This is a genomic window from Oceanobacillus sp. FSL K6-3682 (genome assembly GCF_037976165.1).
Classification (GTDB): domain Bacteria; phylum Bacillota; class Bacilli; order Bacillales; family Amphibacillaceae; genus Oceanobacillus; species Oceanobacillus sojae.
Map to the genome: position 1 here is coordinate 2,708,097 of NZ_CP150263.1, position 57,671 is coordinate 2,765,767.

Sequence of the window (57,671 nt, forward strand, 5' to 3'; positions counted from 1 at the left end):
ACCCAATCTGTAAATATTCCGATTCTTATCACCCCTATCGTAGTAAAACGGTTAAATTACTTGCTGCCACAATAATGACAATACCCAGCAGGAACATAAGTGATACAGCCAATAAACAGGCTAAGATAAACAAAATATACGTGCTTACAGTATTCAGGCATTGGACAATAGGTCCGCCGCCGAGGGGCTGCAAAATAGCAGCTGCCAGTTTATAAATAATTGCGATTACTCCCACCTTCAAAGCTGGAAAAGCCACAATAAATAAAATAATAAAAAGACCGATCATGCCGACAGCATTTTTTAAAATAAGTGAAGCGCTGAGGATAGTATCAGCTGCATCTGTAAAGGTTCGTCCTAACACAGGTATAAAATTTCCTGTTACAAATTTTGCTGTCTTTATTGCTACCCCGTCCTGAATTGCTGTTGCAGTACCTTGGACAGAAATAACGCCCAGGAAGATCGTTAAAAAAATCCCCAGACTGCCAACCGCAACATTTCTAAAAAGATTTGCCAAATGAGTAACTTTATAGTGGCTATTTAAACTGCTTATAATAACCAGCATCGCTGAAAGAAACAATAAAGGTAAAATAAAGGTTGAGATAAATACACCGCTAAAGTGAATAAAAAAAATAATAACCGGATGAAAAAAAGAGACAGAAATCACGCTTCCAAAGCTCGCCATCATCCCCAGCACCAGAGGGAGGAGCGCAATCATAAAGCTTTGCATGGTATCAATAGCTTCTTTGGTATAGGAGGTTGCCAAATAAAAACTGTTCAATACAATAAATAACAGGACTAAAAATACAACAAAATAGGCAACCTTGCTGACAGTTGTCTGTTCAAATGCTGACTGAATAGATTGCAGTACAACCGCAAATAATGTCAGCATTAAAAGAGTGCCAAGGAGTTTTCCGTTAATAATCAGTTCATGCAGGAGATAACGTAAAAAATATAACAGGATGTCCTGTATTGATATGCTATCTCCATTTTTTATCCATTCATAGATGCTGATTTTTTGTAAATCAGGCAAGTTATCACCGTATTCCGTTATCAGCTCATCCCAATAGGATTGAATTTCATCTAATGAAATCTCATCTAATAATGTATTTTGAAGCGTTTCCTCTTCTTCTGCGGTAATGGGATCTTCAACCGGGTTATCCTCTGCTGCAGCAACAATTGGAATGCCTTGAACAGCTATAAAAACAATGAATAACATACATAGCTTCTGGAGTAATTTGGCAGGTCTTATACACAAAATGGATACTCCCTTTCCTGGCCTCGTTTTCTTTCGCCGGTCAAACATTAGGGATGAAACCGATAATCGCTTCAATGACAGCAGTAATAATCGGGACAGCAAGTAATAAAATAAATATTTTCCCTGCTAATTCAATATACTTTGATACAGAATTCAGACCGGCGTCCTTCGTCAAATGTGCTCCGATTTCTGCAATATAGGATATACCGATGATTTTTAAAATAGTTGTTAAATAAAGTCCCTGAACGTTTGCCTGATCTCCCAGCTTCCGAATTGTTTCAAATATTAACTGAATTTGCTGGATTATGGAGAAAAAAATAACAATACCCGTAATAAGAATAATTAAAAAAGCAATGGAACCATGTACTTCTTTTAGAAGGATATATAGTAAACTTGCTAAAACGCCTAGAATTGTAATTTGGAGAATATCCATGTCCAATCTCCTTAAAATAGAAATACAGACCTGATCTGCTGAAATAAATCTGACAGCCCGTTAACTACAATGAGCAGAACGAGTATAAAACCAATTAGCGTGGCAAACTGTGCAATTTCTTCTTTCCCCATTTGTTTTAAAATCGTATGGATAAGCGCAACAATAATGCCTATACCAGCAATCTGAAATAGAATTAATGCATCTACAAACATGTCCTTGCCCCTTCCTTCATGCCACAAATTTTCTTTAAAGTACGTGTTCAAAAAGCCCGGTAAATAGAACTTTTTGAAAAAATAAGAAAGTATATAAAAATGCTGAAGAATAGCCGTTCCAACGGTTTTCATGGGACGAGTAATCTTAGCCCCCCCAGAAATACACTACGCTTTCCGTGGGCCCCGAGCTCATCTCCTTGATAAAGAAGACTTAGTGGTTGGCAAGCCGACAGGCGCAGACATAGCTAAAGCTGCACTTATGCCCTTGGGTGAAAAAAGAAGTGCACTTTTTTCACCCAAGGGGGCATACACGATGTATGTCAGTTCGGTGCCTGAGACAGGACGTCGCGAACTTAACTGAACTTACTCTGCGTATTCCCCCACGAGTCTCCGTGTATTTCTTCTTCGGTGGGACTACGATTACTCGTCCCAACGAAGAGCTTTTGCGATTACTCGCCCCATCAAAAACCGTCGTAGCGGGCACCTCCTCGGCAAGAACACCAGTATTTTATAGTCCAAGTGATTTTCTTGTTTTTCTTAACATCTTCTTAAATAAACAAAAGTGCCAGAAAGATACCACATAAAAGGCCTAATACATTTGACAGCCTTCCATAGGTATTAAAACGTTCTGTGGCATTTTTCCATTGCTCTTCCAAATAGAGATTCGTTAATTTTAAATGCTTTTGCTGCTGCTCAATATCATGCTGGCCAAGTGTTCTGCCAAATTGAATCAATATCTCCATCTCACTTTTTTGCAGCGAGGATTGTCCGATTAATTTTTGGATACATTCTTCCCATATCTCATCGAAATCCTTTTCTTTATTTTTCAATGCGTCAGCCAGCTCTTGATAAAACATAGCTATTGGATTTGGTAATTTCTTCGCAATAATTTGAAATGCTTCCTGTAATGGAACCTGGCTGTATACCATTTCTGCCTCTAATATCTGAAGCGACTGTAAAAATAATTGAATATGCTTTGGACGCTGTTTTAACGCTCTTCCCCATTCCCATCCAAGAGCCGTAGACATACTAATTAAAAGTAGTACGCCAATCCATTTCAATTTCACCACCTCTTTGCCTGGTGCTGATCTGCTTACCATCTCTGTCAAAAGCATGAATAAGCCTACCAATCCTTTTTCCTTGTCCCAGAAGTAAAAATCGTTCAAAAATAGATTCCTGTAATATTTTTTTCATGGTTGGACGGCGGAATAAGTCAGCTATATCATTCGCATGTATCGTACAAATAACCTTCACTCCTGCCTGTGATGCCTCTATAATCGCTTCAACATCCTTTTCCGCACCTATTTCATCAACTACAAGAATATCGGGGGATAAGGTGCGAATAGCCATCATCATTCCTTCTGCTTTCGGACAAGCATCTAAAACATCTGTACGCATTCCTATATCATGTTGTGGAACCCCGCGGATAGATGCTGCTATTTCCGAACGTTCATCAATAATCGTTACTTTTTTTGAGCGGTTCGAATGAGAACCGCTGGCTATCTGCCTGCAGATATCTCGTATTATCGTTGTTTTTCCAGACTGCGGTGCACCGAGAATCATTGTATGATGATAAGCGCCGTCATAAATATAAGGCATCAGAGCATCTGCACATCCTTTTTTTTGCTTGGCAATACGGATATTAAAAAAAGATACCGGTTGAATCGCTTTTACTTTTTGATCCGAAGTTATAATTCCTCCTGCAATACCAACACGATGCCCGCCCTCTATCGTAATGAAGCCATTACGCAGCTCTTCCTCCATCCGATATAATGAATATTCACTCAGCTGATTTAAAATATATACAGCCTCTTTCTTTGTAGGTAATGGCTTGTCCAGCCAGCGAACAGACGAATCAAAAATAAACTCTATTTTTTGATGAACACGCACCCGGATTTCTTGGAGCTGTAGCCATTGATCACCTGCTAAGTCTTCTATCGCTGTTTGCAAATTTGGTGGAAAAAGCCGCAAAATCTCATGCATCATAAAACCCCGCTTTTTTGAAAAATACATAATCAGCTTGTTTTACTTAGAGATATATGATTTTAAAATGAAATTATGCCCCCCGGGGCTGGAACCAAATGATGCTCTTTGTAAAGAAAGCTTTATGTTACGGAGAAATGTTGAAGGAGAATACAACTGCTATTTTTTTTCGCAAAAAAATAGCAGCTTGCTTTATATAAGCAAACTGCTTGTACTATTTAAAATTTATGCTCTGGAAACATATTTTCCATCTGCTGTATTAATAACGAGAACGTCACCTTCATTAATAAAGAACGGGACTTGTACAGTATGTCCAGTTTCTAATGTAGCCGGTTTTGAACCGCCGCTTGCTGTATCACCTTTAATCCCCGGCTCTGTTTCTGTTACTTGAAGCTCAACGTTGTTTGGAAGATCAACACCGATAATTTCGCCTTGGTAGGTCACAACAGAAACTTCCATATTCTCTTTAATAAATTTCAATTGATCTTTAATTTGACTCTCAGGAATTTCAATTTGTTCATAAGTAGCTGTATCCATAAATGCATGAGAATCACCGGAAGCATATAAATACTGCATTTTGTTATTCTCAATATGTGCTTTGCCTACTTTTTCACCGCCACGGAATGTTTTTTCCTGAATATTTCCATTACGCAGATTACGAAGCTTAGAACGGACAAAAGCCGCACCTTTACCAGGCTTTACATGCTGGAATTCAAGAACCTGCCAAATATCATTGTCCACTTCAATTGTTAAGCCTGTTTTAAAATCATTTACTGAAATCATGTTTCTTCCTCCTATACCTTATAGCTGTATAAATTCTTTGGGAGCAAACGTCAGCCGCTCATTACCACTATCTGTAATAACAATATCATCCTCGATACGACAGCCGCCTAATCCCGGAACGTAAATTCCCGGTTCTACCGTAACTACCATACCCGTTTTTAAAACTGCTTCAGACCGGGATGATAATCCAGGGCCCTCATGTACTTCCATTCCTAAAGCGTGACCTGTTGAATGACCGAAACGTTCGCCAAATCCTTTTTCCGTAATATAATCCCGGGTTAAAGCATCTGCCTCTTTCCCGGTCATACCTGGTTTAGTTCCTTTTACTCCACGAAGGTTCGCCTCTAATACTATATCATAAATTTCGCGTAACTCTACAGAAATTTCTCCTACAGCTACCGTTCTTGTAATATCAGAGCAATACCCATCATATAATGCACCATAATCCAGTGTCACAAGCTCACCTTCCTGGATTTTTTTTGTTGATGCAACACCATGCGGCAGAGCAGAACGCAAGCCTGAAGCAACAATTGTATCGAAGCTTGAGGAGGTCGCTCCCTGTCTGCGCATAAAAAATTCCAGTTCATTCGAAATTTCAATTTCCGGCACACCAGGCTGGATAAATGATTGAATATGCGCAAATGCATCATCTGCAATTTTTGCAGCTTTTTTCATAACCGCTAATTCATCATCTGTTTTAATCATACGCAATGCTTCAATAATTCCTTCTACGGGAACTAATTCTTGAGAAAATTGATGTTGATATGTTTCAAATTGACTATAAGTCGTATAATTTTTCTCAAAAGCCAATTTCTTTACGCCCAGCTTGTCTATTTGATTCGCGATTTCTTGATTCATACCATGTTTATGTTCCACAATTTCAAATGCTTCTGCCTGTTCAGCAGCTTGCTCTGTATAACGAAAATCCGTAATAAATATTGCTTTATCTGCTGTAACCAATGCCGTTCCGGCTGTTCCAGTAAAATTAGTAATGTAACGTCTGTTATAAGGACTGTCAACAATTATTGCATCAACTTTATTCTCTTCTAATTTTTCACGTAAGCGATCAATTTTCGTCAAAAAACTTCATCCTCTCCAAAATCTCAAGTTTCATAAGTAATTTTATCATATATATATTACTTTGAATAACCTCTGATAGGAAAATTCTAGCTTTTTTCAATTATATCTTCAGTCTGCTTAGAATCCATATAATCATAAGAAATAGAATAACCGATAAATGTTCCGTATAGAATAAATAAACATATTGTGGTAACCCAGGTATTCATCGACCACTCCATCACAGCAGGAATATCATTAAATATCGGATGAAATAAAATAAACAGAATCACCCATAAAATAAAACCGTAAATTATCCCAACCCACATATATTTTATTTTTTTGAGAATCAAATAATAAAGACAAGCAATCAGCAAAGAGACCGCTCCCGCCAGAATGGTTGTAAATAAAATACCGAGCCATGTATCTGTCCACTCTGCAGATACCCAAGAAGTTAACAGATAATATTTCGGAGTAACCTCCAGAAAATTGAAATAATACATAGCACTTGCAAGTAAACTGAATAAAACTCCTCCAATAAACCCTGTGTACATTGATTTTTTTAATACTGATTCCTCATTGTCCTTTAGTTGTTGTTTCTTTGACATACGTCTCATCATCAAACACCTCCATTCTCTATTATGGCCAAATAATAAAACTAGTATGATTGAATAATCTTTTGAACATCTGTGGGAATATTTTTCATGAAACAGGGAATAAATAATTAATAGGCAAATAAATTTCGCGTGTTGCAGCAATTTCTATATTGCTCTAAGAACCTGAGTGAACTTTGAAAAAGGTCCTTAACAGGCATACTCTATCAAGATATGGTAAAATATAAGTAGAATACAATGTGTGAGAAAGGAGGATTTCAATTGAGAAATAAAGCAGTATCTATTTTTGTTTACTTGATAATTGCTTTTGCAGCATTTGGTTTAATTTCCCAGTTATTTGGAAATACAGCTGCGTTTTTATCAAGGCTATTAATTTCGATTGGAATAGGAGCAGCTATTTTTGGATTGGTTTATTTCTTTCTCATACGCAGGCAGCAGCCTTCCGGACGGCAGCAGGATAATATGAAAAAATACAAGCAGGCTGTTAAACAATCCAAATCAAAGTATGGTCGTCAAAAAGCCGTGACAACTGCCAGCAATCAGAAACCAGGACAAAAGAAAAAGAGTACCAGGAGAACGAGCCATTTACGGGTTATTGAGGGTAATAAATCAAAGAAAAAGAATCGTGTTTCTTCTTAAACAGACTTGTTAAATTACAAACTTTTGCAGGAGCTTAGATACTAAGCTCCTTTTTACATATACATGGTTTCCTCTCTAAGTGAAGAAGACTGTCAATATCATATCTTTCCAAAAACGTATTTAATGCGTTTTTTGCAATTTATCCATTAGACTCGTTTGAATATTAAAGGTAACCTAACCACTCCAGGTGCGTAAAAAGCTTTCACTGGATTCTTTCCCGATTTGCCGCAGCTTCTCTCTGCTTTCTTCTGTAATATTAAAATTCATAGAGCTCACTTCAGGAGTAGGTACAAAAATAATATGGTCCGCCTGTGATTTTGATATATAGCGATTATCATGTGCCTGCTTCATTGTTGCGAAAAGGCGGGGAAACATATTGAGAGCATTTCGAATTTCGCGGGGTTCCATGGATGTAGATGTGTCTGTCAGTTTCACGCCAATTACAGGACGAGCTTTCTTTTTCTCATCTTCAGCAAAAATCCATAATGGAAAATTACTAAGTAAACCACCATCGACTATAACGCTTTTTTCTTTATTTTTACCTTGGATTCTTTTTGGCATAAAAAAATAAGGAAATCCTGCACTCATACGAATAGCAGCAGCTACAGAAAAAGTTTCAGGCTGTAGTCCGTAAACTCTTTCTAAATCATCTGGAATAACTATCAGCTTCCCCAGAGATAAATCACTGACAACCACTTTTAACACACCTGGCTTTAAATCACCGAATTGATATATATTCTGTCTGGCTAACGCTTCTCCCAGCCACGCTTCCAGCTTCTCCCCTTTGTATAGCCCTAATTGATAATAAAGAAACAACCACTTTGTCACTGGCAATACCTTTGATAACCATGGCGGATCAGCTAATTTCTCAACATCCAATGTTTTCATTAACTCTTTAATATCTTTATAGTGATACCCTGCAGCCAGGAACCCTGCTATAATAGCACCTGCAGAAGTCCCTGCTGCACGTTCTACCTGCAGATTTTTCTCTTCCCAGGATTCTAACACGCCAACATATGCAAACCCCTTCACTCCCCCGCCAGAAAATACAGCATCAATTTTCATGACATCGCTCCATCCCTTATAGGTGCTTATTGATTTATACGTTTATTGGCTTGTTTATTATGCTTCTTCCACTTCAGGGATGGATTTAATTAGAAATTTAAATGCATCAAAAAAACCAGTCATTTCTTAGAACAACTGGCTATGCTTTATTTGTTTCACTTATTTTCTGCAAATCGTTACGCCGCTGCTCATCTTCTTTAAAATAAGCAACAACATCTGCTATCCTGTCAATAGAATTCCAGCTTAGATGATGCTCAATTCCTTCCACATCATCATATATGCGCTCTTTTTCTACTCCTATTAACTCGAGGAACTCCTCTAACAGTTCGTGTCTGAAAACAAGCCGTTCTCCGATTTTCTTCCCCTTCGCCGTTAACACGAATCCCCGGTACTTTTCATAGTCTAAATATTTGTCCTTGTCCAATTTTTGTACCATTTTTGTAACAGAGGAAGGATGCACCTCTAAAGCTTCCGCAATAGATGAAACTCTGGCGTATCCTTTTGCTTCAATTAAATTATAAATAATTTCAATATAGTCTTCCATACTTGGTGTAGGCATAAAAAGCTCCTCTCTTTGCATTATCCCCAGAAAATCTGGTATTCGTTAAAGGAAGTATTGAAAACATATTTCTCTTTCTTCAAATCCGATAAAGTTCTTAAATAAATATCTTCTTTAAGCCCAGGGACTGGGCTTACCTATTCTGTAGAATAGCTTTTACGGTTAACCGGTCTATTAAAACCGTTGTGTTTATGCAGATAACTATGGTGCCTTTAATAAGAAAGTTAATTTTTTTTATCAAAGGAAACTTTTTTTCTAACTTAATCATAGCTGATTTTCCCATAAAACTCAAGTTATAATCTTTTTCCTGTAATTGTCCCCTCTCTTTTTCATTTTTACAGTATGGAATAGGAGAATGTCAAATCATTATCTACATCTTAAGACGGAGCATATTTCCTTCGTCAGATTGTTGTTGTTATTTTTGACAATTGCTAAGATTATGTCATAAGGAGGAGGAATAAAGTGGAGAAAATTATTGAGATTAGTAATTTAGCCAAGTCCTACCGTAAAAGGAAATCAAGAGAAATTATTCAAGCTGTAAAGGATGTTGATTTTAATGTTTATAAAGGAGAGATACTTGGATTGTTAGGACCAAACGGAGCAGGCAAAACAACCACTATTAAATTAATATGTGGTCTGCTGTACCCGGACAGTGGAGAGATAAAGATAAAAGGGATACCTAATACTGACAACCGTTTAGAATCGTTACAGCATATCAGTGCAGTTCTGGAAGGAAATCGTAATTTATATTGGCGGCTAACAGTCAGAGAAAATCTGGAATATTTTGCAGGAAACAGAGGCAGATCAAGAAAGGAAGTTAAAGAGGAAATTGATGAATTACTCCATATGTTCCAATTAAAAGACAAAGAAAATGAATTAGTAAACAGACTCTCACGCGGTATGCAGCAAAAATTAGCCATTGCCGTAGCTATGCTTGCTAATACGGAAGTATTGCTTTTAGACGAACCGACACTTGGCCTGGATGTGCAAACAGGGCTGGAGGTCAGGGAGATACTGAAATCGATTGTTAAAAATTATCAGCGTACGATCATAATCAGCTCTCATGACATGGATGTTATCCAGGATATTTGTGATCGTACCGTGATTATTAATCAGGGGACAGTCGTTATCGATCAGCGGGTTGATGAGCTGATAAAATTATTTGAAGTCCGTTCCTACCGTTTAACCTTAAATGAACCGCTTTCCCTTGACCAGCAAAAAGCAATTTCGACACGTTTTCCGACAAATGAATATGTGGAGGATCAAGTATACAGCTATCTCACTGTACAGCTAGAGAAAAGCGAGGATATTTATCAGATTTTTCAGGTATTACAATTAAATCGCACACCAATTGATTCGATTGACCGGAAAGCAATTCGATTTGATGAAGTATTTCTAAAAATTATACAAGGAGACCACCAATATGCAATGGATTAACTTATTTCGTGCCAATCTGCGAAAGGAATACCTGGAAATGAAGCGTTATCTGCCAAATACAATTGCTCTTGTCTTAACGTTTTACTTTATCTTTTTAGGATTATTCGGGGTCATTCATTTTTTTGGAGATCCATCGACACAGGATGCTAATATCCAATTTGTTATTGTTAATTATATTTTTTGGTTTTTGGCGCTTAGTGTCATTCAAATGTTTGGTTTTGAAATTGTCAATGAAGCCATACGTGGAACGCTTGAACAATTATCTATGTCCCCGATGGGAATCTGGCGAATTTTAAGCACCAGACTGATTGCCAGTACCATTATTTACGGAATTATTATATTTGTTTTATTAATTATTACGATGCTGACTGCAGGACAATGGCTTAATATTGATATTTTATCTATTTTTCCTATCTTTGTTTTAACTGTTTTCGGGATGTATGGTGTCGGTTTAATGGTTGGTGGATTGGCAATTGTTTACAAACAGATCCAGGCATTCCTGCAGATTCTGCAATTCCTGCTGGCAGGACTTACTTTTATTCCGCTTGCAGCATCTCCACTTATGTATTTCTTGCCATTTGTCATTGGTGTTGATTTAGTCAGAGACATTATGATTGACGGACAGACATTAATAAATATCGGATGGGTCCCTCTAACAATTTTATTTATAAATGCTTTTGTCTATTTTGTCGCCGGTCTGTTGTTCTTTAATTACTGTGAACGCATGGCTATGAAAAAAGGATTGCTTGGTCAATATTAGCACAAAAAAAGGAGAGCAGTTCAATCAGAACCGCTCTCCTTCTCACTTTACAATCCACATTTCAATTGTGCACCGCAGCTGGTACAAGTATTACAGCCGCCAATGTCTTCCACGCTTCCCTCCCGGCAGACCGGGCATGTATCGCCTACTTCTGAACCGATAGTTACATTTGTTTTATCTAATTCCTGAATCGTGTCCATAAGAACAATTTTCTTATCTTTTTCTTCATCCGGGAATAATTCTGTTTGTTCTCCAACCTGATTATCTTCCGCTTTCAGGGTCAGCACCTGTGAATCTCTGCTTCCGTCAACATAGACTGTACCGCCTTTAGCGCCGCCATTATAAAGACGTCGATAAACACTCTCTACCTGATCAACGGTATACCCCTTCGGCGCATTTACCGTTTTGGATATAGAGCTGTCCACCCAGCGCTGTATCACACATTGTGCATCAGCATGTGCTTCAGGGCTTAAATCCATTGCAGTTACAAACCAATCCGGCAAAGGCTTGTCCGCTGCTTCCGGATGCGCTTGTAAATATTCCTCTACAATATCTGCTTTTACTTCAATAAACTTCCCTAATCTGCCGCTTCTAAAGTAAGAGAACGAGAAGTATGGCTCCAGCCCTGTACTTACTCCGACCATTGTACCTGTACTTCCGGTTGGAGCTACAGTCAGCAAGTGCGAGTTTCGGATACCATGTTCCAGAATGCCCTCCTGAATATCCTCTGGCATTTTTTGCATATAACCCGTTTGGATAAAACGTTCACGTAAAGCTTTTGTTTCTTCCTCCGTTTCTCCGACTAAGAAGGGGAAGCTTCCTTTTTCTTTTGCCAGCTCAATAGAAGTCCGGTATGCTGTTGTTGCAATGATTTCAAATACCTGGCCGGCAAGCTTATTTCCTTCTTCCGAACCGTAAGCTGTCTCACAGTAAATTAATAAATCATGCAGTCCCATAACCCCTAAACCGACACGTCTTTCCCCTAATGCTTGTTTTTTATTTTCGGCCAGAAAATATGGTGTTGCATCAATAACATTGTCCTGCATTCGAACCCCAGTCTCAACTGTATCCTTTAATTTTTCTACATTTACCGTTTTTGTTCTCTTATCTGCCATTTCTGCTAAATTGACAGCAGCTAAATTACAGACAGAAAACGGTGCCAGCGGCTGCTCACCACAAGGGTTGGTTGCGACGACCTGTTGACCGTACGCTTTTGCATTTGTCATATCATTGGCATTATCAATAAAGAAAATGCCCGGCTCTGCTGAGTACGTTGCACAAATATTGATTAGGTTCCACAGCTCTTTTGCTTTCACTTTTCGATACACACGAACGCCATAGCCCATTTCTTCCCATTTACGGACATCTCCAACCTCGTGCCACTGTTCGTTATAAGCTTTCATTTCTTCTGTTGTATAATTCTCTACATCCGGAAATCGCAGTTCATAATAATCGTCCTCTTCAACAGCTTCCATAAATTCTTTGGTAATGCAAACAGAAATATTAGCACCTGTCAGGAAATCTGGATTGTGAACCGAATAAGTTCCTCCATCACGCAGCTGGTCATTGGCCTTTTTCATTGCTGCATCCGTAAATCCTCCTTGACCAGGTATTGCTTTATAATTGACAATCCCTTGATATAAATCAAATTCGGTTTCAGTCAGCGGCGTAAATTTTAATTTTTCTTTTGCCAGCTGCTTAATTTGTTCGTCGTCCGTATTTTCTATTAAATAACGTAATATACGCGGATTTTGCATCTTAGAAATAATAAATTCAATAATATCCGGGTGAGAATCAACAAGCATAATCATTTGCGCACCTCGTCTGGAGCCGCCTTGTTCCACCAGATTTGTCAATTTAGCAATATCATCCAGCCAGGAAACACTGCCGGATGATTTTCCGTTAACGCCTCTAGCCAATGTGTTACGCGGTCTTAACGTGGAGCCATTTGTACCGACACCGCCGCCGCGTGACATTATCTCCATCACCTGCTTACGATGATCCGAAATTCCTTCGCGGGAATCTTTTACAAAAGGCATAACGTAGCAATTAAAATATGTTACATCTGTTTCAGCTCCTGCGCCATAAAGCACGCGCCCTGCAGGAATAAAGTTCATGGAAGCTAATTGCTTGTAAAATGCTTCAAAGGATGCAGCCTTTCTTTCTTCCGTTTCTTCAACCTCTGAAAGCCCAGTTGCATTTCTTTTGGCAATTTGTTCATAATAAATTTCCAAAGGCTTCTCGATAACATCAAGAGAACGCGTAATAATACCGCTTTCCCGCTCTTCTTCCTTATCTAATACACCAATATAATCTGATTCGACAGCCACTTTCGCCTTGTTTTCTTTCCAATTAATATCTATAATAAACCCTAGGCCCCGTGCCGGGAATTTAGGATCTGCTTTTACAGTCAGAACGACAAAATCGCCGTTTTTTAACGTTTTTTTCTCCGTATCTTTAAAAGCATATCGATCCAGCATTACCAGCCTGGACACACCTTGATGTGTAATATGCATTTCCTCTGTAATTGAGTGTACTGCTTCGAATTTTTTTATATCTTCATTAAGCGCATCTATATTAATCTGTCTTAATGATCCCAATTGGATAGTCAATGTTATCGCTCCTTGTCATCTTACGGTTAATTAATTATTAGTTTATCATATCCACTGCCCAAAATACAATATATAGTATCCGTTTCATGATTTTGACACAATATATAGTTAATTATCAGAATAGCAAGTACTTTCCATTAAAAGATCGGCTATTTTTTTATTCCCTTAAAATGGATGGGGAAACCTCTCCTTTATTAAAAATAACATCTGAAATTTGAAAGAAGACTATTTTTTTATAATAAATAGGGGTTTCACAAATAAAAACTTTGAAAAATAAAATCCCTGCCCATATAATGAATATGTAGAATATAAAGATAGACGGGGGAAACAAAATGACATTTTTACTTATTGCTTTAGTTGTTCTGCTTGCGGTTTCTATTTTTCGCTTTTATAGACAACGCACTTATCTAAATGGATTGACAGAAGAACAATTTCGAGAAGGATATCGTAAAGCACAGTTAATTGATGTTCGGGAACCGCAGGAATTTGAAAGAGGTCATATCCTTGGGGCGCGTAATATTCCGGTAACACAGATGAAGCAAAGACTTGTTGAAATGCGAAAGGACAAGCCTGTGTACCTGTATTGTCAAAATAGCAGTCGTTCCGCAAGAGCTGCGCAGCTGTTGCACAAAAAAGGATTTAAGGATATTTATCAGCTGAAAGGCGGATTTAAAAAATGGACTGGTAAGATTAAAACAAAAAAATAATCTTTTCTGGTTATCGCCATTGAAATGCATATTTAACGTTAAAAGCTGATTCAGAGCAAAAATTACTCTGAATCAGCTTTTATTATCTGTTATTTATGATATTTCCCCTTCTTCATATCGAAGTATCGGCTTACGAGCAGCTGTAGCTTCATCCATCCGTTTTACAATTGTATTGTGCGGAGCTTCCTGAACAATTTCCGGATTTTCTTCTACTTCCTTTGCAATATGAATCATGGTATTAATAAAGGAATCCAATGTTTCTTTAGACTCTGTTTCAGTCGGTTCGATCATCATTCCCTCTTCCACATTTAGCGGGAAATAAATTGTCGGCGGATGAAAATCAAAATCTAACAGTCTTTTTGCCATATCTAATGTCCGGACACCCAGTTTTTTCTGAATACTCCCTGATAGTACAAATTCATGCTTACAATGCTGCGGATACGGCATTTGAAATGCTTTTTCCAGTTTGCGCATCATATAATTCGCATTTAACACAGCATATTCACTGACTTTTTTCAGGCCTTCTGCACCCATCGTCCGAATATACGTATACGCACGTAAATTAATACCGAAATTCCCATAGAACGGTTTGACACGGCCAATGGATTTTGGTATGTCATAATCCAAGCTGAAAGTACCGTTGTCTTTAATAATCAATGGTTTTGGCAGATAAGCGGCAAGCTCCTCACTGACCCCAACAGGTCCTGAACCCGGTCCTCCGCCGCCATGTGGTCCTGTAAATGTTTTATGAAGGTTTAAATGAACCGCATCAAATCCCATATCTCCAGGTCTTACATAGCCCATAATCGCATTTAAATTAGCTCCATCGTAATAGAGCTTCCCGCCAGCTTTGTGAACAATTGACGCCATTTCTAAGATTTCTTTTTCAAATAAACCTAATGTATTAGGATTGGTAAGCATCAAGGCTGCCGTATCTTCCCCAACGACACGCCGTAAATCCTCGAGATCTACGAGACCCTCTTCATTCGATTTAACCGTCACAGCTTCAAATCCAGCTACTGCTGCAGATGCCGGATTTGTTCCATGTGCTGAGTCCGGCACAATTACTTTTGTCCGGTGATGGTCTCCATTTGCTTCATGAAATGCCCGGATCATCATTAATGCTGTCCATTCTCCCTGTGCGCCGGCAGCTGACTGCAGAGAGACCTCATGCATGCCTGTAATTTCTTTTAAAGATTCCTGTAAATCGTAAAGCATTTCTAAAGCACCCTGTACTGTCCCCGGGTCCTGATATGGATGAATATGACTGAACCCTTCTAGACGAGCAATATCTTCATTGATTTTCGGGTTATACTTCATCGTACACGATCCAAGCGGATAAAATCCGGAATCCACACCATAATTGCGGGATGCAAGTCCAGTATAATGACGGATAATATCTAATTCACTTACTTCTGGAAGCTTTGGCGGCTCTTTACGAATATAAACATCTCCTAACTCCGCTTCCAGGTCAAAGGATTCAATTTCTAACTCCGGCAAGCTGTAGCTTGTTCTACCTTCTTTACTGCGTTCAAATAATAATGGAAAATTTTTATCAGACATGCATATCCCCCAATTCTTTCACAAGTTGATCAATTTCTTGTTTTGTACGAATTTCTGTCACAGCCACGAGCATCTGACCTTGATATGCCGGGTCAATCTTCCCTAAGTCGAAGCCGCCAAGAATACCTTTTTCAAGCAAAGCAGCATTCACTTTTGTAATATCCTGGTCCAGCTGAATAACAAATTCATTGAAGAAAGAACCTTCATAAACAACTGGTATACCGTTTTTTATAAATTTCTTTTTCGCATAACGGGCCTTCTGCATATTCATTTCAGCCATTTTCCGTATACCGTGCTTACCGATAGAACTCATTGCAACAGAACTCGCTAAAGCATTCAGTGCTTGATTGGAGCATATATTTGATGTCGCTTTATCACGGCGGATATGCTGCTCACGTGCCTGCAGTGTCAACACATAGCCTCTTACATCATTTTCATCATTTGTCTGGCCTACTAAACGCCCGGGAACTTTTCGCATTAATTTCTTTGTTGTTGCAAAGTAGCCGCAATGCGGTCCGCCGAATTGCGCTGGAATTCCAAACACTTGCGTATCACCGGTTACAATATCTGCTCCAAATTCTCCAGGAGGAGTCAGGTACCCTAAAGCAAGCGGGTTACTGGAAACAATAAGCATTGTTTTCTTTTGGTTTTCTAACAGCTTTTGAATAGCATCCATCGGCTCAATCTGTCCAAAAAAGTTGGGATATTGAACAACAACACCTGCTATCTCATCATCAAGCTTTTCCTCTAAATGAATGAGATCTGTTTTTCCGTTATTTAATTTTATCGGGATAATTTCAATTTCCTGTCCTTTGGCATATGTTTGAATAACCTGCTGATATTCAGGATGTACAGCATCTGAAACCAATACTTTCTTTCTCTTCGTCTGGGCTGCACTTAAATTAACTGCCTCTGCTAAAGCTGTTCCCCCGTCATACATAGAGGAATTCGCAACTGGTAAGCCTGTCAGCTCAGATATCATTGTCTGAAATTCAAAGATAGCCTGCAATTCTCCTTGAGAGATTTCTGGCTGATAAGGCGTATATGCTGTGTAGAATTCAGATTTAGAAATCACATGATCGACTATGGACGGAATATAATGATCGTATACACCGGCTCCAAGAAATGATACAACTTCCTTGGTACATATATTTTTATTTGCCAATGCTGTCAGTTCTTTCGTTAATGCATATTCATTAATGGGCTGCTTTAAATCCAGTTCTTTTTGTAAACGGACACCTGCTGGAATATCAGCAAACAGCTCATCTGTATCCTCTATCCCTATTGCCTTCATCATTTCTTGTTTATCTTCACTTGTCATCGGTAAGTAACGGAACTCCATCTTTTCTCCCCCTTATTTATTACGCTGGTAAACGATTATCTACGGTAAAATGGTGTTTTGACCACCTTTGCTTTTAAACGGCGCTTCCTCACCTGAACCTCCAGCCCCGTCCCAATTTCCGCAAATTCAGTTTTGATCAATGCTAAGCCGAGATTTTTATTTAAGGTCGGTGATTGTGTACCTGATGTAACAAAACCAATTTCTGTATCGTCCTGATATACAGAATAGCCATGTCGCGGAATACCTTTATCAACCATTTCGATTCCCATAAGCTTTCTCTCCAAACCCGCCTCTGCTTGTTTTTTCAGAGCTTCTTTACCAGTGAAATCAGCCTCTTTGTTCAGCTTAACAGCAAATCCTAATCCCGCTTCCAACGGCGAAATATCAGCTGACAGCTCCTGACCATATAAAGCAAGGCCTGCTTCAAATCGCAACGTGTCCCGTGCCCCTAATCCGATGGGTTCGATTCCTTCCTCTTTTCCTTTTTCAAGGAGGAGTTTCCACAGATCTTTTCCATTTCGTGAATCAAGATATATTTCAAAGCCATCCTCGCCTGTATAGCCCGTTCTGGAGATTAAAGCTTCTCCAGCTATCCCTTCAATAGCAACACCTTTTTTAAATCGGAAAAAGGATATGTCGCTCAGCGGTTCTTTTACAACCTTCTGTAAAACTTGCTCTGCTTTTGGTCCCTGCAAAGCTAATTGTGCATAATTTTCCGAAATATTATCCAAAGTAACATCAGGGTTAGAATTATTTTGTTTCAGTAACCACTCAAAATCTTTCTCTGTATTGGCGGCATTCACAACAAGCAGGTATTCATTTTCATCAAGCATATAAACAATTAAATCATCTACCGTCCCACCATCCTCATAGCACATAATCGTATATTGCGCTTTATTTGGGACAAGCTTTGTAATATCGTTTGACAGCGCAGCCTGTAAAAAGTGAGCACTTTCCGGGCCGCTTACTAAAATTTCTCCCATATGGGATACATCAAACAGACCGGCTTTTGTCCGGACAGCTTCATGCTCCTCTTTTATACTTGAAAATTGAACCGGGAGATCCCATCCCCCGAAATCAATCGTCTTGGCAACTTTCTCATAAGCCGGGAAGATTGGAGTACGCTTTAATTCACTCATCTAATTCTCTCCTTTTTTAAGATTGGTTAAAGTGCTGATGAAATAAAAAAATACATTTTTGCATAAAAATAGAGACTCCTCCTAAAAGAAGTCTCTGTCCTCAAACCAGAAAGTTGCATATTCACACTTAACATAAAATTCATTTTTGCAATGAATGAATTAGACTGTCAGCACTACCTTACTCTCCTCAACCATGCTTATTGGCACAGGATAACAAAATGCTTTTACAGACTGGTAAAATGTGAATACTTGCTTCGTGGGTGGCTGATAAGCTTTTAGAGAAAAAACATCTCTCCCTGTTACTTATAAACACTCTCCAGAGTTGCGTCCTACAAGAGTCTTTTTGCCTGAGAGATTCGCTCTTAACTTGCTCCTTCGGCGTTACATTAATTGTAAGCTCTCCCCTTGTGTTCATCCGCTGATTTAATATATTGATGTTGGTTATACTATGTATATGTTAGCAGGAAAATCTATTTGACCAAAGTATATCATATCTCTTCGAAAAAGTAATTGAAAAAACCATATTTTATTGAGAGGGAGTGAATCAAATATATGGATTCTATTCAAATTCGGCAAGATAATCAATTTATAAATGACTTAGAATCAGCTTTTCGTGATGAAAACGATTTAACAAATTGGGAGCTTTTTCGTATGGCGTACCAGGCTGTAAATGTAACGAAAAGACCGTCATTCAAAGGGTTACAAGCACTGGAATATTTACCTCATCTGGATATTCTGGATCACCAGCTGCAAACAGCTGAGCAGGTTCTGGAATCCATGCATGGGCGTGCTATTTTAGCAGACGAAGTAGGACTCGGAAAAACCATTGAAGCAGGTCTGATTCTAAAAGAGTATATGGTGAGAGGTCTAGTAAAAAAAGCATTAATTCTTGTTCCTGCTTCTCTCGTTAATCAATGGGAAAAAGAATTAAACGATAAATTTCTAATTCCGGCCATTGCCTACCGGAAAAATTACAGCTGGGAGGACAATCCAATTGTCATATCCTCTATTGATTCAGCAAAGCGGTCCCCTCATCGGGAAGCTATCTTAAACCTGGATTATGATTTTATTCTGGTAGACGAAGCGCATAAATTAAAAAATGAACAGACGAAAAACTATCAATTTGTACATGAATTAAAGAAAAAATATTGTCTCTTATTAACTGCCACGCCAGTGCAGAATAAACTATTAGAATTATTTAACCTTGTCAGTCTCTTAAAGCCGGGACATTTAGGAAATTATAAAACCTTCACTGAGAAATACGGGAAAGACCGAAAAAAAATGGAGCAGGATCCTTATCTGAAGAAACTTGTTCAGCAGGTGATGGTACGTAATACAAGAAAAGATACAACCTTAAATAATTCAAAGAGAAAAATACACACTATTTGGTCGTCTCTTCCAGAGAACTATGAGAAGGTTTATCAACAACTTATGGAATTGTCCTTTGGAATGGCATCATTTGCTAAAATCACTTATTTACGTGAATTCTGTTCCTCGAGAGAAGCTTGTTTTACTTCCCTGATGAAATTAGGAGCTCATGAAAATCATACAGCTATTCAAGATGTGATAGAAAATATTGAACAGCTCGATCAGCATCCAAAAGCAGAGAAGCTGGTTGAACAGATTAAATCACTGAATGGTGAAAAAGTTATTGTTTTTACAGAATATCGTGCTACTCAATATTATCTGCAATGGTATCTCCAGCAGCATGGTATCTCATCCGTTCCTTTCCGTGGAGGCTTTAAAAGAGGAAAAAAAGATTGGATGAAGCAATTATTTAAAGACCATGCGCAGGTTCTTATTGCTACAGAAGCTGGCGGTGAAGGAATTAACCTGCAATTTTGCCATCATTTGATTAACTATGATTTACCCTGGAATCCGATGCGGCTGGAGCAGCGGATTGGCCGTATTCACCGTTTTGGCCAAGAATCGGATGTGCATATTTATAATATTGTTACGAAACAGACCATTGAAGAGCATATCCTGTCCATGCTTTACGAAAAAATTCATTTGTTTGAGAATGTTATTGGTAATTTAGATGCCATTTTAGCAGAGTTAAAAGTAGATAGTATGGAAAAGGAAATAGAATCCATCTATCAGGAATCCACTTCAGCCGGAGAGGTACGTATTAAGCTCGATAACCTTACATCCGTGATTGAGCAGGCAAACTTCGAAATTCAGAATAATGAGGAGCAATATAAAGATGGAACAGCAAATTGATTTATCAGATTTTCTCGTCAATTACTTTGAAACAAAGCAGTGTACCATACTTTCTAAGAATGAGGGGCAAATCCACATCCAGCTGAACGAAGAGATGGACAGAGAATTAATGAACCGTCCCTTCTACTGGCATTATATAAAAAAAATGGGACGGGAAGGAGAACCTCAAAAGCTTCGTCTGATTACAGACAAAGAAAAATCAAATGAGCCTGGGGAATGGATTCACTTTGGCAGTCCCAGACTTCATCAAATTATGAATAAACTAATAGAAAAGGAACGCTATACAAGATTATTCGAAAAGATTCAGGTATCAGAAAACACACCGCTATATCCTTGGCTTGTGATTAATATAAAAATCAGCTATCAGGGGGCCCGTCACAAGGATGAGGTGTTTTCTGTCGGTCTGCAGCTGCTTCATGGTCATATGGCTTTAAATATGATGGATTCTCTGGAGGAAATAGCGCTTGAAAGATCAATATCAGATTATTGCTATACGCTGTCTCCAATGATAAATCCCAAAAGCGGCTTTATCCGTATTCAGAATCTCCTGCTGCAGCACGTACAAAACCAGGATAATTCCTGGGCTGCTGAGTCTATAAAACAACTGGAAACAGATAAAGCGACATTAAAGCATTTCTACGAGAACGAACTTGATCATCCAAAGTATTTAGAAGAATTAGAGGCACTGGAAAAGCGATTTAAACCAAAAGTTATTTTTCAAGTTATTAATGGAGGGATTTTTTATTTAACGAAAGCAATGATGGACTAAGATAAGTGCATACCATTCTAGTCGAAAGAGAAAATTAAAAAAGATTCTTTCTATATTTACTGAAAATAGAAAGAATCTTTTTGTCTTAACCTACGATTTCTGAAATAATGGTTGCAATGGAGAAGAACCCAAAAACAACGGCAGTTAGAGCAGAGAATAACAGCGCCAGTATATTTTTAAATTTTAACTGACGAATCACGGATACGACTGCTAATAGTGCAACTAGTAAAAATAAAATTCCTAAAACAATATGACCCATCCGAAATTTTCCTCCTTTTCAGCGTAACTATACTTGTGTAAAAAGCCAGTATTTTATACTATGTAATTATCGTTAAACTATTTATATTTTATAGTATTTCCAAGTGTTTGTCGAGTTATTATAAAGCGAAACTTCTTTCAGTGTGAGTTTTCACTCTTCTCCTACTGATAAATAAGGAACATAAGCTGACGTCTTCGTATCCTGAGACTGCGGTTACTCGCCCCCATCGAAGAGCTTTTGCGAGAATATTTGTGCGACCAGCATTGTATTGACCTGAACAATTCAGGAAGTTAGCGGCCGTTATCTCCTGCCCAAATAGATTTATTTTTCTCTTTTTGAAGGCGGAAGTTTCACAGACGGTTACACCATGATAAAAGAATGGAGAAATGGATATGGAAATTATCGCAATGCCGGTAGGTTTAGTCCAGGCAAATTGCTATATCGTTTACAAAAAAGAAGAAAAAGATGCTTTAATTATTGATCCTGGTGGAGAACCGGAGAAAATAATTGAAGCTTTTGAAAAGAATAAGCTGAATGTGAAAGCAATCTTACTGACTCATGCTCATTTCGATCATATTGGCGGTTTGAACAGTGTCCAAAAGTATACCAATGCACCAGTGTATCTTCATAAAGCAGAGTGGTCCTGGCTTGGTGAACCAAGATTGAATGGGTCAGCTAAATTAATGGGACAGCCTATTACTGCTCAAGTGGCTGATAAAGAGCTGACGGAGGGAACCTTAGAAGTCGGCGGTTTCACTATTAAAACATTACATACACCGGGCCATTCGCCTGGAAGCATCAGTTTTGTTTTTTCTAACGAGAATTTTGCTGTTTGTGGTGATGTATTATTCCAGCAGGGAATCGGCAGAACTGATTTAGTAGACGGAAATATAAACACCCTGGAAAACTCGATAAAAGAGAAGTTGTATCTTTTGCCGGATGATTTAACCATTCTTCCAGGCCACGGGCCGGCAACAACAATAGGCTATGAAAAGAAGAACAATCCTTTTTTCCCAGCTTAGAAAATCATAATTGGTTCGAAATAGATAAAACAGCGAAAAAGACCATCTGCATAAAATACAGAAGGTCTTTTTCGCTGTTTTTAATGTCCAAATCCAGGTACAAGGATAAACTCAGAATACCAAGTATATCCAACAATAAATACCGTACAATATGCACCAAATAAGTACATGTACATACGTTCAGACAGCTTTAAATAACTCAGTGTAAGGAAAAACGCCGTTTGAACAAGGAATAATAGTGCAGTATTCAGCATGTCACCTACATAAAACATAACTGTAAAAATACCTGTCCAAAAGGCAAGAACACGAAACATGCGGTCCATGTCTTCCCCCTCCTTTATAGGTAACGTTCTCATAGTTATTATATACGAGCCGGATAGGATTGTAAACGATTCTTATATAGTTTGCCTCTGTATAAGGTATTTTATTTAAAAGTAATGATAAATCCTCTCAATTACTGTTAAGGAGCATATTGGGCAAATTGATAAATATGCTCGCTTCCAGTTTGTTTTATTGCATAGATGATATATATACTTTCATTCGTTTCAGCCTGAAAAGTTACTTTAACTTCTCCATGCGGGAATTTATAACTCGTTTCATATGGTAAAGAAATCTCCTGTATATCTATTTCCCCACTGACTTTTTTGTAAGCCATTTGAAAAAGTGTCTCCACTTCTATATCAGATAACTGATTGTCAGCTACTACTTTTGCTGTCTGATATTGGTAAAGAAGAAAATGTAAACAAAGAAATACAATAAGAATAACCCAGACGGCATGGAATAATAAAAATCCTTGCTGATTATGGATAAGTGTATAGTATCTTTTCATAAAATTCCCCTGATTCCATAGTAATTGTTAAAAAAATAGCGTTTGATTGTTCTTCAAAAACAACATTAGAAACCTGGTGAAGATATATTTCATGACCTTGCCCGTTTATCTGTCTGCGAATGGAGTTGTTATACTGGCTGAAACGGGCTGTTTTCTCGATGTTATCACTTTGATCAATAAACCGGATATACAATTGATTGTCAGCTATATGAGCGGAGGTAGAAGAGATAATATCATTGCGTAATTGCGTAAATAACTGCTGTATCGATAAGGACTCTGTATAGGTTTGCTTTATTTGAAGTGTAGATAAAGCATAGTATACAAAAGGAAGTGTTAACACTAAGATAGTCATTGCAATTAACATCGAAATAAGAGTGAAGCCATGGGCGCTACTCCAAAATTGCATAAAGGCATTTTTCCTCTGTCTGTTGTTTTGCATTAGTCCATTCTGCACATCCTTTCAAGTATTCCCCCTCCAACGCAAAAGAGAACTCTGCAGGTGTACGGTAAGGAATGATTGTATATTTACCCGGATAAGTTCCCATTCCAACTAGGGCTCCTTGCAATTCATCATGTAATTTACTTGTAATTTTTAACCTTTCTATATTATTGTACTGTTCTTTAGCGAGTAAGGAGAGCAGCGGCAATAGAATAGTGAGCATAGAAAATAAAAGTAATGATGCTATCAAGGTTTCAAATAATGTAAATCCTTTATCTTTCTTCAACATAAAATCTGCCTTTCCCAAACGGAAATACAATCCGGTAGCGTTCTTCCCCAAAGCTGATTAGAATGGATTGCGGGTTCTTAATAACACCGCCGACGGAGAATTCAATATCCTTCGGGAAAGGTGTGTCCAAAGAAAACAGTGGTGGATACTCCCGTCTGATTTCAGTAGAATAGTTAAACAATATGCTATAGTTATCAGGGTAAAACCTTAAAATATATGATTTGCCGCTTTCCTGTGTACTCCTCTTATTTTGAATATAAAGCACGTCCATTTCTAATGTATCAAGAAAATGCCGGCTCTCCAATTTGTCAATCTGTTCTATCTGGTGTTTAGGAATGAGTAAAAGGATGACTGACAAGATGGATAATGCAAATAATGTTTCAATAAGCGTAAAACCACGCTCAGTTTGAAGCATTTACCACACCATTAGAAATGGAAAGCTTATTTCCATTTGAGCAGGTCCTCTGGTCCTCAGTTATATAATCAGCACTCTCCAGCTGATCAAGACTTGATGGCATATTACCAGTATCAATTTGATAAGCATCTACCTGGGCCTGCACCACAGAAATTAATGCAGCACAACCTTTTGAATGGACATCCCCTGTCTTCTTCCCCAGATTCGGTATAATTAAAATCATGATTATAGAGATTACCATCAAGACAATTAACATTTCTATCAGTGTGAAACCCTTTTCACTTTTTAACATAAAAAAGCTCCTTCACATTGTATTCATTAGTTCAAACATAGGCGACATCAGACTAATATAAATAAATATAATAAATGCGCCGATAATCGAGAAAAAAACAGGCTGAATATAAACAATTCTTTTTTGAAGCCGTTGATACATTGTATCAATTGAGATTTCAGCATAAATAGCTAAGTCCTTTGCCAGGTTTGCTGCATCCATATTAGAAGATAATATATCTGTCAAATGTTTGTCTAAAAAATCCATCGTGGTCAAGAGCCCTTGGACGGATCTCCCCCTAAAATACTCTAATTGCATTTGCTTCGCATAATAAGAAATAATGGGCAGCTTTGTCTGTCTGGACATATAATGCAATAACTCCTTCATTGGCATCCCTGTCTGTAAGAGAGAACTGTATAACGCAGCAAAATGAAAAGATGTTTGTCTCTTTATATAAGAACGATATAGAGGAATTCTGCTGTATAAAGTCATTTTAGTTTCTAAAGAGATATTATTTCTTAAAAATATCCAGATAACTGCACCAAAGCTGAAAGCGATAATGAGAACAATTATGGAATAACCAAGCCAGGAAGATAGAAAAATAACGGCTTGCAGCAGCATAGGGAGCTCGCCAAACATGAGCTGCTGAAAGGAAGGTATAACACGCGCATAAATAAAAAATAATAAACCGCTAAAAATAAATAGCAAAATAAGCGGATAACGGACAGTCTGCTGAAATTTACGCATGTAGTGGACATGCTGCTGAAATAATTGATGACACTGCTCAATCCGTTCGGATATATTCGATTTTTCCCGTACAACAAAGAGATAGGAAATAATAGAATGATGAAAACCAGCCTCGTCCATTGCTTCATCCAAATGCTGGCCCGCTTCAAGACACTTTAAAATCTGACTGGAGGTATATTCTAACTCAGCATAATATTTCATTGCGTCTAAGGATTGAATGAGTGTGAGACCTTTTGAAAGCATACGCTGTAAGACATGAAGAAATTGCAGCTGCGTGGCAATGGTTATTTTTTGATTATTGAGGGAAAATCGTTTGTGTAAAGCCATAAGCAAATGCCTTTCTTTGTAATTTTTTAAACTGGTGTTCTTCAGGTAAAGCCAGCAATGTACCTTCGATAGCTTCTGTCAGGTAATCTCCCTCCATTAATTCTCCAATAGCACTCCGCTGCTGCTTATTCTTTCTCATAATTGGAATTAGCCGAAGAGCTCCGACGCCAATAAGGATTTGATGCAGATCGGCAGTTTTTATTCCCATTTCCTTCAAGCGAAAAATGGTGCCGACAGCATTTTTAGCATGCAGAGTACTTAATACAAGGTGACCAGTTAGAGCAGCTTCCACTGCAAACTTTGCGGTTTCTTTATCCCGTATCTCTCCAACCATCAGAATGTCGGGGTCATGGCGTAGAGCAGCCTTTAACCCTGTGTGATAGGAGATGCCGGCATGTTCGTTAATTTGCACTTGCAATATTTGATTTATTTTTCTCTCGATTGGATCTTCCAAGGAAATAATTTGACAGGGCTTTTCCTTCATTTCCTTTTCTAATAAAGAATATAAAGTAGATGATTTCCCGCTCCCAGTTGCCCCAGTTATCAGGATAAGTCCGGAATCATGATCCATCCATCTTCGCATTTGCTGTACTTGATTTGGAAAAAGAAATAAATGGTCAAGCGGCAAGGTGTCGTTTTGAGGAAGAATACGGATAGCAATACTCTCTTGCTGATAATGAGGGAGAGTCGAAATACGAAGTGCATAGTCCTTTGATTCAAAACTCCAAAGCAATGTTCCCGCTTGGGGTTTTCTGTGTTCGCCAATATCCATATTGGCACTGAACTTAAAAAATGTTCTTAAAAGCTGGTATTGTTTCGTTAGAATGTTTCGGATAAAGGTGCGTTTTCCGTGGATACGAAAGTAAATTTCAGTTTGCTGCTCGTATGGATAGAAGTGAATATCAGAAGCTTGTTGACTGACTGCAGCCTGAAAGAGGTCGTCAGATAATTTTGTGACATGATTCATTAGCTCACCCCCCTTACAAATATTTCTGACATAATCTATAAATTCTACATTTATTCTGATTCTCCTTCTTTTTTATTCAAAAGAATAGAATTTATTTTATTGTTAAAGCTATAAGTAAAACTAACTTGAAAAGGAGCATTAAATTAAATCCATGAAAAGTAACGACTATATTCGTTTTTTAACAGAAGAAATGATGAAATATATAAATTTACCTACAGAAGAAAAAAAAGAACGGAAGCAAAAAAAGAAATCTTCTAATCAACTTTATAGCAATAAATGGCTTGGCATAATACCTTTTTCAATTCAATCCTGGTACTATAAAAGAAAAAATGACCGGGACTGAGCTGTGGTTCCTCCCCCTGCCGAAAACATTCACATTACTCAATATTCAACCGCCAAGGATTTTAGGTTCTATGTCAAATGTGGTGGTGGAATATCATTCCTCCACCTCTTTATTTATAAGCTTGCTTTAAGACAAGCTTTACCTCTTGTTGCCATAGAATTTTCTTTCTCATTCGATCAAACTGTTTAATCCCATAAGATAATCTTTTTAATACTTTAATCGTATTATTAACGCCTTCTATGTAGCCATTATTAAAGGGATACATAAAAGAATGCAGAATTTCTTGTTGCCATCTTTTAAATGTACGTGCGACACGATGAAATCCCTCTAACGCGGATGCATTCAACTTCTCCAGGCACGCTTCTAATCCAGCAGTTGCGTTGTGCGCATCACTTTCCTTAAACCACGTATCCAATTCATGCTTTAAACCATAAGCTTCCTTTAAGCGGGGATCTATCCTTAATAATTGCTCGACTTTCTTCTTCTGATCATCTGAACAGGTTGTCCATGATTTCCACAGAAGTTTTTTGGAACGTTTCATTCGAATTCGATCTTTCTTGGGCAGCTCCTTTTGAACTTCACGGCGGACCTCATCTAGAGCCCAATAGGCCTGACGCATAAAGTGAAAACGGTCAGCGATAATCAGAGGATTTCCCAGTGCTTTTCGAATTGCTTGTTTAAACGCTTGAGATAAATCCATTACTACCATTTCTACTTTACCTGTATCACAGGACTTTAAGTACGCTTCAATGGTTTCCACTTTTCGATTTGGCAAGATATCGATAATTCTTCGGTTCTCCACATCGACCACATTCAATTGAAACCTCTCTCCATCCGCGTCACCTTTAAACTCATCGATCGCAATGACTCGCGGCAACACTTTGCTGGTAGTTAACTCCTTCTGATCAAACCACCGTAAGACACGATTCACTGTTACTCCGGTTACTAGCGCCGCTGTACGAAAGGAACTCACCGCTGCATGCATCATCGCTGTCGTTTGCACACTCGCCATACAACGTTGATACCGATGAATCATTTGTAGACGCTCATAAAATGTGTGATGACACGACGTGCAAATATAACGTCGTTTTCGCAGGGAAAGATGAACTTCCTTGGTTGTAAACGCTGGTCCTTGAATGCTTTGCCAACGATAGCCATGTATCCGCTTGGTTCTTTTACGGCAAAAAGGACATTTCTGCATACGCTGTTTCGTGAATAATTCTGCAATAAAATAACTTTCTTCTTCTCTGATATCCCACACATCTACATGCGTATCTTTAATTCCTAACAACTCTGTGATAAAATGATGATGCACTCTTTTCCTCTCCCATTCCTTTTGTCTCGACAACTCAAGGTTACCAGAGAGAGGAAATAGAGTGTATTTTTTTGTCTCCGTTCCATCTGGCGATGGAACGGAGGGCACCACCACATTCAGTATAGAGCCGGATTTTATGCTTTTCTGCCAGTGCAAAAAAACGGCACAGGCTTTTTCACCTGTACCGTTTTTTTATTCTTCTTCGTCTCCAAAGTCAACAAATCGGAATAAATCTCCGTAAATGATGGAATCAGAGTAAGAAAGCTCTGTATCTACTTTTTCTTGAATGGAATCACAAGCACTTTCTACTTTTTCTAATTCTTCACTTGCTTCTTCTTCTGAATCTGTTTCTTCTTCTACAGCCTGATCCATTAATTCTCCAGTTTCACGATCGTAGCAGGAACCGGCGGTTTTAACAAAATCATCACTGACAAAGTCGCCATTTCGTAATGCGATATAGCCTTTTCTATCATCACTGAATAAGTCATTACCAAAATAAATATCCTCACCAGGATCAATTCCCAGCATGTTTAGCATTGTTGGTTTCAAATCGATTTGACCGGCAACCTCTTCCATTACTTTTCCATTTCCATCTCCAGGAATGTGAATAAATAATGGTACACGTTGTAATTGCACCTGATCGTAAGCTGTGATTTCGTCCTGATCTAAATACTGAGCCATCGCTTTATTATGGTTGGCACTTATTCCAATATGGTCACCCATAATGACAATAATGGAGTCTTCATAAAGACCAGACTCTTTTAGCTCATCAAAGAATTCTTCGATAGCTTCATCCATGTAGCGGACAGTCGGAATATAACTGTTCAGCGTATTGGAATTTGAATCAAATTTATCAATTGTTGCATCTTCCTCATCCAATTCAAACGGGAAATGGTTTGTTAATAAAATCATTTTTGAATAGAACGGCTCATCCAAATCTTCTAATATCGGGATGGACTGTTCAAAGAACGGTTTATCCTTTAGACCCCACCCTACAGAGTCTTCCGGTGTTACATCATATGATTCTTCTCCAAAGAAGTTATCAATATTCAAGCTGTTATACATTGCATCCCGGTTCCAAAAGCTTTTATTGTTCGCATGCAATACGTTAGAAGTATAACCAGCTTCTTTAATCATTTCATCAAAAGAATGGTATTCATTATTACCGTGTGTAAAGAATACCGCACCACGGGATAATGGATATAAGGAATTTTCTACTAAGAACTCTGAATCAGATGTGTTTCCCTGACCTGTCTGTTCATAGAAATTATCAAAGTAATACGTATCTTCATCCTGGGCTAACTCATTAAGAAACGGTGTAACCTCTTCTCCATTTACTTCACTGTTCATTACAAAGTGCTGCAAGGATTCTGCGTTAAGAAAAATGATATTTTTATCTTTCGCAATACCCTTCATTTCTTCACTGGTCTCATGATCCACATTTTCTTTAATATACTCCTGAATTTCAGGAATTTCGTTTCCGTCCGCAAAAACACGTTGTGATTCGTTCTTGGAGTGAATGACAACATCGTAGACGTGATAGTTAAACAGACCAATATTTTTCACTAAATATTCACGGTCAAATCCGCGGGTAAAAAGCTGCGGTCTTTCCATTTCCGCTAAGAAAAAGTTACCCGCAAGTAATACTAATGAAAATGCCAGAGCGCCGACCTTACCGCTTCTAGGATACTGTACAGCAAGACTTCCTTCATATTTCTTACTTAGATACCAGATAATCGCGGCATCTGCAAATATAAATAGATCCCATGGCTTAATTAAAGTAAGAATACTGGATCCTAAATCTGTCATATTACTTCCCATAAATAATTGCGGGATTGTTATAAAGTCCGTAAATTGGCGGTAGAATACAAGATTCGCCCAGATAAGCAAGGATGCTGCCAATGTAGCGTACCGAATATACTTCATTTGTCTGGAAGACTTATTAAACCAGACTCCTAATGCCAGAATTAAAAACGCTGACACAAAAGGATTAATAAACAAAATTAATTCCTGCATGGAATTATCAAGTTCAATATTAAATACAAATCGGTAGACAATATAGGTTTTTAGTCCAAGAAGGAATGCTGCAATAATATAGAGCGGTATCCTTGGCTTTTTAAATCGTTTCATTTATATCCTCTCCTAAATAATAAAAACAGGAATGCTGATTTACCTTTTAACATACTACTTCCCATTTTATTAACTAATGTAAACCTGCAATTAAAAAATTGTACATCTTGTATAACGGTTTTACAAGAAAAAAGGTTTCACATTTAATCATTTTATTTAATTACCCGTTCATAAATTACTATTTTAGTAGATATTCAAAAAAAATCAAGTCTGAAAATCAATTAACTGTAATTCTCATATACTAAATATGCTCCTCCAATAATACCCGCATCATTACCAAGCTGGCAAGTTTTAATAGTACAAACTTCACTTACTCTAGGCAGCGCATGCTTTCTGAAAGCTTTTGTCAAAGCATCAATCAAATAATCTCCTGCATTAGAAACGCCACCGCCTATTAAAATATTGGAAGGATTTATAATCATTGACATATTTGCCATTGCTTTTCCTAAAACGTCCGTTGTATATTCAATAATTTCTGTAGAGGCCTGATCTCCCTGCTTGGCTAATTCAAAAACATTCTGGGCAGAAATACGCCCTTCTGTCTGAAATAATTTCGTCAGAAGTGATTCTGGATTAGTGTGTATCTTCTCCATTGCCTGTCTGACAATTCCTGTTGCAGAAGCAATGGTTTCTAAACAGCCTTTTTTACCGCAGTTACATGGATAACCATTTTCCATCACTTCAATGTGGCCTACTTCGCCGGCCATGCCATTAACACCATTTAAAATAGAGCCGTTTGCGATAATCCCGCCGCCGACACCTGTTCCTAATGTAATTGCTATTAAATTCCTGGATTGATTTCCTGCACCAACCCAATTTTCTCCTAATACAGCAATATTAGCATCATTTTCAGCATATACAGGCACCCCAGCCAATTTTTCAAGTTCTTCCGCTAAATGGATATCTTTCCATCCAATATTGACCGCTTCTGTAATAATACCTGCATGGGCATCTACAAATCCCGGTGCCCCGACACCTATTCCTTTAATGGAAGAAGCATCTAATGATGATACCTGTAATTTCGATTCAATACTTTCCCAAATATCAGAGATAATATTCGCACCTTCGTTTGTTAAATCTGTTGGTATTTCCCACTTTTCTAGAATTTTTCCCTCTTTTGTAATGAATCCTATTTTTACTGAAGTTCCCCCAATATCTACTCCTGTTAATAATTCATTCATTTATTTTCGTCCCCTTTTTATATTCTCTGCTTTCTTTTTTTATGAGCAATACCGCTTGCTGGAATTGCTGACTGCTGATAAATTTCCACTCATATAATTCATTTATTTCCATCATCATTAATTCTAAATCGCCTAACCGGTCTGTCGTATAGATGAAAGTTCCAAACTTCATCAGCAGTTTCCTTACATCATGTATATTCTGCATGTTATCACCAAGAGTATTATATCAAATGGGCAATCAAATGGGAAATGAGAATAAGATCCAGATCAAATTAACGATCTGGATCTTTTGGTCGTAATATAGATGGTCTCAGATGCCTTTCCGGTAATGGAAAGCGGATAAATGTATCACGCATATTCTTAGCTGAAAATGGCACTAACGGCCAAAAATAAGGTGTATCCAGCGTTCTCATCTTTATTAAAAATAACAGCCAGACAGTTACACCAATAACATAACCGCTCACGCCAAATAAAGCTGTCGAAAATAATAAAAATAAGCGGACAAGACGATTTGCCATACTTAATTCATAGCTTGGTGTTGCATAAGAACCGATCGCTGCAGTAGCAATGTATAAAACAACCTCATGCGAAAACCAGCCGACCTCTACAGAAACTTCACCAATCATAATTGCTGCAACCAGGCCAAGGGCTGTTCCAAGTGCAGATGGTGTGTGGATAGATGCCATTCTTAAAACATCGAGCCCTAATTCAGCAATTAGAAATTGAACCAATAACGGGATGACCCCTGAATCCTCCGGTCCTATAAACGAATACGCTGGCGGCAGAAGTTCAGGCTGTACAGAAAATAAATAATAGAGCGGTAAAAGCACAAGAGAAAGAAATATGGCAATAAATCGAACAATTCGTAAATATGCTCCAACACTTGGTTTTTGCCGATATTCTTCTGCATGCTGCAAATGCTGCCAGAAAGTTGTTTGTGTAATCATCGCACTTGGCGATCCATCAATAATCAAGACTACATGCCCCTCAAAAAGATGGGATGCAACCGTATCTGGCCTTTCAGTATACCGGACTGCCGGATACGGGTTCCAATAACGGTGACTGAAAAATTCTTCAATCGTCTTTTCTGCCATAGGAAGCCCGTCTGTATCTATACCATCAATCAATTCTTTCAGCTTCTCCACTTGTTTAGAATCTGCTATATCTTCTATATAACTGATAACAACATCCGTTTTAGAGCGCCTGCCAACCTGCGTGAACTCCATCCTGAGAGAACGATCCCTAACCCGGCGTCTTGTCAGCGCAGTATTAAATACAAGCGTTTCCACAAACCCATCACGCGGTCCCCGGACCACTCTTTCTAAATCAGGCTCTTCAGGTGACCGTGCCGGATATGTCCTTGCATCAATTACAATTGCTTTATCTAAGTCTTCTACGAATAAAACCGTTGCTCCCGAAAGAATAAAATCAACCAGTTTATTCATATCTTCTAATGCTTCTATTTCTATAAAAGGAATATCTCTTTTCATTAATTTCTGTAATGTATCTGTATCCAGCTCATCTGGACGCAGCCTTTGCAGGGACTGCATGATAAACAGCATCATATCATCTTTGACAAATCCATCAACCATAAACATAGCCATATCTTTACCAGCATAATTCAAATCCAGGTAAATCAGGTCAAAGCTTTTATCAACTGCTAAATAAGACTTTAGATAAGAAACGTTTGTTTTGAGGCTTGTATCTACTTTTTTCATTTTATCAGTCACTTTTATCACCTTAATACAGTAGGATGTAGATAGTTTATATCACCAGATAAAAACTATACATTCCATTCAATTTAAATACGTGTTCAAACAGTACGATAAAAAGGATCAAGAAGTTCAAGGCGATGAGCTTTTTCCGAACGGACTTTCACAGGATGTGATGACTTCTGTGTTGTCCACAGGACGTGGACGCTCTTAACAGAAGTTCCTCTATGCTTTTAAATACGTGAGTATCGGAAAAAGCTCGTCAACGCAGAAATTCGCCGTATCATTTTTTTGGACTTTTTGAACTTCCTCTTTAAGGTATACAAAAACCAGGCTGCATTTCTGTTTCCTCAGCCTGGTTTTCATCTTAATAAGATTGTAATTTATTTTTTATATTCGATAATTCTTCATTACCCGGGAATTGCTCTAATCCTTCATTAATAATGTCTTCAATTTCTTGAGTACTTGCTCCTTGCTGTGAGTATAAAATTGCCAGATTATGATACATTTCCGGTATTCTTTCGTCATATTGAATAGCCGCTTCTAAATCCTCTATCGCTTTTGCAAATTCTAACTCTTGAATATAAGCGTAAGAACGGTGGAAAAGAAGATAAGGTATCAGCTCTGAATCCGTTGTTTCATCAAGTGCTTCCGTTGTTACTGAAATAATCTCACTAAAATTCTCATCCTCTATGAGTGTTTCTGCTTCAATTAATTTCATTTCTGGAGATGATGAATTAAATGACCATCCATAGATGAATAATCCGATACTGAGAATGATAAAACCGATAAGTCCCAGCAGCTGATTCTTTTGATTTTTTTTATTTGGCACATAAACGGCTGCAGCAATTAAAAATCCGCCGGCTAATCCGCCAAGATGTGCTCCCATATCGATTTCTGGAACAGTGAATCCGAGCAGAAGATTTACTCCTAAAATAAGAATAATATTCATACCCATTGTTTGAAAGAATATTTGCTTATAGATAAGCCCGAATAAAAGAAGCGCACCAAACAATGCAAATATAGCACCTGATGCCCCTACTGATACATTAATGGAGGTAGCAAAGCTTGCTATGGAACCTGCCAGCCCGCCAAGAAAATAGATAAAAAGAAAACGGGTTCTCCCGAATATTCGTTCAATCGCAGTTCCCAGATAATACAGAGCAAGCATATTCATAATCAGATGGAGAAAGTTAAGATGTAAAAACATCGAGCTGAAAAATCTCCACCACTCTCCCTCCATGACAAGAAGGTTAAAGTTTGCTCCCATATCAATTAAGTGCTGTGTATTTTCTATATTCCCTCTTGTGATTTGAAGAATAAAAATAACTATATTTAAAGCGATTAATATGTAAGTAAACAGCGGAGTGGAAAATGAAAATATTTTCTTACGGTTCTCTTGCTCTTCTTGGATTTTTTGGAACAGCGTATTTTTCATATGATTTGCTGTTACCTCTTTTTCCGTATCATCTAAATTTCTTTTGTCTTCACCGCTCAATGAAATATTTAAATCCTGACTTAAGAGATTGATTTCACTTTCTTCATCTTCTCTATCCAGATAATATATGTGCATTCTTGGCGATTTTTTATTTCCTTCACCAAACGGTTTTTTCAATTCTTCCCATTCATCAACCGGATGTTCTTCAGCTATGTATATTAAATATAGTTCAGCATTAACACTTGCGATAGCTTGCCTTATCCGCTGCATTTGCTGATAAGCAGTCTGCGAATCCTGCCGTAATTGGTTAGACCAATCAAAGGTTTGCGGTTTTACACGAATAATATCAGATTTTCCGCCTGCTTTCCGTTCCATCCAGACTTCATCCGTTTTATAGTCTCCTGCAATAATCCGGAACCCTTGCTCTGTCAATTTCCTCACCAGCTCATACGCTCTATATTGCATATGTACGTCCATAAATCAACCTCCCCTCTTTGAAGCATACCAAATGTTTCTAATTATGCGCAACTATGATCAAACGGAAGAGCCGCCAGCAGGATATTTTATTTGCTCATTGTCCAGAATTGCAACTGCCCGTCTCATAAAAATTGATGAAGCTGGTACTGGGCTGCAATTACTCGCCCTATTAAGTTCGTCGCTTTATGTTTTCTTTTTATATTTGCCGGCAAAGAGGGAATATTTTATTATAAGCAGTGTCTTTTATAATGCATATAGATAATTTAAACCGCTTCCTTTTTCTTTTTCCATAAAATAATGTTTGCAATAATTGGAACTAAATACTTTCTTCCCTGCTTCCAATTTAAGAAGCCGTTTAAAATCCGGTACTTCCATTTCATAAGTATAAAAATAGTGGATATAACCATCGCTGCTGTAAAGAACATGCGCATCATCTTTCTTACCTCCCTTTTAATAATTGATGTGATTAGAGACTCTTCTACATCAATTATTTTCAACGAAGGGAGAAATCTTATACATTAAAGATTAGCTATTCTGTCTGGCCGTATCTATGGTACGTTCTTCTGTAATAATCTGTTCTACAGACAGATCATAGCTTTCCCGGGGAATTTGCTGGATTAATTGCCGTTCACTGCAAAGCGAGATTGTCGCTCCTGAATAATCAGCAAGCATTCTGTCATAATATCCGCCGCCATAGCCAATACGATAACCATCCGTGTCAAAAACCACTCCTGGCACAATCAATAAATCGATATCTGAATGTAGAATCCGCTTTGTTTTTTTGGGGATCGGTTCTTTTATACCTGCGTAACCTGTCTGGATTTGTTTTTGATGATTCCAGGCATAGTAGTACATTTCTCTCGTTTTTACCACACATTTCGGTGAGGCTATTATCTTTCCTTCTCTCCTGGCCTTTTCAATGATTGTATATGTATCCCATTCTATTTCTGTGGAAATAGTAATTCCTATCGTTCTGGCATTTTGAAATGCTGGAGTTGTAAATAATTGCTTCTGCTGTCCTGTTTCCACTTTTTTTCGATCCAGCTTCGACAAAAGACTCAGTTCTTTCAGCATTTTTTGCCGTAATATCTTTTTTTCTGACATATCATATTTCACCTCTGTCTGCAAAAAAACTCTTATCCAACTAACATCAGATAAGAGTTTTCATGATTGCTTATTTTGTTTCACGGTGTAGGGTATGTTTTTTAAGACGTGGTGAGTATTTCATAAGCTCAATACGCTCAGGATTTGTACGTTTGTTTTTTGTAGAAATATAATTACGATCTCCTGTTTCCGTGCAAGCTAACGTTATATTTACGCGCATATCTATCCCTCCAAACTTTTCAACTTGCCTTTTTACATAACTGTACAGACTTTAATTATATTATCAAAGTTTCATCTATTTATCAAGAAGGATTATACCAAAAACATGATAAAACTTTTCGCCCCATGTTTTATCAGGGTTAAAGCAACTCCCTGTCATGATTTATCGTGCTTTTAGCATAGTCACTTCTTTTAATTTATGGTATAACTATAAATGATACATAAAGTGCGTGTTCAAAAAGTTTCTAAATTAGAAGCAAGAAGATCAAGACGACGTGGTTTTTACGAACAGACTTCCACAGGATGTGGTGGCTTCTGTGTTGTCCACAGGACGTGGACGATTTTAACAGAAGTTCTTCTATGCTTTTTAATACGTGAGTATCGTAAAAAACGCGTCAACGCAGAGATTCGCAGCTTATCATTTGGGGACTTTTTGAACATCCTCATAAAGGGAGGGAAATAAAAATGCTATTTGCCATTTTGGCAGTTGTCGTCATTGGGATTGTTCTATTTATTCTATCATTCTTTATTAACGACCGTCTGGAAGAAGTCGAAAGCCAGCTAGAACAATTGTCCATTACTACGATGCAAGATACATACCAGTTAAAGAAGAAGGTTTCTGTTTTAGAAGAAGAATTATTGCCTCAAAACATATCTGATGAAGCATCACCGTCTGATCTTAAAAATAATAATTAGAGGAGTATTATCATGAAACAACATGTTAGAGCGTTTGCTGTCGGTTTGTTGACAAGCGGTCTCCTGCTTCTCGCTATATATATATTTGGTAATCAATCCTCGGGCAGCCTCGAGGATATGGAACCGGATGAATTGATTTCTGCACTGGAAAATCAAGGGTATGCTGTATTAACACAAGACGAATATATTGCATATAGCGTGAATAGAGAAGCAGCTGACGAGGTTGATTCTGATGGAAATGCAGAAGATGACTCTGAAGCCGATAATGAATCAGATTCAAACAATGATTCTGATGAAAATGAAGACAACAATGATGAAAATAGTAATGACGAAGAAGGCAACGAAAATGCAGACGAGGAAGACAATAATGATGAAGGTAATGAAGATGAAGAATCCTCCGAAGACTCAGATGTAATTGACGTTGAAATTACATTAGAAAATGGTGCGCCCCCTTCTAACATCAGTGATGCTTTAGAAGATGCCGGGATTATTGATGATGCAAGAGATTTTAATGATTTCTTGGAAGACAATGATTTAAGCGGGAGCGTAAAGCCTGGAACTTATGAAGTGGACAGCGAAATGTCTTTCGATGAAATTGGTGACATTATTACTACCTACTCAGAATAAATATGATTTAATAAAAAAATGAGCTGCTCAATCTAGAGCTGCTCATTTTTTGTTTGAAAGACAACTTCAATCTGCAGAAGCCCCATAGTCAATTACAATACAATAAATAAAGCTTGTACATAAAAAACTCTCACCCAAATTAAAGGGTGAAAGTCTCCTATTCGTCCTTTTCGCTATTCATCAGAAGAATCAGCTGCTTCTTCATCATGATCTTCTTTGATATCGAAGTAGGCATCTAAAATCCTCGAAGCAATTTTACCATTAACCCCGTCCCCTGCACCTATTCCTACACTTGGTACAACAACTGCAAAGGCAACTTCAGGGTCATCAAACGGTGCATAGCCGACCATTGTCAGGTTATTGAGATCAGCCAGCTTCTGTCCATCTTCATATACGGAGGTCTGGGCTGTACCTGTTTTCCCAGCTGGATTATATGATTTTTTACCAAAATAACTGTATCCTGTTCCTCCACTTTCTTGAAACACACGGCGGAAGCCCTCCTGCACACGGCTGATTTCATCATTTGTCATATTAATCCGGTTCATTACCGTTGTATTTTTCGTATAATACAATGGTCCAAGCTCGTCTAAAGAGGCAATGGGATCACGGGCTTCTTTTAAAAAGTGCGGCTGGACACGGTAACCGTCGTTGGCAATGGTGGATACATATTGTGCGAGCTGCAGGGTGGTATACGTATCATACTGACCGATTGCGAAGTCAAGAATATTACCTGGGTTTTCTGGTGTCTGACCTCTTACTCCGGTACTTTCATCTGGAAAATCTATTCCTGTCGATGCCCCTAAGCCAAATTGATTGAAATAATTTTGCAGGGTCTGCAATGTCTCAGCCTTATTTATATTTAATGTGGCATTATTAGGCAATGGATGACGGTAATCTCCACCCAGACGCAGGGCAACATAGAACATATAAACGTTGGAAGACCGCTTTAATGCATTCAGGTCATCTACACTTCCCATAGATGATACAGATTTTTTTGTTAAGCCTCCTGCCAATGTTATTGGTGCATCATAGAAAGTTGTTCCAGGTGAAATAACCTCCGCATCATATCCGGCAAGTATAGTTGCCCCTTTAATACTGGAGCCGGGTTCTGTTGCATTAGATAAAGCCATGTAGGAAGCATTATTATATTCATTTTTTTCCTTATCATAATTCACACCGGAAACAGCAAGAAGTTCTCCTGTTTTCGGATTCATTACAACAGCATACGCATTTGTTAAATACCGGTTGTCATAAGGATTCTTTGCTTTCGCTGCTTTCAGCTCCTCTAAGACAATTTTGTCAACTTCCTGCTGGAATTCTAAGTCTGTTGTTAAAACTAAATCTTTGCCCCGTTCTCCTTCAACAATGGTCTCGGAGCCGATAATTGTCCCATTCTGACGTGTCGTATACTGAATCTGCTCTTTACGGCCGCGCAGAAAGTCTTCATATTGCTCTTCCAGTCCACTTCTGCCGACCCGGTCATTTCGGCTGTAACCCTTTGTCAAATAAGCACTCAAGTCCTCTGCGGGAATTCCCTGCTCCTGAGTGGAAATTCTCCCTAAAATAGTCGATAACGTATCTCCATTCGGATAAACACGATTCCAATCTGTTGTGGCATTGATTCCGGGAAGCTCATCCAGATGCTCAGCTACAGCAGCATATTCCTCTGCTGTTACGCCCTCATTTTTCACTACCTGCGGGGTCAGTGCATATGCTTTATCCAGTTCTTTTTTTGTAGCGATAATTTCTAATTCTTCATCGGAAAAATCTGCAATTTCTTCATCGGTAATTAAATCCAATGTGGCAGCGTATTCCTCGGAAGCATCCATCTCCTCTGTATCAACTTCTTCTAATCGTTCTTCTATTTCCTCTTGATGAAGTAATAAATAATACTCTCTTTTATCTCTGTCAGTTATTCGATCGATTTTTTTCTTATCACTCATATCGATGAAATTAACTAAGGTTTCAGCCACCTTCAAGCGATCCTTTGCCTGAACACCTTTGGGGGGCGTATAAGTAATGGAATACATGGCTTCATTATCTACTATGATATTCCCATTCCTGTCATATATTTTTCCACGGGGCACCGGTACACTTGTCGTGTCTAAATTCGTTCTTTCAATTTCTTCCTGATAAGATTCCCCGTTTAAAATTTGAACAACACCTAACTGAAGTATGAGTGCAGAAAATAATAAGAAGATGGCAAAGAAAAGGATATTCATACGAACCGGAAGCTGGGCCCGTTTTTTCTTTTTCTTCTTGTCTACCACTTTGCTCCCCCTTTACATATATTTTGGCCTTATATGGCATTAATTCTATGATTTGTTTAAAAAGCAAAAAAAATTTAAATTATAGACGTATCTTTTTAAACATTTCAGTTATCAATACTACTGTTTGATTCTACCACACTTAACGACTTTTTTCGTCCGTGAAATCTTCTTTTAATGCTATTTTTTGTTTTTTTGTTGGCCCGATAAAAATATTTCGGATACAAAAATAAATAATCGCATGCCCTGCACCAAAAATAATCAGTAATATTGGAATAATCATATCATGCGGAAATAGAAACATCCCGAATATAAATACCATAATCGAAACGATTCTGCCTAAGTTTAAATAAATTTCCCGGACAACAATGTACTCCACCCGTCTTTCTTCTACCATACGGGCTCTGCCAATCACATCATAGGTAAGTGATTCATACGGTACAGTTAAAATGGGAAATGCAATTCCAATAATTACTGCATATATAATTAACCAGAAAAGGCTCATTTCAAAAATAATAATAAAGATAGAGGTGAACAGCAGAATGCCGCCAAACAAAATTGCTTTTTTTCTTAAAGACGGCTTAATCCATTTTAAGGCGACAAAATAAAAGACGATCGATAAGCCTGAAAGAAATAAATTAAAAACTCCTAACACAAGCTCACTGTTTGTAACAAGGAAAATCCAAATGGTAATATAAAAACCATATATCCCTTCCCTTAGCCCCTGGAAAAAATGAGCATGTAATATACGCTTCCAATTTTTATTTCTCTTTCTTTCATTTATAACAGCAGCTAAAGCAAAGCTCCCTCTGCTCCCCTTACGTATGATGAAAAAGCTGGCTACAATTGCTGCAATGAATAAGCTTAAGGAAATAATAAAAATAGCAGTATAACCAACATCACCAGCCATTTTTGATATCATCCACCCTGCAAGTAATGGCCCAATCATCCCTGCAAATGACGTTAGTGTGCCTGAAATACCATTAAACCAATCTCTCGTATCTGGTTCTGTAATTTCAAAAGTCAGCAGGTAATAAGCCAGCCAGAAAAAACCATAACCTATTCCCAATAAACAGCCGAGAATAAAATTATAATATGCTGCAAGCTCACCAATCCAAAGAACAAATAAAAAAAAGAAACATAAGAAAAGTATCCCGATTCTTAATATAATGATACGATCTATTTTTTTCGATAATTTCCCTGCATAAATAAACGACAATGCTTGAAATACATAGCTCGCTAAATGATAGTTAGCAATCACAAAAAAGTCGCCGGATTGCTTCCATAAGTACACATTTACAAAAGTATTTGATAAAAAGATCCCGGCTGCATATAAAACTCCAATCAACAGTAGCATCCACAAGTCCCTGTATTCATCTTTTTGGTTTTTGTATCTTCTATATTGCTGATGTAATTGCATAAGAAAACGACTCCTTCTCCTTTTATTTTTAGCGAAGGAATCGTATCTATACAAAAAGCTTGCAGAAGTTTAAATTTCTGCAAGCTTTTTGTAATTATTTATTATTTCGCAGCTTCGTAATTGTTAGCTACTTGATCCCAGTTTACTACATTCCAGAATGCTGAAATGTATTCCGGGCGTTTATTTTGATATTTAAGATAGTATGCATGCTCCCATACATCCAATCCTAATAATGGTGTTTTGCCTTCTGTTAATGGTGAATCCTGGTTTGGTGTGCTTGTGATTTCAAGCTCGCCATTATTTAATACCAGCCATGCCCAGCCAGAACCAAAGCGTCCTGCTGCTGCAGCTGCAAATTCTTCTTTAAATTTGTCTAAAGAACCGAATTTGCTGTTGATTTTATCAGCCAGCTCTCCTGCAGGTTCTCCGCCGCCATTTGGTGACAGTGTCTTCCAGAAAAAGCTATGGTTAGCATGTCCACCGCCATTGTTGCGTACTGCTGTGCGGATGTCTTCAGGAACCGCGTTTAAATCGCTGACAAGCTCTTCTACGGATTTATTTTGCAGATCTTCATGTCCGTCTAGTGCATCATTTAATTTTGTAACGTAGGTGTTGTGATGCTTCGTATGGTGAATATTCATTGTTTCTTTATCGATAGTTGGTTCTAATGCATCGTATGCATAAGGTAATTCTGGTAATTCAAATTTTGCCATGTGTAACTCCTCCTTTAAATAAATGATGTTTTTTTAAGCTCTTCACTTATTAAGGTATCAAAGGAAAGTATTTCTTGCAAATATTTTGCACTCACCTCTATCGTCAATTCCTTATAAAACAACAATTTTAAAAATAGATTATTTCTATTTTTGATTTAAAGAAACTTTTTTGCCTTAAAGAACTGTTATTATCTAACCGGATTTTCTTCACAATCTTAGGCAATGCCTATTTCAACAAAGGAAACAAGAGGATTAAAAAAGAGCATAAAAAAACAAGCCTTAAGCTTGTTTTTAAAGATGGCTCGGGACGGAATCGAACCGCCGACACAAGGATTTTCAGTCCTCTGCTCTACCGACTGAGCTACCAAGCCAAAAAGATGAACTTCCATAGAAAAGCTCTGCATTATTCTTTTATAATATATGTATGGAGGAGGTAGAGGGATTCGAACCCCCGCGCGGTTTGACCCGCCTGTCGGTTTTCAAGACCGATCCCTTCAGCCAGACTTGGGTATACCTCCCGGCAGAATAAATGGTGGACCCTGCAGGACTCGAACCTGCGACCGATCGGTTATGAGCCGATAGCTCTAACCAACTGAGCTAAGGGTCCTTTCACTATTTTTAATGGGGCGACCGGTGGGGATCGAACCCACGTATGCCGGAGCCACAATCCGGTGCGTTAACCACTTCGCCACGACCGCCATGTAATAGTAGTTTATGTATTTTTTTGGTAGCGGCGGAGGGGATCGAACCCCCGACCTCACGGGTATGAACCGTACGCTCTCGCCAGCTGAGCTACACCGCCATGGCTCCACAGGTAGGATTCGAACCTACGACCGATCGGTTAACAGCCGATTGCTCTACCACTGAGCTACTGTGGAATAATGTTTTTTAATTAGCAACAAAATATAATTTATCATGTTATGTAGATTATGTCAACAACTTTTTTTGCGGTGTTGCAAAAGTTTTTATCAGAAGTTGACTGCAAGAATTATAATAGCACGTAATATAACATATTTCAACAAAAACTTTTAAAACTTATATAATTTCTTTTAGTTAATAGTAAATTAAGCTGCTTTTCGTATGAATTCCATTAAATTCATTCATTTAACAAAGACTCTGCCTGAAAAATAAACAGACAGAGTCTTTTATACAAATTAATAATTAATGCTCTTCTAAAACATTTTGTGCAATATTTACAGCATGATCACCAATTCTTTCTAAATTACTTAAAACATCTACAAAAACGATACCTGCTGTTCCATTACAAATCCCCTCATTCATTCGAATGATATGATTTTTACGGAATTTACGTTCCATTTTGTCAATTTGGTCTTCTTTTTGTATAACTTCTAAAGCAGCTTCCTTATCATTCGTTTCTAAGGATTCCACAGCCTGCTTAACTGTCATATAAGTTAAATCGAACATTTTGTTTAAGTCTTCAATAGCTTGCTCCGTCAGCGAAACTTTATTTGACATTTTATAGTCAACCAACTCAACAACATTTTCAAAATGGTCGCCGATCCGTTCAATATCACGGATAGTGCTCATTAATCCGGTATGCTCTACACTCTCAGGTTCTGTTAAGTTGGTAGAAGCAATATCCACTAAATACTCTGTAATCTTACGGTCGAGGTTATTTAGTGCTCCCTCAATTTGCAGAGCCATCTCTGAACTCTTTGGATTTTGTGTAGTGATATAATTATGCGTTTCTTCTAATCCCTGATACGCATATTTCCCCATACGGACCACTTCCAATTTAGCCTGGGCAAGCGCCAGTGAAGAAGACTGCTGAAGAAAAATGGAATCTAAATGCTTTGGCTTATACTCAATAACAACATCATCCCCAGGCACAAGTTTAGTAATCAACCATGCTAAGAAGCCAATGAATGGAAACTGAATAATGGTATTTGCTACATTATAACTGCCATGGGCAAAAGCAATCGTCATTTCCTTATTAAGATTTAATGCCGTCTCTAAATAACTCACAAAATTTGTAAATGGAAACAGAAGTATCATAAAGATAACTGCACCAATCAAGTTAAAAGTTACATGTGTATATGCAGCACGTTTGGCGGCAACAGAAGTTCCAATACTAGCTATAACCGCTGTAATCGTTGTACCGATATTATCACCAAACAATACTGGAATAGCTGCATCTAACTCGATAGCACCCTGTGCAAATAACCCCTGCAAAATACCGATGGTTGCTGTTGAGCTCTGTACGATTACAGTAAAGACTGTACCAATTACAACCCCCAGGATTGGCGTATCACTCATTGTAACCGTCAGTTCATGAAATGCATCTAAAGAACGGAGCGGTGTCATTCCACTACTCATTAATTCGAGTCCAAAGAATAAAGAACCAAATCCAAATAATGCCTGTCCTACAGCTATAATCCTTTGCTTTTTAAAGAAAAAGATTGTAAAGGCACCAAGTGCTAAAATAAGTAACGAATATTCTCCAATATCAATTCCGATAATAAATGCTGTAGCAGTAGTACCGATATTGGCACCCATAATAACACCAATAGCCTGTCTAAGTGTCATAAATCCTGCATTTACAAGTCCTACAGTCAAAACTGTAGTTCCTGAACTGCTTTGAATAAGTACCGTTACAAGAATACCGGCAAGTACACCCAAAAATGGGTTGCTAGTAAACCGGTCTAAAATATCCCGCAATCGGTCCCCTGCAGATTTTTGGAGGCCGTCTCCCATCATTTTAATCCCCATAAGGAATATACCAATTCCTCCAATAAATTCAATAATTAACTTCTGAACATCGATATCCACGTAAACTTCATCCCTTCTACCTCTTATGTAAACTTTTGTAGAAATTTGCGCCTCATTCATTATTGATGATTCTAAAGAGAATGTAAACATGTATTAAGAAAAATTTACATAGATTTAATATTTGTTTACATTCAAAGAGAAAGGGATGCTTAGTTTTTGTTTTTCTCATGAAAATATGTATAATATTAGAAATAAATGCATACAAATAAAGGATTCACCTCCATTTTTATGAAGTGAATCCTTCTTCAGGGATTTCTATATAAATCAATCTTCTTGCAGCTCTTCTACACGAACACTCGTGCCGTCTACTGCAACTACTTTAATTGGTGTACCCTTTTTAATCCAGCGTCCTCCGGATACGGCACTGTAGTGTTTTTTATTTACTTCAATTGTGCCGGATGGCCTAAAGTCTGTCAGTGCCATTCCTTCTTCTCCTAATAGAGCTTCATATTCTGCACTGAGCGAGCTGTAGCCCTCTTCTTTTGTAAGTCGATCGACTAAGGCAATTTTGGTCCACATCTCCCTCCGTTTAAATACCTTTAAGAATACTAAGGAGGAAAAAGCACCAACAATGATGCTGATTACTGCATAGAGACCATTTGCAAAAGTCGGCTGAGGCATTGCAACAGCAACTATCATTAAAACCAGTCCTATTGTCGCCAGCGTTCCATCATTAATTACTTTCCCATCAATAATAATCAGTAATATTCCTAAAAAGTATATAATAAACATCAGTAAGACCGAATTGGTTTCCGTATACACAGTAAAATAAACTGTAATAAATCCTAAGCCCAATACACCAAAAATACCACGCATATTTACGAATATTTCTCCTAATATAAATAAAGTTCCGAAAAATAAAGCCAGGAATCCAATCCATTGTAATTCAACTATGTCCATACGCTTCACACCCTCTCATTGTCCTATTACTATATGTACGTATGAATGAAATAATTAGTTTCATAAAAGGAGATTTTTTTATGGGTTTTTTACGTAGAATTTCCCTGATTACTCTTATTATATTAGTTGCTGTAAGTATTTTTCAAGACTTAGCTCATTCTGGCAGCGGAATCTCCCTTTCAAATAAAACTGATTCAGAATTGCCGCCGTTTGAGGCGGTTCCTGTCAAAGTAAAGCCGGGAGATACCGTATTGAGCATTACAGAAGAAATTCAAACTGCATCTGGGTATACCGTTGCAGTCGATATTATTTTGGAAGCTTTTGAATCATTAAATCCAAATACTTCACCAATTGAAATTCAAGTACATGAAATATATTACTTTCCACTGTTTCAAGAAAAATAAAAAAAGGCTGAAATTCAGCCTAAGAAAGAAATGGAATAAAGAAAAACGCAGAAATTAGTGAAAGAATTCCAGCTATAATACCTATGATACCAAGTGTATTTGTTCCTCTGCTTCTCGCTACAAAGCCAAATACAATACTGGCAGCTCCAAGAATAACCGGCCAGGTAAAGAAAGAAATAACAGCCAAAATAATACTCCCCCAACCATACAAGGTACCTGGGTTAAAGCCCTTTTCTTCTTCAAAATCCGGCAATTCAGAATCGGTAAGCTCCGCTGAAAACTCCTCCATTCTTTTACTGTCTAATTTATTATTTATATGCTCATGCTCTGGGCCTTGCCCATGATTTGGTGCATCTTGGACATTGTTGTCCTGATTTTTATCATTCATGAAATAAACTCCTTACTTTTAGAGGATGTTCAAAGAGTTCAACAAAAAATGAATTTCTTGAACATACGCTTTTAGATTTATATGGTTAGTTTACGGAATTTAAATCATTTCAAACAGGTATCATACGGCATTGCAAGAAAAGAATGGTATAATTATTTTGTTCTTTGCATATATTTACATGATGGATGAACATAAGGTGAATAATACATCTACAAAGGGAGCGGTATTATGTCTTTTTTTATAAAAGAAATGATAAAAAATAAACTTCGTAAATTAACCTCAGGTGAAATCTTACACTACAGCAGCCAATATGGCTTCTCCATAACACCTGCACAAGCTGATCAGATAGTGAACTACTTAAGAGTCTCTTCTCCAAATCCATTTGATCAGGCAGATCGTGACCGCTTTATGGCAGAACTCGCGAAAATTACGGATCAAAAAACAGCACTGGCGGCACAGCAGTTAATGGATGAGGTTATTAAATCATATGGTCTGGAGCATTTATTTTAAAAACATCAAAAAAGATGAGCAATTTTTAATTTGCTCATCTTTTTTGTATTTATAGAGACATTTATTTGCCTTCCATAATTATTTCTTTTAAATTCTCTTGGAAATTTCCTTCACGCAGCATAGCTATTTCATGTTTATATGGTGCTTTCTTATTTTTCTTATCTGTGCCTACATATGGTGTCTCAAGAATTTTAGGCAGGTTACTAAGCTGTGGATGATGAACAACTTTGTGAAGCGCATCAAATCCGATATAACCAAAACCGATGTTTTCGTGACGGTCTTTATGTGCCCCACGGTCATTTTTACTGTCATTTACATGCACAACTTTCAGCCGGTCTAAACCGACAATTTTATCAAAAGTGTTCAATACACCATCGAAATCATTTACAACATCATAGCCTGCATCGTGAATATGACAGGTATCCATACAAATAGAAAGGTGTTCATTATGCGTCACACCATTAATAATTTCAGCCAGCTCCTCAAATGTACGTCCCATTTCAGAGCCTTTTCCAGCCATTGTTTCTAGAGCAATTTGAACATCATTTTTTTGTTCAAGCACTTCATTTAATCCTTCAATAATTTTAGGGATGCCTTTGTCTGGGCCTTCACCGACATGAGCTCCCGGGTGAAGAACAATTTGTTTCGCCCCCAGAGCCTCTGTACGCTCGATTTCACTCCGCAGAAAATTAACACCCAATTCAAATGTCTCTGGCTTCACGGTGTTACCAATGTTAATAATGTATGGCGCATGAACAACGATATCAGATATTCCATTGGACTCCATATGCGCCAAGCCTGCTTCGATATTTAATTCTTCAATAGGCTTTCTTCTTGTGTTCTGCGGTGCACCTGTATAGATCATAAATGTATTTGCACCGTATGAAGCAGCCTCTTCACTGGAGCCTAATAACATTTTTTTACCATTCATAGAAACATGAGAACCTATTTTCACCATATTTATTCCTCCTAACGCTTTTTCCTTCTTTGTTCTTTTGTCAGTTGTCTTTTAATTTGCTGTTGCTGCTGCTTCTGCTTTTTCTTGTAACCCGGTTTTACTTTCTTAGCTTTTCTTACCTGCTTCCAGGCTTCCCGATCTGTACTTGTATCTTCGGTTTTACGGCGCTGTCTCGCATTCCAGGATTTATCCTCTATCCATTCTCCCTGCTTCACCTCTACATAAGAGAATTCCAAGCCTTTTTGTTCCAATTTTTCAATTAAAGGGGCATCATTTTCTGTATATATACTGATAGCTGTCCCCTCTAAGCCGGCACGGGCTGTTCTGCCGACACGATGAATATAGAAATGCTCTTCTTTTGGAAGCTGTGCATTAATGACATGACTTACTCCCTTGATATCGATTCCCCGTGAAGCCAGATCAGTTGCAACTACATATTGATAACGCAGCTGCTGTATCTCTTTCAGGACACGTTTTCTTTCTCTTGGAGTTAAACCGCCATGAATGACACCAGCAGATAACCCGTATCCCTCAAGCACCTCTGCTAATTCATTTGCTTGTTGCTTGCCATTGGTAAAAATCAGCGCTAAATAAGGATGAATCGTCTGAGAAATTTCCCAAATAACCTTTGCCTCATCGCGATGTTTCTTCCGAATCAGACGATGCTCCATTGTCTCTGGAGAAAAATGCTCTTCTATTTTAATATACTCTGGATTTCTCAAATATTTTTTGAAGAAATGCTGCAGTCTTTGAGGAATTGTTGCTGAGAAAACAAGCAGCTGTATTTCCTGTTTCGAGCGTACTAATAATTGATCAACTTCCTCAATAAAGCCTAGATCAAGCATTAAGTCTGCCTCATCAATAACAAAGGTTTCCGCGCTATATATAGACAATGCTCCATCCTTTACTAAATCTAATATTCTTCCAGGAGTACCTACCACAATCATTGGAGGCGTTTTTAATTTTTCAACCACTTTTTGTTTATCTGTGCCGCCCACAAGCAGCTTTGCTGTCCATTTTTCCGTCTTATCAGCAATAGTAATGATTTTTCTTACTTCGTTATACAGCTGTGTTGCCAGCTCTCTCGTTGGTGCAGTAATAACAAACTGGACTTTTTTTTGATTTTCATCCAGGTTTTGAAACAATGGTAATAAAAAAGCGTGAGATTTACCTGAACCTGTTCTGGATTGGCCAATAACACTTTTGCCATCCAGAATAGAAGGAATCACTCGTTCCTGAATCTCTGTCGGTTTTCTAAATTCCAGCTCTTGAATAATATTTTGCATCGTGCTATCCAGGGATAATTCTGCAAATGTTTTTTCCATTTGTTTCCCTCCTTGTAATCTATTTTTAGAACTTCCTCTTTTATACAAATACGAACGGATCTGTATTTACTTCAGATACATAAACCTTCGACTGGAATGCAGGAATTTCCTGTATCAGCTTATTCTGTGTTGCTGTTTTCATAATCTTCTCGATATAGTGCCCGGCATCGATAACTGTCAGCCCCATCTGCTCCGCATCTTGAGCAGCGTGAAATGTCATATCTCCTGTAATATAAACATCTGCTTTTTTCCTGAGTGCATGACTGACATATTTCTCTCCGCTGCCGCCTAAAACAGCAACTCTTTTTACATTCTTTTCTATATTACCAGAAACACGCACTTGAGGCATATCTAAATTCTTTTTGACGGTGTGAATAAATTCTTTCATCGATACAGATTCATCTAAACTACCAAAGCGTCCAATTCCTACTGATTGTCCTTTATTTTCCAATGGATAAATATCATAGGCAGGCTCTTCATAAGGATGAGCAGAAATAATTGCATCAATAACCTTTGAAAGATTTCTCTTAGGCACAACAGTTTCCAGCTTTTTCTCATCTACATAGGCTAACTCATTCTTCTCACCAATATACGGGGTTGACCCTTCTAATGGCTGAAATGTGCCCTGTCCGGGACTTTGGAAGGTACAATGGCTGTAATTACCTATTTGACCGGCTCCGCCTTCATTCAGGGCACTACGTAACTCCAGCACATGAGAATCCGGAACAAAAACAATTATTTTAAATAGTGCCTCCTGGTCCAGAATTTCCAAAGGCTCCCTATTTTTCAAACCAACTGCTTCACCTAATAAATCATTTACGCCGCCTTCTGCTACATCTAAATTGGTGTGCGCAGCAAAGACAGTAATATCATTCTTTAAAAGTTTTTGGACAACCTTCCCCTTAGGATGATCAACATTTATTTGCTTTAAAGGCTGAAACAATAAGGGGTGATGCGCAATAATCAGATTAGCCTGTTTCTCGATCGCCTCATCAACTACTTCCTCTGTAACATCCAGTGTAACCAGAATATGAGAGGTTGAATCGTGGAACCGTCCTACCTGTAAACCAATATTGTCCCAATGATAGGCAAGACTTCTTGGTGCCCAACCGTCCATTATTTGAAAAAAATCAGCATGTTTAAGTGTTTGTTTCTTCATGATGAAGCCCCTCCTTAATCCAGTGTAATTCTGTTTGGAATGCAGATATTTTCTCATGATTTACTTGCTTCGCCTGTTGCATTTGAGAAATAATTCTTTTCAGATTAGCTTCCTCCAGTGTCCATTTTTTTATAAAAGCATTATTCTTTTCATTTAATAAATATGGTCCTAATAAAAGCTGTTTATCCTTTATCTGCTGATTATCGTTATATGGTGATGAAACACCCGTATTACGGTCAGCAACAAGAATTTCATAAATATGCCCTTGCTCGTCCACTATTTCCTCTGCAATCAATATAAAATCATTTTGGTTCAACCATTGTCTGACCGCTCTCGCATCGACATTAGGCTGAGCAATAATCCTTCCAGCAGATTTAGCTATAACCGGATTCTTTTCCAAAATGGAAGTAATTAATGATCCGCCCATCCCTGCAATTACAATTTGTTGAGCTTCCCCTTCTTTTAAAACAGCTAGACCGTCTCCTAATCGGACATCAATCCGCTCTTTTAATTGATGCAATTGAATTGTTTTTTTTGCGCTTTCTAACGGCCCCTGGTTCACTTCTCCGGCAATAGCTCGTGCTGTCTTATCTCTCAGGCAGACATAGGCAGGCAGATACGCATGGTCAGATCCGATATCTGCAAAATTAGCACCTTGCGGCAGGTAATCAGCAATCAGCTTTAAACGGTTCGAAAGCGGAATATTTTGGTTCATTACGTTTTCTCCTTTATTTCTGCAATAAGAAAAGCTTTCTGTACGAATCAGAAAGCTTTCATTCATTTCTTCCATTATATATTATTGATGCTCACTTAACCACTCAGTAAGTGCGTCTAAATCATCGCCCTGAAGCTGAGGGAAGGCTGGCATACCTGCATCGGTTCCGTTCTCAACGATTTCAGCAATTTCTTCCTGTGAATACTTGCTGCCGATTTCTGTTAAATCAGGCGCAGGACCACTTGCTAAATCTTGACCGTGACAGCTGGAACAATTCGTTTGGAATACTTCTTCTCCAGCGTCAGCGCTGGTTGACTCTCCGCCCTCTTCCCCTTCTGTTTGTTCGGTTGCTTCCTCACCATTCTCTTCTGCATTTTGAATTGCTTGTCTCTGATCAATACCAATCACTGAAATAATAATGACTGCAATAAGCCCTAGCCCGGCAATAATAGCATATGGTATAACCGGATTCTTTTTCATTTCGCTTCCTCCTTATGTAACACAAATATTATAAAATTAATACTATCATTAGTTTACTCGATATCTAAAAAATTTTAAAGGTTTATCCAATATATTTAAAAAAAACGACATAAGTTATTACAGCAATAATCAGGATAGCTCCAACATACTTAAATACAGGCAGCTTTTTCAAATATCCAAAAATAATCCAGCCACATCCATTTAAGATAATAGCAAAATTAATATAATTTCCTAACCCGGCAGCGTCAGCTATAAAGACAGATAACTGCAGGATATATAAAAACTGAATAAATATAAATAAATAACGGTACCGTTTTGAAATATTCGCCCGGTTTTTTGAATAAAAGAAATAATTTATAATTAACGTAACACTCAAAATACCAGACGTAATATACCAAAATGAATGGAAATAATAATCCAAAGAGATAACGCTTACTAAAATGAATAAAATAAAAGCGAAATGGATTTTTTTCCATACGGATAAAGAAACATCCTGCTTTCTTAAATCACTTTGATTCGGGATTTCAATTTCCCCGCCTTTTGTATATAATGCGAGTAAAAAATCACATTGCTCTTCCGGCAATAAACGATTTTCTTTCCATTTTAATATCTCTTGGATAATCAATTGATTTTTTTCTTGATTATTCATATTTTCACCTGTATCTTTAGCTTAATTATTTACCAAAAGATAACTATCAATAATAAGGGGACTTTCCTTATCTAAAAATCACTACTCAATAAATAGCCGTTTTAGCTTTTTTACAACTTAATACACATAATAACTGGAATATGCAAGCAACTTACGTCTAACTTGCACATTCCAGTCTGCTGGCAGGTATAAAGCCTGTGATAGCCAGGTTCTATTTTAAGCTTAATCAAGAAAATCCTTCAATCGTTTGCTTCGGCTCGGGTGTCTTAATTTACGCAATGCTTTTGCTTCAATCTGTCTGATACGTTCTCTGGTTACACCAAATACTTTTCCTACTTCTTCAAGCGTTCTTGTTCTTCCATCATCTAATCCAAAGCGCAGACGAAGTACATTTTCTTCTCTGTCTGTCAAAGTATCCAATACGTCCTCCAGCTGTTCTTTTAATAACTCATAAGCAGCATGATCTGATGGAGAAACAGCTTCCTGGTCTTCGATAAAATCGCCTAAATGGGAATCATCTTCTTCCCCGATCGGCGTCTCTAAAGATACGGGTTCTTGAGCAATTTTTAGAATATCCCGGACTTTGTCTGGACTTAGCTCCATTTCCTCACCAATCTCTTCTGGAGTCGGTTCCCGTCCTAAATCCTGAAGTAAGGAACGCTGCACACGAATTAATTTATTAATGGTTTCCACCATATGAACTGGAATACGAATCGTACGCGCCTGGTCGGCGATGGCACGTGTAATTGCTTGTCTAATCCACCAGGTTGCATAGGTACTGAATTTAAAGCCTTTGCGATAATCAAACTTTTCAACTGCTTTAATCAGACCCATATTTCCTTCTTGAATTAAATCTAAGAAAAGCATTCCCCGTCCAACATAACGTTTTGCGATACTGACAACAAGACGGAGATTGGCTTCAGCTAATCTTCTTTTAGCCTCAATATCTCCTTCTTCAATTCGGGAAGCAAGTTCAATTTCTTCTGCTGCAGAAAGTAAATCTACTCTGCCAATTTCTTTCAAATACATACGAACTGGATCATTAATCTTAATCCCTAATGGTACACTAAGGTCATTAAGATTAATTTCTTCCTCTTTTGCGATTTTCTGCATTTCGGGGTCATCCTCAGACTCACCTAGCACATCGACACCCTGTTCTTCCAGGTACTCATAAAATTCATCCATTTGTTCGGGTTCCATGTCAAAATTAGATAAACCATCAGCCACTTCTTCATAAGCAAGCGTACCACGCTTCTTACCCATGTCTACTAATTTTTCTTTTGCTTGCTCTAATGTTAGTTCGGTTTCTTTCATGTGCGAAGGTTTTTGCTCGGCCATGAGTCCCCCTCCTTCCAAATTGTTGAATTAATTTTCATTTTTCTTGCTTCTGCAGCTGAATCAGCTCCATTGCCAAACGCGCAGCTTCTAAAGGATCATTTTCCCGCTCCGCTTTCTTTTGCTGCTCTTTTAAGGTCTTTTTTGTTTGACTTTGATTAGCCTCCCGATGAATCATTCGTAAATAATCATCAATTTCTTCTTCTGTGCTGTTTTGCACATCACTGGACAAAGCTAATTCAATAACTTGATTCTTCAAATGTTCATCAGACAGTCTCTCCATAAATAAACTGATATCTGGTGCATTACCTTCTTCATAAAATGCATATAAATGTGTTGCCACAATTTTATGGTCATTTACATTAAATCCTGCTCCAAGTTCATATTGTACTTTTTCAGCTATATACGCATCCTGAAGCATGTAGGATAAAATTCTTTTTTCAGCATTAACATAGGCCGGATACAATTTTTTTTTATTTACAGATACATATTGATTAGTATAACTCTTATTACTTTGATTATCCTTAGCAGCAGGAACTCTTTTGTCATACTGTGTCAGCTGACTCATCAAGGTTTCTACAGACAAGTCAAATTCCTTGTGCAGTTCATGAATATAATATTCCCGTTCCAATGCACTCTCAATCATGGAAAGTTCCTTTAAAATACGCTCGATATATTCAATACGCTCACTTTCAACCTGCAGGTTAAAGTGTCTGCGCTGATAGCGCATAAAGAAACTCATATAGCTGTCACTTGTCCGTATAACTCTTTCCCTGAAAGCTTCCCCGCCGTGTTGTTGGATGTAGCTGTCCGGATCCTCTTTTGCGTCCAAATTTGCAATTCGGACATCACAGCCTATCGACCGCAATAAAAGCGATGCTTTATAACGGGCCTCTATTCCTGCACTATCACCGTCATAACAAATAATCACTGTATCAACATATCGGTTCAAAAGCTTTGCCTGTGTTTCTGTCAATGCAGTTCCCATTGTAGCTACAACATTCTTAACGCCGGCTTGATAAGCTGAAATAACATCCATATAACCTTCCATTAAAATAGCTTCATTTTCTTTTCTGATGTGGCGCTTTGCCAAATCAAAATTATATAAAAGTTTACTTTTTTGAAAAAGCTCACCTTCTGAACTATTTAAATATTTAGGACCGCCATCACCTGTCAATGACCTGCCGCCAAAACCGACAGTACGCCCAAGCGCATTCCGTATAGGGAAAATTACTCTGCCGCGAAAACGGTCAATTACTTCATTATTGTCATTCCCTGCCAAAATGCCGCTCTTTAAAAGCATCGGCTTGGTATACCCTTTCTGCGTAAGAAACTTCGCAGTGAAATCACGCTTATTAGGAGCGTAACCAATTTGGAATTCTTCCAATGTCTCCTTTGTAATCCCGCGGCTTTTTAGATACTCTAACCCATCCTTCCCATCTTTTTGGTACTTTATTAGGTGATGGTATAATTTTGTCAGCCATTCATACGCGGAGAGCATCTGCTCTGTTTCCTCAGACAAGGATGATTCCTTTTTAATTGATGTTGTCGGTAATTCTACCCCGCTGCGATCAGCCAAGTGTTTCAGTGCCTCATAAAATGTGAAATTTTCCATTTCCATCAAAAACGAAAATACATTTCCTCCTTTTCCGCAGCCAAAGCAGCGAAAAATCTGTTTCTCTTGTGTGACCGAAAAGGAAGGCGTATTTTCACCATGAAAAGGACACAGGCCAAAATAGTTTTTACCTTGTTTTTTTAATTGAATATACTCTCCAATGACATCGACAATATCATTGGATTTTTTCACTTCTTCAATAATTGGTTCGGGTATTTGATTAGCCATTGTTACCACCAACTATTCTAAATTTTTCTTAGAGAGATTGTTCAAAATCCTCCTTTTTTAACTAGTGCTGCTTTATTATTCATTATTCGACATATTTTTTTCTTATACTCAAAAAAAATAGCCTTAACATAGTTTCTACAAAGGATACACAGAATCCTTCTTTTTTAGAGCAAATTATGATTAAAATTGCATTTTATATAAATCTGCTCATACGATTTACCATTATAATATATTTTTTAATAGATTTCTATTAATTTGTTTATAAAACTATTGAAAGAAGAAAAACATTCCGTTAGAGCAGTGTACAGAATGCTTTTCACACAATTTGCGTCTAATATTATTTGCTGCAATGTACCATTTTACTTTCTGACAGACTTTGAAGATATTAATATATGAAGTAAAAAAATATCAGGAAGTTTAATGCATTATTTTTACTGTTCTTCTTGAATAACTTTATTAATTTCTGCCTTGCCACATACGAATAATCTGATTAGCTGTTTCCTCCACTGCTTTGTGAGAAACATCAATGACAGGACAGCCTATTTTTTCAACAACTTCATTAAAAAATTCTAATTCCTGCTCAATCCTGCTTACATTTGCATAAGTTGCCTGGTCACCGAGTCCAAGAGCTTTTAAGCGCTCTTTTCGAATTCCATTCAGTTTTTCTGAGGATATGCGCAAGCCAATACATTTTTTGGGGTCAACCATCATAAGCTCTTCCGGCGGATCCACTTCCGGAACAATTGGAACATTCGCCACTTTAAATCGTTTGTGCGCCAGGAATTGAGAGAGCGGAGTTTTAGATGTTCTGGAAACACCGATTAATACAATATCTGCACGGGTAATTCCTCTTGTATCTCTTCCATCATCATACTTTACAGCAAACTCTATGGCTTCAATCTTCTTAAAATAATCTTCGTCTAATTTATGGACAAGGCCGGCTTCCAATCGCGGTTCATCGCTGAAAACCCGCTCCATTGCTTCCATGATAGGACCCATTATATCAACTGCTTCAATATCTATTTCTTTAGCACGTTTGTTTAAATAAGCACGTAATTCTGGATTAACAAGTGTAAAACCGATAAGATTTGAATTTAATTTTGCCTGTTGCAAGAATTCATCAATGGTTTCCTTATCTTCCACATATGGGATACGCTGTATTTTATAATCCCCGTTTTTAAATTGGCTTAAGCCGGCTTTAATTACCAATTCAGCCGTTTCCCCAACAGAATCAGATAACACATAAATAATTTTCTGCGCAGTCATCACGACACCCTCTCCCAGTTTCTTAAAACTTAAATTTTATCTTCAATGGTTAACTCAACCAGCAGTTTTGTCATCGTTGTTTTTGTAATTCGGCCAATTATCTCAAGGCCATTTTTTGTATCTTTTACAACGGGGACGCCGTCAATTTGTCTCGATATCAGCTGATGAGCTACATCGATAAGCAGGTCATTTTTACGGCATACTGTAATATTCGGCATTCTTGTCATTATAATTGGTACCGGTATCGAGCTTAAATCCTGCCTTCCCATGCTTGCACGTAATAAGTCTTTCCTGGAAAGGACACCAACCAGACATGCATTTTCATCCACAACAAACAGGGTACCAACATCTTCTAAGAACATAGTCGATATAGCATCATATACAGACACCTTTTCATTTACGGCAACCGGGACCTGCTGAAATTCATGAACCTTGTACCGTTTTATTTTTTCTGTTAATAATTCTGATCCTGTTTTACCCGTATAAAAGTAGCCTACACGAGGACGTGCATCTAAAAAACCAGCCATTGTCAGAATAGCTAAATCCGGTCTCAATGTAGCCCGGGTTAGTGTAAGCCGCTCTGCTATGTGCTCT

General features: G+C 37.9%; 60 protein-coding genes, 6 tRNA genes and 1 riboswitch (2 of these 67 cut by a window edge). Of the genes, 11 read left to right on the forward strand and 55 right to left on the reverse strand.

The window, feature by feature from the left end:
- The 9 genes from spoIIIAF to MHH51_RS13565 all read right to left on the reverse strand — a co-directional run.
- Window positions 1-32: the 5' portion of a stage III sporulation protein AF gene (gene spoIIIAF, locus MHH51_RS13525; RefSeq protein ID WP_246145123.1), read on the reverse strand. It extends 598 nt beyond the left edge of the window; the window shows 32 of its 630 coding nt (coding positions 1-32); its start codon is at window positions 30-32; the stop codon falls past the left edge of the window.
- Window positions 33-34: 2 nt separating this feature from the next.
- Window positions 35-1,216: a stage III sporulation protein AE gene (gene spoIIIAE, locus MHH51_RS13530; RefSeq protein WP_156987649.1), complete on the reverse strand. Its 1,182-nt coding sequence runs from the start codon at window positions 1,214-1,216 to the stop codon at window positions 35-37.
- A gap of 79 nt (window positions 1,217-1,295) precedes the next feature.
- Window positions 1,296-1,688 carry a stage III sporulation protein AD gene (spoIIIAD, locus tag MHH51_RS13535; protein WP_147210395.1) on the reverse strand — a complete coding sequence of 131 codons (393 nt, stop codon included), beginning with the start codon at window positions 1,686-1,688 and terminating at the stop codon, window positions 1,296-1,298.
- 11 nt (window positions 1,689-1,699) lie between these two features.
- The gene (spoIIIAC, locus tag MHH51_RS13540; protein WP_042534715.1) at window positions 1,700-1,900 is read right to left on the reverse strand and encodes a stage III sporulation protein AC; all 201 of its coding nucleotides are present in this window, start codon (window positions 1,898-1,900) and stop codon (window positions 1,700-1,702) included.
- A gap of 548 nt (window positions 1,901-2,448) precedes the next feature.
- Window positions 2,449-2,961 carry a stage III sporulation protein SpoIIIAB gene (gene spoIIIAB / locus MHH51_RS13545; protein WP_147210394.1) on the reverse strand — a complete coding sequence of 171 codons (513 nt, stop codon included), beginning with the start codon at window positions 2,959-2,961 and terminating at the stop codon, window positions 2,449-2,451.
- Window positions 2,930-3,886: a stage III sporulation protein AA gene (gene spoIIIAA, locus MHH51_RS13550; protein ID WP_246145121.1), complete on the reverse strand. Its 957-nt coding sequence runs from the start codon at window positions 3,884-3,886 to the stop codon at window positions 2,930-2,932. The genes spoIIIAB and spoIIIAA overlap by 32 nt, the downstream gene beginning before the upstream one ends.
- 222 nt (window positions 3,887-4,108) lie before the next feature.
- Window positions 4,109-4,666: an elongation factor P gene (gene efp / locus MHH51_RS13555; RefSeq protein WP_156987611.1), complete on the reverse strand. Its 558-nt coding sequence runs from the start codon at window positions 4,664-4,666 to the stop codon at window positions 4,109-4,111.
- Between the two features lie 18 nt (window positions 4,667-4,684).
- Entirely contained in the window at window positions 4,685-5,746 is a 1,062-nt protein-coding gene (locus MHH51_RS13560; protein WP_147210392.1) for a Xaa-Pro peptidase family protein, read from the reverse strand.
- A gap of 86 nt (window positions 5,747-5,832) precedes the next feature.
- Window positions 5,833-6,342, reverse strand: a complete 510-nt coding sequence (locus MHH51_RS13565; RefSeq protein WP_246145120.1) for a YqhR family membrane protein — start codon at window positions 6,340-6,342, stop codon at window positions 5,833-5,835.
- Window positions 6,343-6,597: 255 nt separating this feature from the next.
- Here MHH51_RS13565 and MHH51_RS13570 point away from each other — a divergent pair, with 255 nt between their 5' ends.
- Window positions 6,598-6,975: an SA1362 family protein gene (locus MHH51_RS13570; protein WP_156987613.1), complete on the forward strand. Its 378-nt coding sequence runs from the start codon at window positions 6,598-6,600 to the stop codon at window positions 6,973-6,975.
- A gap of 174 nt (window positions 6,976-7,149) precedes the next feature.
- On the opposite strand, the gene MHH51_RS13575 is transcribed toward MHH51_RS13570, so the two are convergent.
- Window positions 7,150-8,040: a patatin-like phospholipase family protein gene (locus MHH51_RS13575; RefSeq protein WP_147210390.1), complete on the reverse strand. Its 891-nt coding sequence runs from the start codon at window positions 8,038-8,040 to the stop codon at window positions 7,150-7,152.
- 139 nt (window positions 8,041-8,179) lie between these two features.
- The gene (gene mntR, locus MHH51_RS13580) at window positions 8,180-8,599 is read right to left on the reverse strand and encodes a transcriptional regulator MntR (protein WP_147210389.1); all 420 of its coding nucleotides are present in this window, start codon (window positions 8,597-8,599) and stop codon (window positions 8,180-8,182) included.
- Window positions 8,600-9,061: 462 nt separating this feature from the next.
- Between mntR and MHH51_RS13585 the strand changes: the two genes are divergently transcribed.
- On the forward strand, window positions 9,062-10,036 hold the full coding sequence (locus tag MHH51_RS13585) for an ABC transporter ATP-binding protein (protein ID WP_156987615.1): 975 nt from the start codon (window positions 9,062-9,064) through the stop codon (window positions 10,034-10,036).
- Entirely contained in the window at window positions 10,023-10,796 is a 774-nt protein-coding gene (locus tag MHH51_RS13590; protein ID WP_339282315.1) for an ABC transporter permease, read from the forward strand. Before MHH51_RS13585 ends, MHH51_RS13590 begins: the two co-directional genes overlap by 14 nt.
- Window positions 10,797-10,843: 47 nt before the next feature.
- Here MHH51_RS13590 and MHH51_RS13595 read toward each other — a convergent pair whose 3' ends face one another.
- Window positions 10,844-13,408: a vitamin B12-dependent ribonucleotide reductase gene (locus MHH51_RS13595; protein ID WP_339282316.1), complete on the reverse strand. Its 2,565-nt coding sequence runs from the start codon at window positions 13,406-13,408 to the stop codon at window positions 10,844-10,846.
- 332 nt (window positions 13,409-13,740) lie between these two features.
- Here MHH51_RS13595 and MHH51_RS13600 point away from each other — a divergent pair, with 332 nt between their 5' ends.
- On the forward strand, window positions 13,741-14,115 hold the full coding sequence (locus tag MHH51_RS13600) for a rhodanese-like domain-containing protein (RefSeq protein WP_147210385.1): 375 nt from the start codon (window positions 13,741-13,743) through the stop codon (window positions 14,113-14,115).
- Window positions 14,116-14,208: 93 nt separating this feature from the next.
- Here the strand turns inward: MHH51_RS13600 and gcvPB are convergent, their stop codons facing one another.
- From gcvPB to gcvT, 3 genes are read right to left on the reverse strand one after another with little or no spacing between them, the layout of a single operon-like run.
- Window positions 14,209-15,678, reverse strand: coding sequence for an aminomethyl-transferring glycine dehydrogenase subunit GcvPB (gene gcvPB, locus MHH51_RS13605; RefSeq protein ID WP_339282317.1), 1,470 nt, complete (start codon window positions 15,676-15,678; stop codon window positions 14,209-14,211).
- Window positions 15,671-17,020 (reverse strand): aminomethyl-transferring glycine dehydrogenase subunit GcvPA, encoded by a 1,350-nt coding sequence (gene gcvPA / locus MHH51_RS13610; RefSeq protein WP_339282318.1) that lies wholly within the window; start codon window positions 17,018-17,020, stop codon window positions 15,671-15,673. The genes gcvPB and gcvPA overlap by 8 nt, the downstream gene beginning before the upstream one ends.
- Before the next feature lie 35 nt (window positions 17,021-17,055).
- Complete coding sequence (gcvT, locus tag MHH51_RS13615) at window positions 17,056-18,159, reverse strand: glycine cleavage system aminomethyltransferase GcvT (RefSeq protein WP_339282319.1); 1,104 nt, start codon at window positions 18,157-18,159, stop codon at window positions 17,056-17,058.
- A gap of 325 nt (window positions 18,160-18,484) precedes the next feature.
- A riboswitch (glycine riboswitch) is annotated at window positions 18,485-18,574 on the reverse strand.
- Window positions 18,575-18,711: 137 nt separating this feature from the next.
- Here gcvT and MHH51_RS13620 point away from each other — a divergent pair.
- On the forward strand, window positions 18,712-20,379 hold the full coding sequence (locus tag MHH51_RS13620) for an SNF2-related protein (protein WP_339282320.1): 1,668 nt from the start codon (window positions 18,712-18,714) through the stop codon (window positions 20,377-20,379).
- On the forward strand, window positions 20,363-21,148 hold the full coding sequence (locus MHH51_RS13625) for a YqhG family protein (protein WP_147210380.1): 786 nt from the start codon (window positions 20,363-20,365) through the stop codon (window positions 21,146-21,148). The genes MHH51_RS13620 and MHH51_RS13625 overlap by 17 nt, the downstream gene beginning before the upstream one ends.
- An 85-nt stretch (window positions 21,149-21,233) precedes the next feature.
- On the opposite strand, the gene MHH51_RS13630 is transcribed toward MHH51_RS13625, so the two are convergent.
- On the reverse strand, window positions 21,234-21,407 hold the full coding sequence (locus MHH51_RS13630; RefSeq protein ID WP_147210379.1) for a DUF2759 family protein: 174 nt from the start codon (window positions 21,405-21,407) through the stop codon (window positions 21,234-21,236).
- 392 nt (window positions 21,408-21,799) lie between these two features.
- Here MHH51_RS13630 and MHH51_RS13635 point away from each other — a divergent pair, with 392 nt between their 5' ends.
- Window positions 21,800-22,429, forward strand: a complete 630-nt coding sequence (locus tag MHH51_RS13635; RefSeq protein WP_147210378.1) for an MBL fold metallo-hydrolase — start codon at window positions 21,800-21,802, stop codon at window positions 22,427-22,429.
- Window positions 22,430-22,509: 80 nt separating this feature from the next.
- On the opposite strand, the gene MHH51_RS13640 is transcribed toward MHH51_RS13635, so the two are convergent.
- From MHH51_RS13640 to rpmG, 17 genes are all read right to left on the reverse strand, one after another.
- On the reverse strand, window positions 22,510-22,752 hold the full coding sequence (locus MHH51_RS13640) for a DUF2626 domain-containing protein (protein ID WP_040985302.1): 243 nt from the start codon (window positions 22,750-22,752) through the stop codon (window positions 22,510-22,512).
- 137 nt (window positions 22,753-22,889) lie between these two features.
- On the reverse strand, window positions 22,890-23,258 hold the full coding sequence (locus tag MHH51_RS13645; RefSeq protein WP_147210377.1) for a hypothetical protein: 369 nt from the start codon (window positions 23,256-23,258) through the stop codon (window positions 22,890-22,892).
- Complete coding sequence (comGF, locus tag MHH51_RS13650) at window positions 23,230-23,664, reverse strand: competence type IV pilus minor pilin ComGF (RefSeq protein ID WP_186813628.1); 435 nt, start codon at window positions 23,662-23,664, stop codon at window positions 23,230-23,232. Before comGF ends, MHH51_RS13645 begins: the two co-directional genes overlap by 29 nt.
- Window positions 23,648-23,986, reverse strand: a complete 339-nt coding sequence (locus MHH51_RS13655) for a hypothetical protein (protein WP_147210376.1) — start codon at window positions 23,984-23,986, stop codon at window positions 23,648-23,650. The genes comGF and MHH51_RS13655 overlap by 17 nt, the downstream gene beginning before the upstream one ends.
- The gene (gene comGD / locus MHH51_RS13660) at window positions 23,970-24,401 is read right to left on the reverse strand and encodes a competence type IV pilus minor pilin ComGD (RefSeq protein ID WP_147210375.1); all 432 of its coding nucleotides are present in this window, start codon (window positions 24,399-24,401) and stop codon (window positions 23,970-23,972) included. Before comGD ends, MHH51_RS13655 begins: the two co-directional genes overlap by 17 nt.
- Complete coding sequence (comGC, locus tag MHH51_RS13665) at window positions 24,388-24,693, reverse strand: competence type IV pilus major pilin ComGC (RefSeq protein WP_147210374.1); 306 nt, start codon at window positions 24,691-24,693, stop codon at window positions 24,388-24,390. Before comGC ends, comGD begins: the two co-directional genes overlap by 14 nt.
- A 12-nt stretch (window positions 24,694-24,705) precedes the next feature.
- On the reverse strand, window positions 24,706-25,746 hold the full coding sequence (locus MHH51_RS13670; protein WP_147210373.1) for a type II secretion system F family protein: 1,041 nt from the start codon (window positions 25,744-25,746) through the stop codon (window positions 24,706-24,708).
- On the reverse strand, window positions 25,715-26,713 hold the full coding sequence (gene comGA, locus MHH51_RS13675; protein WP_339282321.1) for a competence type IV pilus ATPase ComGA: 999 nt from the start codon (window positions 26,711-26,713) through the stop codon (window positions 25,715-25,717). The genes MHH51_RS13670 and comGA overlap by 32 nt, the downstream gene beginning before the upstream one ends.
- A 452-nt stretch (window positions 26,714-27,165) precedes the next feature.
- Entirely contained in the window at window positions 27,166-28,371 is a 1,206-nt protein-coding gene (locus tag MHH51_RS13680; RefSeq protein WP_339233414.1) for an ISL3 family transposase, read from the reverse strand.
- A gap of 192 nt (window positions 28,372-28,563) precedes the next feature.
- Complete coding sequence (locus tag MHH51_RS13685) at window positions 28,564-30,501, reverse strand: LTA synthase family protein (RefSeq protein ID WP_147210370.1); 1,938 nt, start codon at window positions 30,499-30,501, stop codon at window positions 28,564-28,566.
- 221 nt (window positions 30,502-30,722) lie between these two features.
- Complete coding sequence (locus MHH51_RS13690) at window positions 30,723-31,682, reverse strand: ROK family glucokinase (protein WP_147210369.1); 960 nt, start codon at window positions 31,680-31,682, stop codon at window positions 30,723-30,725.
- Window positions 31,675-31,887 (reverse strand): YqgQ family protein, encoded by a 213-nt coding sequence (locus MHH51_RS13695; protein WP_147210368.1) that lies wholly within the window; start codon window positions 31,885-31,887, stop codon window positions 31,675-31,677. Before MHH51_RS13695 ends, MHH51_RS13690 begins: the two co-directional genes overlap by 8 nt.
- 67 nt (window positions 31,888-31,954) lie before the next feature.
- On the reverse strand, window positions 31,955-33,400 hold the full coding sequence (locus MHH51_RS13700; protein WP_147210537.1) for a spore germination protein: 1,446 nt from the start codon (window positions 33,398-33,400) through the stop codon (window positions 31,955-31,957).
- 361 nt (window positions 33,401-33,761) lie between these two features.
- The gene (locus MHH51_RS13705; RefSeq protein ID WP_339282322.1) at window positions 33,762-35,309 is read right to left on the reverse strand and encodes a rhomboid family intramembrane serine protease; all 1,548 of its coding nucleotides are present in this window, start codon (window positions 35,307-35,309) and stop codon (window positions 33,762-33,764) included.
- Window positions 35,310-35,572: 263 nt separating this feature from the next.
- Complete coding sequence (locus MHH51_RS13710) at window positions 35,573-35,743, reverse strand: hypothetical protein (RefSeq protein WP_339282323.1); 171 nt, start codon at window positions 35,741-35,743, stop codon at window positions 35,573-35,575.
- 91 nt (window positions 35,744-35,834) lie between these two features.
- Window positions 35,835-36,413, reverse strand: a complete 579-nt coding sequence (locus MHH51_RS13715; protein WP_339282324.1) for a 5-formyltetrahydrofolate cyclo-ligase — start codon at window positions 36,411-36,413, stop codon at window positions 35,835-35,837.
- Window positions 36,414-36,483: 70 nt separating this feature from the next.
- Complete coding sequence (gene rpmG, locus MHH51_RS13720) at window positions 36,484-36,633, reverse strand: 50S ribosomal protein L33 (RefSeq protein ID WP_017797039.1); 150 nt, start codon at window positions 36,631-36,633, stop codon at window positions 36,484-36,486.
- A gap of 464 nt (window positions 36,634-37,097) precedes the next feature.
- Here rpmG and MHH51_RS13725 point away from each other — a divergent pair, with 464 nt between their 5' ends.
- Window positions 37,098-37,328: a hypothetical protein gene (locus MHH51_RS13725; RefSeq protein ID WP_339282325.1), complete on the forward strand. Its 231-nt coding sequence runs from the start codon at window positions 37,098-37,100 to the stop codon at window positions 37,326-37,328.
- A gap of 12 nt (window positions 37,329-37,340) precedes the next feature.
- A complete protein-coding gene (locus MHH51_RS13730; protein ID WP_156987635.1) occupies window positions 37,341-37,955 on the forward strand; it encodes a hypothetical protein in 615 nt (204 codons plus the stop codon).
- A gap of 173 nt (window positions 37,956-38,128) precedes the next feature.
- Here the strand turns inward: MHH51_RS13730 and MHH51_RS13735 are convergent, their stop codons facing one another.
- From MHH51_RS13735 to MHH51_RS13785, 11 genes are all read right to left on the reverse strand, one after another.
- The gene (locus MHH51_RS13735; protein WP_339282326.1) at window positions 38,129-40,225 is read right to left on the reverse strand and encodes a penicillin-binding protein 2; all 2,097 of its coding nucleotides are present in this window, start codon (window positions 40,223-40,225) and stop codon (window positions 38,129-38,131) included.
- A gap of 139 nt (window positions 40,226-40,364) precedes the next feature.
- Window positions 40,365-41,642, reverse strand: coding sequence for an MFS transporter (locus MHH51_RS13740; protein ID WP_147210362.1), 1,278 nt, complete (start codon window positions 41,640-41,642; stop codon window positions 40,365-40,367).
- Between the two features lie 101 nt (window positions 41,643-41,743).
- Complete coding sequence (gene sodA, locus MHH51_RS13745; RefSeq protein WP_339282327.1) at window positions 41,744-42,355, reverse strand: superoxide dismutase SodA; 612 nt, start codon at window positions 42,353-42,355, stop codon at window positions 41,744-41,746.
- Window positions 42,356-42,653: 298 nt separating this feature from the next.
- A tRNA-Phe gene (locus MHH51_RS13750) sits at window positions 42,654-42,726 on the reverse strand.
- 54 nt (window positions 42,727-42,780) lie between these two features.
- Window positions 42,781-42,873 (reverse strand) — tRNA-Ser (locus MHH51_RS13755).
- 12 nt (window positions 42,874-42,885) lie between these two features.
- Window positions 42,886-42,962: transfer RNA gene (locus tag MHH51_RS13760), tRNA-Ile, on the reverse strand.
- Between the two features lie 15 nt (window positions 42,963-42,977).
- Window positions 42,978-43,053, reverse strand: a tRNA-His gene (locus MHH51_RS13765).
- A 27-nt stretch (window positions 43,054-43,080) separates the two neighbouring features.
- Window positions 43,081-43,157: transfer RNA gene (locus MHH51_RS13770), tRNA-Met, on the reverse strand.
- Between the two features lies 1 nt (window position 43,158).
- Window positions 43,159-43,233: transfer RNA gene (locus MHH51_RS13775), tRNA-Asn, on the reverse strand.
- Between the two features lie 283 nt (window positions 43,234-43,516).
- Window positions 43,517-45,145, reverse strand: coding sequence for a Na/Pi cotransporter family protein (locus tag MHH51_RS13780; protein ID WP_147209418.1), 1,629 nt, complete (start codon window positions 45,143-45,145; stop codon window positions 43,517-43,519).
- 264 nt (window positions 45,146-45,409) lie between these two features.
- A complete protein-coding gene (locus MHH51_RS13785) occupies window positions 45,410-46,045 on the reverse strand; it encodes an NfeD family protein (RefSeq protein ID WP_147209419.1) in 636 nt (211 codons plus the stop codon).
- Window positions 46,046-46,125: 80 nt separating this feature from the next.
- Here MHH51_RS13785 and MHH51_RS13790 point away from each other — a divergent pair, with 80 nt between their 5' ends.
- Window positions 46,126-46,449, forward strand: a complete 324-nt coding sequence (locus MHH51_RS13790) for a hypothetical protein (protein WP_147209420.1) — start codon at window positions 46,126-46,128, stop codon at window positions 46,447-46,449.
- Window positions 46,450-46,468: 19 nt separating this feature from the next.
- Here the strand turns inward: MHH51_RS13790 and MHH51_RS13795 are convergent, their stop codons facing one another.
- Complete coding sequence (locus MHH51_RS13795; RefSeq protein WP_147209421.1) at window positions 46,469-46,837, reverse strand: hypothetical protein; 369 nt, start codon at window positions 46,835-46,837, stop codon at window positions 46,469-46,471.
- Window positions 46,838-47,065: 228 nt separating this feature from the next.
- On the opposite strand from MHH51_RS13795, the gene MHH51_RS13800 reads away from it, so the two are divergent.
- Window positions 47,066-47,347 (forward strand): DUF2624 domain-containing protein, encoded by a 282-nt coding sequence (locus MHH51_RS13800; protein ID WP_147209422.1) that lies wholly within the window; start codon window positions 47,066-47,068, stop codon window positions 47,345-47,347.
- Between the two features lie 61 nt (window positions 47,348-47,408).
- Here the strand turns inward: MHH51_RS13800 and MHH51_RS13805 are convergent, their stop codons facing one another.
- The 10 genes from MHH51_RS13805 to MHH51_RS13850 all read right to left on the reverse strand — a co-directional run.
- A complete protein-coding gene (locus MHH51_RS13805; protein WP_147209423.1) occupies window positions 47,409-48,305 on the reverse strand; it encodes a deoxyribonuclease IV in 897 nt (298 codons plus the stop codon).
- An 11-nt stretch (window positions 48,306-48,316) separates the two neighbouring features.
- A complete protein-coding gene (locus MHH51_RS13810) occupies window positions 48,317-49,630 on the reverse strand; it encodes a DEAD/DEAH box helicase (protein ID WP_147209424.1) in 1,314 nt (437 codons plus the stop codon).
- Window positions 49,631-49,670: 40 nt separating this feature from the next.
- A complete protein-coding gene (locus MHH51_RS13815; protein ID WP_339282328.1) occupies window positions 49,671-50,789 on the reverse strand; it encodes a Nif3-like dinuclear metal center hexameric protein in 1,119 nt (372 codons plus the stop codon).
- Complete coding sequence (locus MHH51_RS13820) at window positions 50,770-51,504, reverse strand: class I SAM-dependent methyltransferase (protein WP_339282329.1); 735 nt, start codon at window positions 51,502-51,504, stop codon at window positions 50,770-50,772. Before MHH51_RS13820 ends, MHH51_RS13815 begins: the two co-directional genes overlap by 20 nt.
- An 81-nt stretch (window positions 51,505-51,585) precedes the next feature.
- Window positions 51,586-51,984: a cytochrome c gene (locus MHH51_RS13825; RefSeq protein WP_147209427.1), complete on the reverse strand. Its 399-nt coding sequence runs from the start codon at window positions 51,982-51,984 to the stop codon at window positions 51,586-51,588.
- An 82-nt stretch (window positions 51,985-52,066) separates the two neighbouring features.
- Window positions 52,067-52,633 carry a hypothetical protein gene (locus tag MHH51_RS13830; protein ID WP_339282330.1) on the reverse strand — a complete coding sequence of 189 codons (567 nt, stop codon included), beginning with the start codon at window positions 52,631-52,633 and terminating at the stop codon, window positions 52,067-52,069.
- 222 nt (window positions 52,634-52,855) lie between these two features.
- A complete protein-coding gene (gene rpoD, locus MHH51_RS13835; RefSeq protein WP_147209429.1) occupies window positions 52,856-53,971 on the reverse strand; it encodes an RNA polymerase sigma factor RpoD in 1,116 nt (371 codons plus the stop codon).
- Window positions 53,972-54,005: 34 nt separating this feature from the next.
- On the reverse strand, window positions 54,006-55,811 hold the full coding sequence (gene dnaG / locus MHH51_RS13840) for a DNA primase (RefSeq protein ID WP_339282331.1): 1,806 nt from the start codon (window positions 55,809-55,811) through the stop codon (window positions 54,006-54,008).
- 456 nt (window positions 55,812-56,267) lie between these two features.
- Window positions 56,268-57,077, reverse strand: a complete 810-nt coding sequence (locus tag MHH51_RS13845; protein WP_147209431.1) for a pyruvate, water dikinase regulatory protein — start codon at window positions 57,075-57,077, stop codon at window positions 56,268-56,270.
- Window positions 57,078-57,106: 29 nt separating this feature from the next.
- A protein-coding gene (locus MHH51_RS13850) for a helix-turn-helix transcriptional regulator (RefSeq protein WP_147209432.1) crosses the window boundary here: on the reverse strand, window positions 57,107-57,671 show its 3' portion. Its footprint extends 65 nt past the window's final position; the window shows 565 of its 630 coding nt (coding positions 66-630); its start codon lies off the right edge, out of view — the gene reads right to left on this strand; the stop codon is at window positions 57,107-57,109.

Coding starts and splice junctions, on each gene's coding strand:
- MHH51_RS13630 (WP_147210379.1), bottom strand. CDS start 21,407: ATGGGTCATATTGTTTTAGGAATTTTATTTTTACTAGTTGCACTATTA.
- comGF (WP_186813628.1), bottom strand. CDS start 23,664: ATGCAATTTTGGAGTAGCGCCCATGGCTTCACTCTTATTTCGATGTTA.
- MHH51_RS13785 (WP_147209419.1), bottom strand. CDS start 46,045: ATGGACATAGTTGAATTACAATGGATTGGATTCCTGGCTTTATTTTTC.
- MHH51_RS13600 (WP_147210385.1), top strand. CDS start 13,741: ATGACATTTTTACTTATTGCTTTAGTTGTTCTGCTTGCGGTTTCTATT.
- MHH51_RS13795 (WP_147209421.1), bottom strand. CDS start 46,837: ATGAATGATAAAAATCAGGACAACAATGTCCAAGATGCACCAAATCAT.
- comGC (WP_147210374.1), bottom strand. CDS start 24,693: ATGTTAAAAAGTGAAAAGGGTTTCACACTGATAGAAATGTTAATTGTC.
- mntR (WP_147210389.1), bottom strand. CDS start 8,599: ATGCCTACACCAAGTATGGAAGACTATATTGAAATTATTTATAATTTA.
- MHH51_RS13575 (WP_147210390.1), bottom strand. CDS start 8,040: ATGAAAATTGATGCTGTATTTTCTGGCGGGGGAGTGAAGGGGTTTGCA.
- MHH51_RS13805 (WP_147209423.1), bottom strand. CDS start 48,305: ATGGTGAAAATAGGTTCTCATGTTTCTATGAATGGTAAAAAAATGTTA.
- MHH51_RS13730 (WP_156987635.1), top strand. CDS start 37,341: ATGAAACAACATGTTAGAGCGTTTGCTGTCGGTTTGTTGACAAGCGGT.
- MHH51_RS13845 (WP_147209431.1), bottom strand. CDS start 57,077: ATGACTGCGCAGAAAATTATTTATGTGTTATCTGATTCTGTTGGGGAA.
- MHH51_RS13635 (WP_147210378.1), top strand. CDS start 21,800: ATGGAAATTATCGCAATGCCGGTAGGTTTAGTCCAGGCAAATTGCTAT.
- MHH51_RS13590 (WP_339282315.1), top strand. CDS start 10,023: ATGCAATGGATTAACTTATTTCGTGCCAATCTGCGAAAGGAATACCTG.
- MHH51_RS13830 (WP_339282330.1), bottom strand. CDS start 52,633: ATGAATAATCAAGAAAAAAATCAATTGATTATCCAAGAGATATTAAAA.
- spoIIIAC (WP_042534715.1), bottom strand. CDS start 1,900: ATGTTTGTAGATGCATTAATTCTATTTCAGATTGCTGGTATAGGCATT.
- MHH51_RS13655 (WP_147210376.1), bottom strand. CDS start 23,986: ATGTTGAAGAAAGATAAAGGATTTACATTATTTGAAACCTTGATAGCA.
- rpoD (WP_147209429.1), bottom strand. CDS start 53,971: ATGGCCGAGCAAAAACCTTCGCACATGAAAGAAACCGAACTAACATTA.
- MHH51_RS13800 (WP_147209422.1), top strand. CDS start 47,066: ATGTCTTTTTTTATAAAAGAAATGATAAAAAATAAACTTCGTAAATTA.
- MHH51_RS13705 (WP_339282322.1), bottom strand. CDS start 35,309: ATGGACGTACATATGCAATATAGAGCGTATGAGCTGGTGAGGAAATTG.
- MHH51_RS13740 (WP_147210362.1), bottom strand. CDS start 41,642: ATGCAATTACATCAGCAATATAGAAGATACAAAAACCAAAAAGATGAA.
- MHH51_RS13725 (WP_339282325.1), top strand. CDS start 37,098: ATGCTATTTGCCATTTTGGCAGTTGTCGTCATTGGGATTGTTCTATTT.
- spoIIIAE (WP_156987649.1), bottom strand. CDS start 1,216: ATGTTATTCATTGTTTTTATAGCTGTTCAAGGCATTCCAATTGTTGCT.
- MHH51_RS13715 (WP_339282324.1), bottom strand. CDS start 36,413: ATGTCAGAAAAAAAGATATTACGGCAAAAAATGCTGAAAGAACTGAGT.
- MHH51_RS13645 (WP_147210377.1), bottom strand. CDS start 23,258: ATGAAAAGATACTATACACTTATCCATAATCAGCAAGGATTTTTATTA.
- MHH51_RS13815 (WP_339282328.1), bottom strand. CDS start 50,789: ATGAAGAAACAAACACTTAAACATGCTGATTTTTTTCAAATAATGGAC.
- MHH51_RS13620 (WP_339282320.1), top strand. CDS start 18,712: ATGGATTCTATTCAAATTCGGCAAGATAATCAATTTATAAATGACTTA.
- gcvPB (WP_339282317.1), bottom strand. CDS start 15,678: ATGTCTGATAAAAATTTTCCATTATTATTTGAACGCAGTAAAGAAGGT.
- MHH51_RS13690 (WP_147210369.1), bottom strand. CDS start 31,682: ATGAATGAATTATTAACAGGAGTAGATATTGGGGGAACTTCAGTAAAA.
- sodA (WP_339282327.1), bottom strand. CDS start 42,355: ATGGCAAAATTTGAATTACCAGAATTACCTTATGCATACGATGCATTA.
- dnaG (WP_339282331.1), bottom strand. CDS start 55,811: ATGGCTAATCAAATACCCGAACCAATTATTGAAGAAGTGAAAAAATCC.
- MHH51_RS13700 (WP_147210537.1), bottom strand. CDS start 33,400: ATGAAAAAAGTAGATACAAGCCTCAAAACAAACGTTTCTTATCTAAAG.
- MHH51_RS13565 (WP_246145120.1), bottom strand. CDS start 6,342: ATGATGAGACGTATGTCAAAGAAACAACAACTAAAGGACAATGAGGAA.
- MHH51_RS13710 (WP_339282323.1), bottom strand. CDS start 35,743: ATGATGCGCATGTTCTTTACAGCAGCGATGGTTATATCCACTATTTTT.
- comGA (WP_339282321.1), bottom strand. CDS start 26,713: ATGAATCATGTCACAAAATTATCTGACGACCTCTTTCAGGCTGCAGTC.
- MHH51_RS13820 (WP_339282329.1), bottom strand. CDS start 51,504: ATGAACCAAAATATTCCGCTTTCGAACCGTTTAAAGCTGATTGCTGAT.
- efp (WP_156987611.1), bottom strand. CDS start 4,666: ATGATTTCAGTAAATGATTTTAAAACAGGCTTAACAATTGAAGTGGAC.
- spoIIIAD (WP_147210395.1), bottom strand. CDS start 1,688: ATGGATATTCTCCAAATTACAATTCTAGGCGTTTTAGCAAGTTTACTA.
- MHH51_RS13640 (WP_040985302.1), bottom strand. CDS start 22,752: ATGGACCGCATGTTTCGTGTTCTTGCCTTTTGGACAGGTATTTTTACA.
- MHH51_RS13685 (WP_147210370.1), bottom strand. CDS start 30,501: ATGAAACGATTTAAAAAGCCAAGGATACCGCTCTATATTATTGCAGCA.
- MHH51_RS13825 (WP_147209427.1), bottom strand. CDS start 51,984: ATGAAAAAGAATCCGGTTATACCATATGCTATTATTGCCGGGCTAGGG.
- spoIIIAA (WP_246145121.1), bottom strand. CDS start 3,886: ATGATGCATGAGATTTTGCGGCTTTTTCCACCAAATTTGCAAACAGCG.
- rpmG (WP_017797039.1), bottom strand. CDS start 36,633: ATGCGCGTAAATATAACGTTAGCTTGCACGGAAACAGGAGATCGTAAT.
- gcvPA (WP_339282318.1), bottom strand. CDS start 17,020: ATGGAGTTCCGTTACTTACCGATGACAAGTGAAGATAAACAAGAAATG.
- MHH51_RS13790 (WP_147209420.1), top strand. CDS start 46,126: ATGGGTTTTTTACGTAGAATTTCCCTGATTACTCTTATTATATTAGTT.
- MHH51_RS13625 (WP_147210380.1), top strand. CDS start 20,363: ATGGAACAGCAAATTGATTTATCAGATTTTCTCGTCAATTACTTTGAA.
- MHH51_RS13810 (WP_147209424.1), bottom strand. CDS start 49,630: ATGGAAAAAACATTTGCAGAATTATCCCTGGATAGCACGATGCAAAAT.
- comGD (WP_147210375.1), bottom strand. CDS start 24,401: ATGCTTCAAACTGAGCGTGGTTTTACGCTTATTGAAACATTATTTGCA.
- MHH51_RS13695 (WP_147210368.1), bottom strand. CDS start 31,887: ATGCAGAATATACATGATGTAAGGAAACTGCTGATGAAGTTTGGAACT.
- gcvT (WP_339282319.1), bottom strand. CDS start 18,159: ATGAGTGAATTAAAGCGTACTCCAATCTTCCCGGCTTATGAGAAAGTT.
- MHH51_RS13670 (WP_147210373.1), bottom strand. CDS start 25,746: ATGGCTTTACACAAACGATTTTCCCTCAATAATCAAAAAATAACCATT.